Genomic DNA, 57,671 nt, shown 5'->3' with positions numbered 1-57,671 from the left:
GGAACATGGCGCGGGCCTCGCGGTGCGGCTCGCTCAGCGGGCCAGGCCGGGCGCTGCCGCTCCGCCCGGTGCCCCCGTATCCCAGCCCGACAGGTGCTCCTGCGCGATCCGGCTCAGCGCGGTGATCCAGGCGTTGTCCGCGTTCAGGCAGGGGATGTAGCGGAATTCCTTGCCGCCCGCGTGCAGGAAGGCCTCGCGCGCCTCCTGGTTGATTTCCTCCAGCGTTTCCAGGCAGTCGCTGGTGAACCCCGGGCACATCACGTCCACGCTGCGCGTGCCGCCACGGGCCATCTCGATGAGCGTCGGTTCGGTATAGGGCTCCAGCCACTTGGCCTTGCCGAAGCGGGACTGGAAGGTCACCCGGTAGCGGTCCGCCGCCAGGCCCAGCGCCTGCGCCAGCAGCGCGGCGGTCGCCAGGCACTCCTGCTGGTAGGGGTCGCCCAGGCGCACGGCGCGCTCCGGAATGCCGTGGAAGCTCATCACCAGCTGTTCTGCCGGCCCGCCCTCGCGCTGCCAGTGGGCGCGCACGCTGCGTGCCAGCGCGTCGATGTAGGCGGGGTGGTCGTGGTAGCTGTTCACGAAACGCAGCTCCGGCAGGCGGCGCGTGCGCAGCGCATAGGCGCACACGTCGTCCGACACGCTCGCGGTGGTCGTGCCCGAGTACTGCGGATAGAGCGGCAGCACCAGCACGCGGTCCACGCCTTCGGCCTGCAGGGCCTTCAACTGGCCGGCGATGGACGGCTGCCCGTAGCGCATCGCATGCCGCACCTGCACCCGCAGCCCCGCCTCGCCCAGCCATCCGCGCAGCAGCGTGGCCTGGCGCTCCGTCCACACGGCCAGGGGCGAACCCTCGGGCATCCAGATGCTGGCGTACTTGGCCGCGGACTTCGCCGGCCGGATGCGCAGGATGATGCCGTGCAGGATGGGCAGCCACGCGGCACGGGGAATCTCCACGATGCGCGGGTCGGACAGGAACTGCGCGAGATAGCGGCGCAGCGCGGGCGCGGTGGGCGCATCGGGCGTGCCCAGGTTGCACAGCAGCACGGCGGTGCGGGGCATCGGGGCGGTCGGGGAGCGGTCTGCGGCGGATGCGTTCATGGACAGCGGAAGGAAAGGGAAATGCAATGGTTGCGCTATTCTCGGCCACCATGCTCGATACCGCCCGCATCCGCGCGATGACCCTCGATCTCGACGATACCCTCTGGCCGGTCTGGCCGGCCATCCGGAGGGCCGAGCAGGTGCTGCGGGACTGGCTGGGAACGCGCGCGCCGGCCACGGCCGCGCTGCTGGCCGATGCAGAAACGGCCGCCGTGATCCGCGCCGAGGTCGTGCAGGCGCATGCCCATCTCTCCCACGACCTGAGCGCCCTGCGGCGGGAAAGCATCCGTGCGGCGCTGCGGCGGGCCGGAGAGGACGAATCCCTCACCGACGCGGCCTATGAACTGTTCTTCGCGGAGCGCCAGCGGGTCGATCTGTACGACGACGCCATCGCCGCCCTCGAATTCCTCGCGCCGCGCTATCCGCTCATGGCGCTCACCAACGGCAATGCGGACCTGCAGCGCATCGGACTGGGCGGGTATTTCCAGGGAAGCGTGACGGCCCGCACCTTTGGCGTCGCCAAGCCCGATCCACGCATCTTCCGCGAGGCCGCGCAGCGCCTCGGCGTGCCGCCGGAGGCCGTGCTCCACGTGGGCGACGACGCCACGCTCGACGCCCACGGTGCCCTGCAGGCCGGCATGCAGGCCGTCTGGATCAACCGGGCCGGCATCGCCTGGCCGCACGAGGGGCCGGCGCCCGCCGTGGTCGAAGATCTCACCGGCCTGTGCCGGCTGCTCGCACCGCAGCTGGCGGCGCCTCGCCAGCAGGACGGTGCGCAGACCGCAGGCTCCGGCTGCCGCCCGTAGCGCGCAGGCGTGCGCTCCATGCAACGGCTCCTTTTCCCCTGGAAAGACCCCTTCGCGAGGGCCGGCGGGAGGATAGGGCGACGGGCCCCGCACCCTCAGGCGCCCAGGAAGGTGCGCAGCGCGCGCAGCGTCTCCTCCGGTGCCTCCGTCATCTGGAAATGGCCCACGGGCAGCATCTCCACCCGCACCTCCCGCCCCGCCGCGCGCGCCGCCGCGATCAGGCCCTGGGCCGCGCGGGGCTGCGTCATCTGGTCCTGCGCGCCCAGTGCGAACAGCACCGGGCAGGCGAGGGCGGCGATGGCAGCTTCTGCCCCCGCATAGCGGTCGCAGGCCACGAATCCGCGGTGGAACACGTTCACGTGCGGATTGCTGCGCAGCACGCGGCGGCCGAGCGCCATGCCCGCGCCGAAGGTCCAGAAGCCCGCGCCCGAGGGCGACGCGAGGCTGCCGCGGGAGAACACGTTCACCATCCGCAGCGCCTTCTCGGGTTCGTTCAGCGAGGTTTCGATGAGCGCGGGCGACACCTTCATCGGGTAGGCCGTGCCCACCAGCGCCAGGTGCGTCGCGGCGGTGCCGAGCCGCGCGGCCGCCTCCAGCGCGATCAGCGACCCCCAGCTGTGGCCCACGAGCGCCGCCCGCTCCACGCCCAGCGCGCGCAGCAGGCCCACGATGAAATCCGCTGCCTCTTCCACGCTCTGCGGCGCCTCCCCACCGCTGCGGCCGTGGCCCGGAAGGTCCACCGCCAGCACATTCCAGCCGTGGTGCGCGAGATGCCGGCTCTGGAAGCCCCACACGCTGTGGTCGTTGAGCACGCCATGCACCATCACCACCGTGGGCAGTGCCGGGTCGAAGGGCTTGCTGCCCGTATAGCAATAGGCCGCGTGGCCGTTGACGGTCACCTGCATCACGCACCCGCCTTTCCGCCGGCTCGGTCGCCAGTCCGGGCGCCTGCTTTCTCCGCGGACTTGAGCGCGCGTTTCAGGTCGTCGATCAGGTCGTCCGCATCCTCCAGTCCGATCGACAGGCGGATCGTGCCCTGTGCGATGCCGGACTGCGCCAGCGCCGCATCGTCCATCCGGAAGTGCGTCGTGCTGGCGGGGTGGATCACCAGGCTGCGGCAATCGCCCACGTTGGCGAGGTGGCTGAAGACCTTCAGCGACTCGATGAAGGCCCGGCCCTGGGCCCGGTCGCCGCGCAGATCGAAGCTGAACACCGAGCCTGCGCCGCGCGGCAGCAGGCGCTTCGCGAGTGCATGGCTGGGGTGCGACTCCAGCATCGGGTGGCCGACGCGGGACACGAAGGGGTGGCTCGCCAGGAACTCCACCACCCGCTCCGTGTTGCGCATGTGCCGTTCCATGCGCAGCGGCAGGGTTTCGATGCCCTGCAGGATCAGCCAGGCCGTGTGCGGGCTCAGGCACGCGCCGAAATCGCGCAGCCCCTCGCGCCGCGCGCGCAGCAGGAGGGCACCCACGGTGGACTCCTCCGAGAACACCATGCCGTGGAAGCCCGCGTACGGCGCGCAGAGTTCCGGGAAGCGCCCCGAGGCCTCCCAGTCGAAGCTGCCCCCATCGACCAGTACGCCGCCGATCACCGTGCCATGGCCCGAGAGGAACTTGGTGGCGGAGTGACAGACCAGGTCGGCCCCGTGCTCCAGCGGGCGCATGAGCCAGGGGGTGGTGAGAGTGGAGTCCACCAGCAGCGGAACGCCCGCCGCGTGGGCGATCTCCGCCACGGCCGGGATGTCCAGCACCTGCAGGCCCGGATTGCCCACCGTCTCTCCGAACAGCAGCCGCGTCTCCGGCCGGATGGCGGCGCGCCAGCCGTCCAGGTCGTCCGGCTGCACGAAGGTGGTCTCGATGCCGAAGCGCCGCAGCGTGTAGTGCAGCAGGTTCTGCGAGCCACCGTAGAGCGCCGTGCTCGCGACGATGTGCCCGCCCGCGCCCATCAGCGTGCTGATGGCCAGGTGCAGCGCGGCCTGGCCGCTCGCCGCCGCGATGGCCCCGGCGGCGCCTTCGAGCGCCGCCACGCGCTGCTCCAGCACCGCGTTGGTGGGATTGCTGACCCGGCTGTACACATGGCCGGGCCGTTCGAGGTTGAACAGCGACGCCGCATGGTCGCTCGATTCGAAGACGAACGAGGTCGTCAGGTGGATGGGCACGGCGCTTGCGCCGGTGGCCGGATCGGGCACGGCGCCCGCATGCAGCGCCAGCGTATCGAAGCCGGGGTCGGAATGGCCGGGCATTCGTTATCTCCTATGGGTGATCGCAGCGCAACATTGTGGGCTATATTGCGCAGGAAACATCGATCGGCCCGCCGCAGCGGCGCGGCGCCCCCTGGAGACCTCCCATGAAAGTCAGCGACATCCTCCGCGTCAAAGGCAACACGCTCTTCACCGTCACCGCCGACGAACCCCTGGCGAAAGCCGTGGAGGTCATGGCGGACAAGGACATCGGCTCGCTGGTGGTGATGGACCACGGCGACCTGGTCGGCATGCTCACCTTCCGCGAGGTCATCCAGGCCGTCGTGAAGAACGGCGGCACCGTGGGCACCATGCTCGTGCGCACGGCCATGGACGACGCGCCCCTCACCTGCACGCTCGAAACCGAAATGGACGAGGTGCGCCGCATGATGCTCAACCGCCACGCGCGCTACATGCCGGTCATGGACAAGAAGATGCTCATGGGCGTGGTCAGCTTCTACGACGTGGCCAAGGCCGTGGTGGACAGCCAGAACTTCGAGAACCAGATGCTGAAAGCCTATATCCGGGACTGGCCAGAGGAAAAAGAGGCTACTCCCTGAGCCGCTGCGCGGCTTCCCCCTTCTCTCGCTGCGCTGCGCGCATCGGGAAGGGGGACGACGCCAGTGGCCCGGCAAAGCCGGTTCCACGGCGTCTGCTGGCTTGGCCTGCTCCGCGGCCTTTTGACGGGTGAGGGCGGGGCTGTTCAAGGGCTGCGCCTGATGGCTGTTGCCTCGGCTGCGGCCCCCCTTTCTGCTTTGCGAATGCAGCCCGATGACCCGGCTCGGCGGGTGGCTCTGGGATAATCCCGCGCCATGAGCGGCAACACACTCGGCACCATCTTCGCAGTCACCAATTTCGGTGAATCCCACGGCCCGGCCATCGGTTGCGTGATCGACGGCTGCCCGCCGGGCATGGAACTGGCGGAGGCCGATATCCAGGCGGAGCTGGACCGCCGCCGCCCGGGCACGAGCCGCCATGTCACGCAGCGCAACGAGCCCGATGCCGTCGAGATCCTGTCCGGCGTGTACGAGGGCCGCACCACCGGCACGCCGATCGCGCTGCTGATCCGCAATACCGACCAGCGCAGCAAGGACTACAGCAACATCGCCCAGAGCTTCCGGCCGGGCCATGCCGATTACACGTACTGGCACAAGTACGGCGTGCGCGATCCGCGCGGTGGCGGGCGTTCGTCCGCGCGGCTGACGGCGCCGACGGTGGCGGCGGGGGCGGTGGCGCGCAAGTGGCTGCAGGCGAAGTACGGCGTCGAGCTGCGCGCCTGCATGACCCAGCTCGGCGAACTGGAGATTCCGTTCGAGAGCTGGGACCACGTTCCCCACAACCCCTTCTTCGCGCCCGTGGCCGATGTCGCCCGCTACGAAGAGTACATGGACGCGCTGCGCAAGGCCGGTGATTCCTGCGGCGCGCGCCTGCGCGTGCAGGCCCGCAACGTGCCCGTGGGCCTGGGCGAGCCGCTCTACGACAAGCTCGACGCCGACATCGCCCACGCCATGATGGGCCTCAACGCCGTCAAGGGCGTGGAGATCGGCGCCGGCTTCGCGAGCGTGGCGCAGCGCGGCACCACCCATGGCGACTCGCTCACGCCCAAGGGCTTCGCCAGCAACAATGCCGGCGGTGTGCTGGGCGGCATCAGCACCGGGCAGGACATCGAGGTGTCGCTCGCCATCAAGCCGACCAGCTCCATCATCAGCCCGCGCGAGTCCATCGACGTGCATGGGCAGAGCACCGAGGTGGTCACCAAGGGCCGCCACGACCCCTGCGTGGGCATCCGCGCCGCGCCCATCGCCGAGGCCCTGCTGGCCATCGTGCTGATGGACCATGCCCTGCGGCACCGTGCCCAGTGCGGCGACGTGGTGCAGGCGGTGGCACCGATCCAGGCGTCCTTCCTGTAATCGACGGGCGGGCCGAGTCCCGGGCCGGGGAACTCAGGGCGCCGATGCGGCCGCGGCCGGGCCGCTGGCGGCGGGCGCGGGCGGCACCGCCTGCGAAGTCGCCGCCGCACCGGCCGGCGCCGCGGGCCGGTGGTGGAACCAGCCCATGCGCCAGGCCATCACGCCCGCCACCACCAGAACCACCGCCACGCAGGCTGCCGTCCACGCCGGCTTGCGCGACTCGGGGAACGGATCGTTCAGCATGCGGCGCGCGCCCGGCGGCACATGGGCCGTCTGCGACAGCGATCCGCCCAGGCGGGTGTTGATGCGCATCCGGCCGTTGATGGCCCAGCCGCTGGCGTCCAGGATCGGGCCCAGGCTGCGCTGGCGCAGCTTGAGCCAGGCGATCAGCATGCTCGGCCCCGAGATGGCCAACACGATGCCGAGCAGCGCGATCGGTATCCAGGCGCCCAGGTCCACGAACTTCGCGAAGATGCCCACGGCGACGGCGCTCAGGCTGCCCAGGGCCACGCCCAGCGCGGCCACCGTGCCCACGTCCATTCGGCGCTGCGTGTCGGGTGCGCCCGCAGGCGCTGCCGGTGCCGCGGCGCTCGCGAGGGTCTTGCCGGGGGCGGTGGCCAGGCTGCCGGCCGTGGTGCCCAGCGATTTCTCCACCCGGGAATCGCTCGCGGCCGCCCGCTTGGCCACCTGCTCCTCGATCATGCGCAGGAACTTCTTGTACGGCGAGAAGAAGGCCTGGGCAATGCTCGTGGGGTTTTCGATGATCTTGGTGATGGTCGCATCCCAGTCGAGGCCGTCGCGGTCGTAGAACACGCCATTGCGGCCCACGAACAGGAAATCGACATCGCCGGCCGTGAAGGCCGCGACGATGCCCATCTTCCGGCCCTTGCGCGTGCAGTCGCAGTAGGCGAGGTAGGTCTTGGCCAGCCCCGCCAGCTTGGCGTGGCGCCCAGCGTCGGCCACCTGTACGGTCAGGTCGCAGCTGCGGGCATCCAGGAAGAGGGTCCCCGCCTGGAAGATCGCCCCCTCGCGCTGGTAGAAGGCCGAGAACGAGACGAAGTTGTTCAGCAGCCGCAGCAGGTCGCGCTTGAAGCGCAGCAGCTTTTCCAGGGCCAGCGTGTGGCCGTTGTGCGCCTTCTCGGCCTCGTCCTGCGTGATCAGCGCCATCACCCGTTCGCGCACGCCGCTGCCGTGCAGCTGGCGCACGGTGTCCGCATCGAGTGCGTCCAGGTGGGTCGCGGGGCGGGCCGACAGCTGCTTCAGGCAGGGCTGCAGCGCATCCAGCGTGCGCTTCCAGTCCGCTTCCGACAACGACCCGCGCGCTGGCTCGCCCAGCAGCGGCACCAGGGCCTTGTCGCGCAGCGCCTGCACGGCGCCGGCCCAGGCGGGATTGATGCCGCGCTCCAGGGGCAGGGTGCCATCGGGTGTGAAGGGGGCGAGCGGCAGGGCCGCCACGGCGTCGGAGCCGGGCGAGAGCTCCAGCCGCGCCAGCGCGGCATAGTCGTCGTCCGACGGGTGCATCGCCGTACGCACGCGCGGATCGTAGGCGGCCAGCCGTGCCCGCGTGAAGAAGTCGTCCACCTTGTGGCGCACCGCCTGCACGGCCTGGGCCGCCTGCAGCGTGCGGTCTCCCAGCGGCATTCCCTCCGGATGCGCCTGCACCCCGTCCGCCCATTGCTGCAGCGCGTCCACTTCGGCGAAGAACGCCTCGGCCGTCTTGCGGTCCACGCCGGCCGGCTGGTCGGCCACCGCCGGCACGCTGCCGTGGGTGGCCATGATGCGCTCCAATGCGTCGCGGGCCTCCGCGTCGTCCTCGGCCGTGGCGGGAGACACGACCCCGTCGCCGTTGAAGCGCTGGGCGTTCAGCTTCTCGCTGCGCGCCAGCACTTCGTCCAGGGTGATGGATTGCGCATCCTCGCGCCCCGCCAGTGCCAGGATGCGCCGGGCCTGCTCGGCGAGGGCCGCCCCGTCCTCGGTGGAGTCGTCCAGTGCCGAGAGGGCCATCGCGGAACCCGGCCGGGCCAGTTCATCCGGATCGCGCAGCCGCTCGCAGGCCCAGGCGCAGGCTGCCAGGAGTTCGGGCGGGCGGATGCGCCCGTCGCCGTCGGTATCGATGAGGTCGAGCGTGCGCGGATCGAACTCCACGCCCCGCGTGGGGCAGGCCAGCGCCACCCAGAGTTTCTGGTCCAGCTCCGCAAGGTGCGCGATGTCCGCGCCCGTGCGGATGATGACCTGGTCCACGCCGCCGGCGCGGAAGAACTGCCATGGATGTGCGGAAGACGGGGAGGTCGTTGCGTCGGACTGCATGGATCGGTGCGGGAAATCGGGGAAGAGGGTACCGGGCGGCGCCGGATGGGCTGCCGGGCCGGTCGATTGTGCAGGGCATGCGGCGCCCCGCGCGTAGGACCACGGCCGACGCGCCCCGGCCGGTCCGCACCGCCGGGCCAGACGGCCTATTTGCGCACTTCGTCCACGAGCGCCCGGAATTCGTCGATGTCCTCGAAGCTCCGGTACACGCTCGCGAATCGGATGTAGGCGACCTTGTCGAGCTTCTTGAGCTCGCGCATCACCAGTTCGCCGATGCGGCTGGACAGCACTTCGCGCTGCCCGAGGTTGAGCAGCTTTTCCTCGATGCGCTCGATGGCGCTGTCGATCTGCGTGGTGCTCACCGGCCGCTTGCGCAGCGCGATGCTGAACGAGCCGATGAGCTTGCTGCGGTCGTATTCGATGCGCCGGCCGTCCTTCTTCACCACGTTGGGGAAGCTGACTTCCGGGCGCTCATAGGTCGTGAAGCGCTTGTCGCAGGCCCCGCACTGCCGGCGCCGCCGCACGAAGTCTCCGTCCTCGGCCACGCGCGTTTCGACGACCTGCGTCTCGGGGTGGCTGCAGAACGGGCACTTCATTGCAGGGGCGGCGGGCTCGGGGCTGCGCCGCGGTCAGCGATAGACCGGGAAGCGGCTCGTGAGCGCGTGCACCTTCTCGCGCACCGCGGCCAGGTTGGCTTCGTCGTTCGGGTTCTCCAGCACGTCGGCCAGCAGGTTCGCGGTGATGCGCGTCTCTTCTTCCTTGAAGCCCCGCGTCGTGATCGCGGGCGTGCCCACGCGGATGCCGCTGGTCACCATCGGCTTTTCCGGATCGTTCGGAATGGAGTTCTTGTTGATGGTGATATGGGCCTGGCCCAGGGCCGCTTCGGCCGCCTTGCCGGTGATGCCCTTGGCGCGCAGGTCCACGAGCATGACGTGGCTCTCCGTGCGGCCGCTGATGATGCGCAGGCCGCGTTCGATCAGCGTTTCGGCGAACACCTTGGCGTTCTTCGCGACCTGCTGCTGGTAGGCCTTGAATTCCGGCGTCAGCGCTTCCTTGAAGGCCACGGCCTTGGCGGCGATGACGTGCTCCAGCGGGCCGCCCTGCAGGCCCGGGAAGATGGCGGAGTTGATCGCCTTCTCGTGTTCGGCCTTCATGAGGATGATGCCGCCGCGCGGGCCGCGCAGGCTCTTGTGCGTCGTGGAGGTGACCACGTCGGCGAAGGGCACGGGGTTGGGATATTCACCCGCGACCACCAGGCCGGCATAGTGGGCGATGTCCACCCAGAAGATCGCGCCGACTTCCTTGGCGATCTTCGCGAAGCGCTCGAAATCGATGCGCAGGCTGTAGGCGGAGGCACCGGCGATGATCAGCTTGGGCTTGTGCTCGCGGGCCTTGGCTTCCAGCGCGTCGTAGTCGATCTCTTCCTTCTCGTTCAGGCCGTACGACACGATGTTGAACCACTTGCCGCTCATGTTCAGCGGCATGCCGTGGGTCAGGTGGCCGCCTTCGGCGAGGCTCATGCCCAGGATGGTGTCGCCGGGCTTGAGGAAGGCAAGCAGCACGGCCTGGTTGGCCTGCGAGCCGGAATTGGGCTGCACGTTGGCGGCATCGGCGCCGAAGAGCTTCTTCACGCGGTCGATGGCCAGCTGCTCGACCACGTCCACGTTCTCGCAGCCGCCGTAGTAGCGCTTGCCGGGATAGCCTTCGGCGTACTTGTTGGTGAGCTGCGAGCCCTGTGCCGCCATGACGGCGGGCGAGGCGTAGTTCTCGCTGGCGATCAGTTCGATGTGCTGCTCCTGGCGCAGGTTCTCGGCCTGGATGGCGGCCCACACTTCGGGATCGGCTTGTTCGACAAGAATATTGCGTTGGTACATGGCGTGGCAGTCCTGTGAATGGTGTCCCTTGGAAAAACAAGGGCTGCCCAGGCGAACGGCGGAACACAACGGGCCTTGCAGCCCGTGCGGCACGCTTCCCAGTGGTTCGCAGGTGAAAGTGCCTGCCGGTTTCCACGTCAGCGGCGGCGTCCGCCTTCGCGGATGCACCGCGCCTATCGCCAGTCGCGTACCCCTCGAGTGTAGCGGACGGCAGGGCGGGATGGCGTCGCCAGGAACGTCAGAGCCCGGAGGAGAGCAGGGCGACCTTGTCGTCGCCCGTGGAGGTGGCGGGCGACGCATCGGCGGTGCCCGCGCCCTTGGCCGGCAGCGTGGTCTGCGCCGGGGCCTGGGTGGACAGCATCGGGGGCGCGGCGGGAGCGGCCGGTGCCGGAGGCGTGAAGATGGGCACGTTGCGACCGTTGGCCACCTGGCGCAGGCGCATGTGCTCGGCCATGACCTTGATCGCGTAGCCGCCGTCGTCGGCCAGGTTGGCCGCGCCCACGTAGTAGCGCAGCCCGCCTTCGAGGGAGCCTGCGCGGGCGATGCATTCCTGCAGCACACGGACGCCGACGCGCAGGTTGCTCACCGGGTCGAAGGCGGCGAAATGGCCGCCGAAGTTCTCGTACTTGTCGGTATGCACCCGCGTCATGACCTGCATCAGGCCCTGTGCGCCCACGGGGCTTTGCGCGAAGGGGTTGAAGCTCGATTCGACGGCCATGATGGCCAGGATGAGCGTGGGATCGAGCTTGGTGCGGCCGCCGATTTCGTAGGCCTCGGAGACCAGCGCGGCGAGGGGTTCGGGCGCCACGCGGTACTTCTTGCTGAGCCAGAACGCGACGGCGGCCTGCTCCTTGGGCAGGTCTTTCGGGTTCGTGGCCGTGGCGCGCTCGCTGGCCTCGGGCTCCATCGGCACGCCGACCATCGCCACCTGGCGCGCCTGCAGCCAGCCCATGAGCTTTTCCTCTCCGGCCTGCCGCAGGTCCGGGCGGGCGGTGAGGGTGATCACGCCGAACGCGACCGTCAGCCCGACCAGGGCGAAACTGCTGTGGGTGATTTCGAGGAAACCGTCGATCACATCGGATGCGAAGGTCTGCACTCCGCCGATCACCCGTCCTGACGCTGTCATAGCTCTTCCTTTCTGAGTCGAGGCCTGTTGCGGGCGACCCCCGTAGTGGGGGTCTCCCGTGCCAGGCATCTCGCCTGGATTGGTACGCCATCCAGTTCCCGTGGAAAACAGCCTGCGCAGCGGTGCAGGGGGAACGACTTCGCCGGATCCGGCAGCGATGGAGATAGTGGTCAGCCTCGGTTTTCGAAGCTGGCGGATTCTAGGAGGGGTCCAAATGCCGGGTCAATACTAAGGTTGCTATCTATTAGATCAATTTATTCTAAAAAGCATGGATGCAAACACAGTTTTCGCATCTCCGGCAGTACTTTCGTGCACTCGACCGTGAAACCGTTGTGACACTCCGCGCAGGGCGCGAAGTTTCGAGCAATCGGAATGTCATGATCGATTGCAAATATCGGTTGGACGGTCCCCGGGGATTGGGTAAATTGGAGGCGTCTGGCAGTGACCAGGCATCGCCCGACGAAGCGGAAACCACCATCCAAGCGGCATGCAGTGCCCTGGCTGGGCAGGCGGAATCTTCCACGGCAAACCCTCGGAGGCAATACCTTGCCTCCTGCCCCATGGACGTTCACCCTCCATGGTGCAAACGATGGCAAAAGACCGTTGTGTCAGCCGTCAAGCCCGGCAGTGGCCAGCAGGCCTTGCCGGGCTTTCTGTTTTTCACCTTGTTACGGTTTGCCGACCTGCCGATCTGCTGCAATCCCGGCCATGGGTGCAATCGAATCAAGCGGGGAACGGGCGCAGGATCCCGTGGTCGGAGGCCGGCATGGACATCAGGCCGCCGCGGTCATCGCCACGCGCTGGGCGGCCGCCGGCATCGCCTTGCTGCTGCTGGTGTGGGGCCTGGCCTGGCTGGCCGTACCACCCCTGGTGCGCTGGGGACTGGAGCGTTGGGGCAGCAGTTTCGCGGGGCGCGCCGTCACGGTGGGAAAGGTGGATTTCCGCCCCTGGACGCTGGAACTCACCGTGCACGACATCGCCCTGGCGGCGGCGGCTCCCGGCGCGCCTGCCCAGGCGGAAATCCGGCGTCTCTATATAGACATGGAAGTGCAGTCCCTGGTGCGCTGGGCGCCCGTGCTCGACGCGCTGGAAATCGATGCGCCGCGGCTGCGCGTGGTCCGCGGACAGGACGGCCGCTATGACATCCACGACCTGCTGCAGCGTGGCGCTGCCCGTCCCGGAAACGGAGAGGGCGGCGGCGCCCGGTTCGCGCTCTACAACCTGGCGCTGCGCGATGGCGCGGTCGAGTTCGCCGACCGGACGACGGGCCAGACGCACCGGCTGACGGGGCTGGAGCTGGGCATTCCCTTTCTCAGCAACCTGCCCGCCGACCGGCAGGTCACGGTGACGCCACGGCTCGCTTTCAGCCTGGACGGCAGCACCTTCGATACCGGAGCGCGCAGCACACCGTTCTCGGAAGACCGCAACACGCAGGCCCGGCTGCGGATCCGGGGACTGGATCTGTCTCCGCTGCGTGCCTACTGGCCCGCGGGAACGCCCCTCCGGCCGCAGGCCGGAACGCTGGAGGCGGAACTGGACATCGGTTTCCTCCAGGGGCCGCAGCCGCGCCTGACGGTGGGCGGGCATGCGCGCCTGTCCGGCGTACGCCTGGACGGGCCGCCGGGCTCGGGGCCCGTCGCATTCCAGGCGCTGGACATCCATGCGGCATCGGTGGAGCCGCTGCGCAAGTCGGCTCACCTGGCTTCGGTCGAGTGGTCCGGGCCGGACATCGCGGTGCGGCGCGATGCCCGGGGGCGATGGGACTGGGCTGCCGCGGCTGGCGGTGGCGGCAGCGCGCGGGGTGCTCCTGCTGCCACGCCGCCGGCCGGCGGCGCAGGCCCGTCTTCCGGGGCCTGGCAGGTGGCGATAGACCGGTTCGCGGTCCGGGAAGGGCACGTGGCATGGCACGACGAGAGCGCGGCCCGCACGGTCGCCATGGCATGGGACGGTGTCCATGCACAGGCGCAGTCGCTGTCCTGGCCGTGGAAGGGCGGGATTCCGTTCCGGTTGCAGGCCCGCATGCGGCCCGCCGCCGATGGGGCGACGGACAGAGGGCCCGGCGCCGCCGGAGCCGCGCAGGCGCCCGCCACGCTGCGGGTGGCGGGAACCGCGTGGCCCGGCCGGGGGCAGGTGGCCGCATCGCTGCGCGGCCTGCCGCTTTCGGCCGTCGAGGCCTATGCGGCAGGGGCGTTCGCACCGCAGGTCGGGGCGCTGATCGAAGCCGACGCCGGTGTCGCCTGGAACCACGCCAACGGTGCGCTGGTGGTGAAAGTGGCGCGGTTCGCGGCGGATGGCGTCACGCTGGCCTGCCCGGCCGGCGGACCGTGCGCCGCGCCTTCTGCCGACGCGGGCCGGTCGCCGGAAGGTACGGGAACGCCGCCGGGCGCCTGGGGGCAGGCAGAGCGGCTGGAAATAGAGAACGCGTGGATCGACGTGCCAGCCCGCACCGTGTCCGTGGAGCGGGCCGTGGCCCGGGCGCCGCGGCTGCGGGCGGAGCGCGATGCGCAAGGGCGCTGGATGTTCGATGCCTGGCCGCGGGGCACCGCCGAGCGGGTCCCTTCGCAGGAGGTGCGGGCCGCGGGCGGTGAGGTGCCCTGGTCCGTCCGGCTCGCCGAGGTGTCGGTGGAGCGCGGCGCGGTGGCCCTGCGCGACGCGGTGCCATCGTCCCCGGTGGATCTGCGCTGGTCCGCCATCGCGCTGCAGGCCCGCGGGCTGCGCTGGCCACAGGCGGCCGCCGGCCCGGCCGCGCCGGTGCAGTTGTCCCTGTCGGGGCAGTGGGAGGCCGGCCGGCGCGAACCCGGCCGGCTGGCCTATGAGGGCCGGCTGACGATGGCCCCCCTGGCCGTGCAGGGTCGCCTGCAGGCCCAGCGGCTGCCGCTGCATCTGCTGGAGCCGTATGCCGCCCCGTGGCTGAACGTGCGTATCGTTCGGGTCGAGGCGGGTTTCGAGGGCGACGTGGACTATGCCGCCACGGCTGCCGGAGCGAAGGCCACGGTGCGCGGCAATGCCGCACTGGACGAGGTGCGCGTGCGTGCGCCGGCACCGGCCCCTGCCCCGGAAACGGGTGCGGGAACTCCGTCCGCACAGCCCCGTGGCGAGGAACTGCTGCGCTGGCGCAACCTGGCGCTCCAGGGCGTGCAGTGGGAGACGGCACCCGGAGCGCCCGCGCGCCTGGATGTGCGGGAAACGGCATTGCGGGATTTCTTCGCGCGCATCGTGCTGCAGAAGAACGGGCGGCTGAACCTGCAGGATCTGGTTCGCAGTCCGGATGCCTCCTCCCGGCGGGAACCGGTGCCCGCTCCGGCCCAGGCCGCGGCCAGCGATGCCGCCGCTGTCCGCCCTGCGGCAGCCCCGACAGCAGCGGCTGCCCATGCCGGCCCGCTGCTGCGTTTCGGGCCGGTCGTGCTGTCCGCGGGGGCCGTGCGTTTCACCGACTACTTCATCGAACCCAACTACTCCGCCGATCTCGGCGATCTGGCCGGACGCATCGGCGCGTTCTCCTCCGAACCTGCGCCCGGAGGCGGGGAGCCCGCGATGGCGGAGCTGGAGCTCAGCGGGAAGGCGCAGGGCTCGGCGCCGCTGGAGATCTCGGGACGCATCAACCCCCTGGCGAAGCCGCTGGCGCTGGACATCCAGGGCCGGGTGCGGGATCTGGAACTGCCGCCGCTGTCGCCCTATGCGGTCAAGTACGCAGGCCACGGTATCGAACGCGGCAAGCTGAGCATGGATGTGCGCTACAAGGTCCAGCCCGACGGGCAGCTCACCGCCGGCAACCGGCTGGTGCTGCACCAGCTCACCTTCAGCGACCCCGTGGAGGGCGCCCCCGCCAGCCTGCCGGTGCGGCTGGCCGCGGCGCTGCTGGCGGACAGCAACGGAGTGATCGATCTGGATCTGCCCATCAGCGGCTCGCTCAACGATCCCCAGTTCAGCCTGGGACCGGTGATCCTGCGGGCCGTGGGCAGCCTGGTCCTGAAGGCCGTGACCTCGCCGTTTTCATTGCTGGCCAAGGCCTTCGCGGGTGGGACCGCGGAGCAGGGGGCCGTGGCTTTCGCACCCGGCAGCGCGGTGCTGGACGCCGCGGCCCTGCAAGGTCTCGACAAGGTGGCGCAATCGCTGCGCGACCGGCCGGCTCTGCAATTGACCGTGACCGGCCACGCCGTGGCGGAAGCCGAGGAAGACGGCTGGAAGCGCGAGCGCCTGCGCTCGCAGGTGCAGGCGTTGCAGCAGCGGCGCCAGCCGGCCGTGCGTGCGGATGCGGGCATGCAGGGTGTGGAGGGTATGCAGGGCACACCGGTGGCGCCGGGTGCCTCGGACGCCGCCCGGGCGCAGGCTTATGCCGATGCGCTGCGTGAGCTCTACCGCCGTGCGGACATTCCCAAGCCCCGCAACCTGCTGGGCATGGCGCGGGACATTCCCGTCCCGGAAATGGAGGCCCTGCTGCTGGCGCAGACGAAGGTGCCCGATGGCGCCCTGCGCGAACTGGCCCAGGCGCGCGCGGTGGCGGTGCGCGACGAGCTGGCGCGGCGCGGCGTTCCGCTGGAGCGGCTGTTCGTGGCGGCTCCGCGCGTGGATGCGCGCGGGGAGGGCGCCGCGCCGCAGGCGCAGCTGGCCCTTTCCGCGCGCTGACGCGGTGTGCGGAGGGTGGTTGTACCCGGGCGGCGCGGCCCCATATGGCACTCTCGGACGGCATTCCGGGCCGCCGTTTCCCGGCCGCGCAGGCGTGTCTGCGGACCGGCGGACAAAACCGGGCCAAAATAGCGTCTTCGATGTTCGCCGGGCCGTGACCCGGCGTACGGGCGCTGGTGCCTCCGGCACCTGGCCCCTCCTGACCAGAACCATGTTTCCTTTTTCTTCTCGCAACAAAATGTCTGACGCCCCTGAAGTGACCCCGGCCCCGGCCAAAGCTTCCGAGCCGCACCCGCTGGACGCGTTGACGGGCGGGGCCTTTTCCGCCGCCACGTCGGGCGAGCGCGCCTCGCGCATCCGCGACTGGCTGGCCACCCAGCCCACGCCCGAGCAGTTGCAGGAAGTGTTCAAGGAACTGAGCGGACGCGACAAGGGCGCGGCCCGCGCCGTGCGCGAACGCCTCGACGAGATCCGCCGCGCCAAGGGCCAGGAAGCCATCGCGGCCGAGTGGGCCGAGAAGGCCACCGCGCTGCTCGACGCCTCGCGCTTCCACATCGCCGACGCACTCGCCTGGCAGCGCGATGCGGCCAAAGCCGGTGCGCCGCTGTCCCGCGAGCCCCTGGCATCGCTCAAGGCGCGCCTGGCCGAACGCATGAAGGTGATCGAGGATCTGCAGCACCGCGTGCAGGTGCAGCGCGAGGCGGCCGTGCTGCTGGCCCAGCGCATCGACGTGCTCTCCACCAAGCCCTGGCGCGACGCGCAGGCGGCACTGGAGGCGCTGCGCGCCGACGTCGAGCGCTGGCAGCAGCAGGCCGACGAGCTGTCGGGCGATCCCGCATGGCCCAGCGTCGAGGCCCGCTTCCCGCCCCAGCTGGAGGCCTCGCGCACGCAATTGCTCGTGGTGTGGAACGCTTTCCAGCCGGCCATCGCGCAGGCGGCCGCCGCCGCCGAGAACCCCGAGGCGCCGCTGCCCCCCGTGCCGGTGTGGGCGGAGGAACTGCGCATCGCGCGCGGCGGCGAGCCGCTGGCCGAGGCGGCGGCTTCCGGCGCAGCAGCGCCGGCCGCTCCCGCCCGTGCCGCGGCCAAGGCCGATCCGGCGGTGCGCGAGAAAGCCGAGCAGGCCGTGCGCGCCGCGCTGGTCAGGCTGCAGGAAGAAACCGCCCAGGGCCACGGCAAGGCGTCCGCAGGTGCGGCCACGGCCCTGCGCACCGTGCTGAAGCAGCATGGCCGCCATATCGACGCGGCTCTGGAACACGACGTGCATACCGCGCTCGTCGCCGCGGGCGAACTGCAGGGCTGGCAGCGCTGGAGCGCCGACCAGGTGCGCGAGGACCTCGTGGCCAAGGCGGAAGGACTGCTCAAGCGTCCCGAAGGCCAGGCACTGGGCGGCCGCAAGATCCAGGAAAGCCTGCGCCAGCTGCGCGAGCAGTGGAAGCAGACCGACCAGGGTGGCCCGGCGAACCATGCCCTCTGGAAGAAATTCGACGAGGCCTGCAATGCCGCCCACAAGGTGGTGGAGGCCTGGCTGGAGAAGGTGCGTTCCGACGCGGCCGAGCACAAAGCGCAACGCCTGGCGCTGATCCAGGAACTGCAGGCCTGGACGGCCGCACAGGCAGCCGGCGACGCGCAGCCCGACTGGAAGCAGGTGAGCCGTGCGCTGCACCAGTTCTCCGATCGCTGGCGCGAGGGTGGCCACGTCAATGAAAAGGTCTATGCCGAACTGCAGCCGCAGTGGAAGCAGGTCCTCTCCGAAGCGGCCGCGCCGCTGGAGGCGGCCCAGAAGCAGAGCCTGGCGCGCCGCCAGGCCATGATCGACGAGGCTGTGGCGCTGGGCGCCGCACCGGTGCTGCGCATCGATGCCGTGAAGGCGCTGCAGCAGCGCTGGCAGGCCGAGGCCCAGTCCGTGCCGCTGGACCGCAAGCAGGAACAGAAGCTCTGGGATGCGTTCCGCAAGCCCATCGACGAGGCATTCAACCGCAAGACGGCCGATCGCCAGAAGGCCGCGGGCGAAATGAGCGCCCACGACCGGGCGGTTCTGGATGCGTCCAGGGCGGTGGAGGAGGCCAACGCGTCCGGCGATGCCCAGCAGATCCGCACGGCGCTGGCCGCGCTGGAGGCGGCCGTCCGGGGCCAGCAGCAGGCGGCGGCCGAGTCCGCAGCCTCCACGCAGGCTCCCGCTCCCGAGGCGGCCCCGGCCGAAGGCGCGGAGGCGGCCGGCGGCGACGCCGGCGCCGCGCCCGCTGCGGCGCCCAAGCCCGCGCGCCCCGTGGTGGCGGTGCGCGGCGATGACCGCCCGGGGGCCAGGCGCGACGTTCCCGCGCCGGCGGGCCGCCCGGGTCGCCCCGGCGAGCGGGACCGCAGGGACGGCCGTCCTGGACGTGACGGCCGCGACGGTGGAGACCGCGGCGGCCGCTTCGGCGACCGCGACCGCGCCGCGCAGGCCCGCGGCCCGCGCCTGGGTGACGCCGCATTCCGCGCCCAGCGCGAGGCGCAGGAGCATGCCCAGGCGGCGCTGCGCAGGCTGGCCGCGCAGGCGCACGGCGAAGCGCTGACCCAACTGCTCGCGGCATGGGAAAAGCGCGATGCATCGCAACTGCCGTCCGCGCAGGAGCTGGGTTCGCAGGTACCTGCCGGCGTGCGCAGCACCTGGGCGCAGGCGGTGTCGTCGGGGCCTTCGGGCGATGCGTCCGAGGCATTGCTGCGGCTGGAGATGGCGGCCGAGGTGCCTACGCCCGCGGAGCAATTGCCCGCGCGCCGCGCGCTGCAGCTGCAACTGCTGACGCGCCGCAATGACCCGCAACCGGCGCAGACCTGGGCGCAGGACGCCGCACGCGTGCTCGCCAGCGCGAGCGAGCCGGGCAATGCGCGGCGTTTCCAGCAGGCGCTGAAAGCGTTGCTCAAGGGCTGATGGCCCCTCTGGCTGCCGGGGGCGGGTCCGTCGGTGCCCCCGGCGTGCGTTGCGCGCAGTGCATGGCCGCCGTGGCCATGTGACGCGACGCGGCCCGGCGCATTCACCGCGTGCCGGTGGGGTGGCGTTCTGCAGGAAGTGCTGCCGTGCTGCCGCGGCCTGCGTTCAGCGCTCTCGGCGCATTCTGTGCGTCCTCATGCCTCCAGCCCCTCGCCGTGGGAGGCTTGGCTGCGCGCGCGTGCAGCGAGGCCGGAACGCCTGCTGCCGCAGGCGGAAAAAGAAAAAGCCGCTGGGTCAGCAGCGGCTTTTGAATTTTGGTGCCCAGGAGAGGACTCGAACCTCCACGATGTTACTCGCTAGTACCTGAAACTAGTGCGTCTACCAATTCCGCCACCTGGGCATCTCAGGAATCCTTGAATTCTAGCGTCTTTTTTTGCCGTTCCGGGCAAGTTGACGATTTTTTTGAAAAAACTTCGAAGCCGCCGTTTCCCGGGGCCGCTGCGATCCGAGCGGCAGCCCCGCGTTGCCTCCACATGCAAAAAAGCCGCTTCACAAGGAAGCGGCCCGATTGCCGAAAAACCGGTCTGGTTCTCGTTAAACTTGGTGCCCAGGAGAGGACTCGAACCTCCACGATGTTACTCGCTAGTACCTGAAACTAGTGCGTCTACCAATTCCGCCACCTGGGCATTTCAGGAAAGACTCAGATTGTATATCAAAAAAACCAAAGCCGTTGCAAACGTCGCGCACTCCGATGACGAAATCGAAGGCAGCGTGCAGGGCCACCGCGACGGCCACGGATTCGTGCAGCGCGACGACGGCGATGCCGACATCTATATCCCCGCCAACGAGATGCGGGCGGTGCTCCACAAGGACCGCGTGCGCGTGCGCATCGCGCGGCACGACCGGCGCGGCCGGCCCGAGGGCCGCATCGTCGAGATCATCGAACGCCCCCAGCACCCGATCATCGGGCGCCTGCTGCAGGAAAGCGGTGTGTGGCTGGTGGCGCCGGAAGACAAGCGCTACGGCCAGGACGTGCTGATCCCCAAGGGCGCGACCGGCTCGGCCAAGACCGGGCAGGTCGTGGTGGTGGAGCTGACGGAGCCGCCCGCGCTGTTCGGGCAGCCCGTGGGCCGCGTCACGGAAGTGCTGGGCGAGGTGGACGATCCCGGCATGGAGATCGAGATCGCCGTGCGCAAGTACGGCGTTCCGCACGAGTTCTCGCAGGAGGCGCTGGCGCAGGCCAAGGCCCTGCCCGACAAGGTGCGCGCGCAGGACAAGCGCCACCGCATCGACCTGACCGACGTGCCCCTGGTGACCATCGACGGCGAAGATGCCCGCGACTTCGACGACGCCGTGTATTGCGAGCCGGCGCGCGTCGGCCGCACCAAGGGCTGGCGCCTGCTGGTCGCGATCGCCGACGTGAGCCACTATGTGGAGACGGGCAGCCCCATCGACGTGGACGCCTATGACCGGGCCACCAGCGTCTATTTCCCGCGCCGCGTCATCCCGATGCTGCCCGAGAAGCTGTCCAACGGGCTGTGCTCGCTCAATCCGGAGGTGGAGCGCCTGTGCATGGTGTGCGACATGCTGGTCACCGCCAAGGGCGAAGTGCACGCCTACCAGTTCTATCCGGCCGTCATGTTCAGCCACGCGCGCTTCACCTATACGGAGGTGGCCGCGATCCTCGCGAACACGCGGGGGCCCGAGGCGACGAAGCGCCGCGCGCGCGTGCAGGACCTGCTGAACCTGCACGACGTGTACCGTGCGCTGCTGTCGTCGCGGCACGCGCGGGGGGCGGTGGATTTCGAGACCACCGAGACGCAGATCGTCTGCGACGACAACGGACGCATCGAGAAGATCGTGCCGCGCACGCGCAACGATGCCCACCGGCTGATCGAGGAAGCCATGCTCGCGGCCAACGTGTGCAGCGCGGACTTCATCGCCCAGGGCGGGCAGCCCGGGCTGTACCGCGTGCACGAGGGCCCCACGCCGGAGAAGCAGGAAATCCTGCGCAATTACCTGAAGGCCATGGCGGTGGGCATGACGATCGGTGACGATCCGAAGCCCGGCGACTTCCAGGCCATCGCGGAGGCCACGAAGGACCGCCCGGACGCGCAGCAGATCCACACGATGCTGCTGCGCTCCATGCAGCAGGCCATCTACACCCCTGTGAACAGCGGCCATTTCGGGCTGGCCTACGAGGCCTACACGCATTTCACCAGCCCGATCCGGCGCTACCCCGACCTGCTGGTGCACCGCGTCATCAAGGCCATCCTGGGCCAGACCAAATACCGGCTGCCGGCACTGCCCGTGCCGGGCGAGGCGCACGCCAAGCTCGCCAAGCGCCTCGCCGCGCGGGTGCCGGCGCCGACGCAGCAGCCGCGCAAGCCGCTGTCCGCCGCCGCGGTCCGCGAGGTGCAGGCCTGGGAGGCCGCCGGCCTGCACTGCAGCGCCAACGAGCGCCGGGCCGACGAGGCCAGTCGCGATGTCGAGGCGTGGTTGAAGTGCAAGTACATGCGCGAGCACCTGGGCGAGGAGTTCAGCGGCCTGGTCACGGCCGCGACCAGTTTCGGCATCTTCGTGACGCTGGACGCGATGTATGTCGAGGGGCTGGTGCACATCACGGAGCTGGGCGGAGAGTACTTCAAGTTCGACGAGGCGCGCCAGGAGTTGCGTGGCGAGCGCACGGGCATCCGCTATGCCATCGGCACGCGGGTGCGCGTGCAGGTCAGCCGCGTGGACCTGGATGGGCGACGCATCGACTTCCGGCTGGTGCGCGAGGGCGAGGAGTCGCTGCCGCCCGCGCGCGCTTCCCGCGGCCGCGGAGGGCGCGAGCCGGCGGAGCCCATGCTCCCGGCATCCGCCGACGGAGCGGGGGCGGAGCGCAGCCGCAACAAGGCCCGCAAGGGCGCTTCGAGGGCTGCCCGGCCGCAGGACGCCCCCGCGGCGCCGCGCAAGGCGGCGGCCAAGGGCTCCGGACGCCGCTCCGGAGCGGCCAAGCGGGGCAAGTCGCGCCGCTGAGCCCTGGCGGGGCGCCGGATGCCGCGAGCGTCCGGCCCCGCCCCGGGGTTGTGCATTCAGCAAAGGGACAGGATTGATGAAGGTTTCGAACGGAACGCCGCGTATCGCGGTGGTGACGGGTGCCGGCTCGGGCATCGGCAAGGCGGCGGCGCTGGCCCTGCTGGGCGCCGGCTGGTCGGTGGTGCTGGCCGGGCGCCGCGAAGCGCTGCTGCAGGCCGTGGTGGAGGAGGGGGGCTCGGCCGATCGCGCGCTGGCCGTGCCCACGGACGTCGCGGATCCGCAGGCGGTGGAGCGGTTGTTCGCGCAGGCCGTCCAGCGGTTCGGCCGCGTGGACCTGCTGTTCAACAACGCCGGGGTGGGCGCGCCTGCGGTGCCGCTGGAAGAGCTGCCGATCGACGAATGGAAGCGCGTGGTGGACATCAACCTGAACGGGATGTTCTATTGCCTGCGCGAGGCGTTCCGGGTGATGAAGTCGCAGAGCCCGCAGGGGGGCCGGATCATCAACAACGGCTCGATTTCGGCCCATGCCCCGCGGCCGAACTCCATCGCCTACACGGCGACCAAGCATGCCGTGATGGGGCTGACCAAGGCCGCCTCGCTGGATGGGCGCAAGTTCGACATCGCGGTCGGGCAGATCGATGTGGGCAATGCGGGCACGGAACTGGCGCAGCGCATGACGCAGGGCGTGCCCCAGGCCAATGGCCAGATCGCGGCCGAGCCGCTGATGGACGTGGACATCGTCGCGCGGTCGGTGCTCTACATGGCGGAACTGCCGCTGGAGGCCAATGTGCTGTTCCACACGGTGATGGCCACCAGGATGCCTTTCGTCGGCAGGGGATGAGGCCGCTCCCCCGGGGAGCGGTGTGCACGCACGGAGCCTGCCCGTAAAAGGCGGACGGGAGGCTCTCTGGATCGGTGCTTTCAGCCCGCGCAGGCGGAGGCTTGCGACGGACTACCCTGCGATGCAGGGCTGCCCAGTAAGGCGGCATGGGCGGGGCGGATGCGGGGCCCTGCATCAACGTAAGCTGCCGCAAGGGCGGACGAGGTGTCGGCAGGCGCAGCATGTGCCGGCGCCACGGTGTCGCCAGCGTCGCTACGCTCCTGGTACGACGACAGGAAGGGCCAGGTTTTGCGGATCATGTCGGGCTCCTAGAGAACGCGGGGAGCGCCGGTGGTCTGCCGGCGTGGCCTCAGTATTCCGCCGCGGGCCGGGGCTCCCTGTAGGACAAGGCTGAGGCCGTTTGCGGGCGGGTTTCCGCACGGTTACGTGCGGCGCCATAGGCCTGGACGTATGCCCGGGCCGAGGCCGTCCAACCGAAATCGCGTTGCATGCCGTTGCGCTGCAGGCGGCGCCAGGCGTCGGGTGCGGTTTTCCAGAGGTGCAGGGCGCGTCCGACGGCCTGGTCGAATGCGGCCTGGCTGGACCCGCGCAGCACGAAACCCGTGCCGTTGCCCGCCGGGTCGTCGGCATCCGTCACCGAATCGGCGAGGCCGCCGGTGGGAGTGACCACGGGCGGCGTGCCGTAGGCCTGGCTGTACATCTGGTTCAGGCCGCAAGGTTCGAAGCGGGAGGGCATGAGGAAGCTGTCGCTGCCGGCCTCGATGCCGTGGGCGAGGCTTTCGTCGAAGCCCACGGTGACGTGCATGTGACGGGGATGGCGCTTGGCCAGTGCGCTCAGGGCGCTTTCCAGTGCCGGGTCGCCGCTGCCCAGGATGGCGAGCTGCCCGCCCTGGCGCAGCAGGCGTTCGGCGCCGCCGATCACCCAGTCGATGCCTTTTTGCTCGGTCATCCGGCCGACGAGGCCGAACAGCATGCGGTCGCCGTCCTGCGCGAGTCCCAGCGTGCGGCGCAGGGCGGCCTTGCAGGCGGCTTTGCCCTCGAGGCGGTCGGCGGAGAAGGGCACCGGGATGAGCGTGTCCTGCGACGGGTTCCAGAGCGCCGTGTCGATGCCGTTGAGGATGCCCTGCAGCCGGCCTGCCCGGGCGCGGAGCACGCCGTCCAGGCCGAAGCCGAGTTCCGGCGTCTGGATCTCGCGTGCGTAGGTGGGGCTGACCGTGGTGATGGCATCCGCGTACTGCAGGCCGGCCTTGAGCATGGAGAGCTGGCCCCAGAATTCGGCGCCCTCGATGCCCAGGTGCCTGTCCTCGATGCCGAGGCGCTGCGCCCAATCCATGGGGAAGACACCCTGGAAGGCCAGGTTGTGCACTGTGACCATGCTGCGCGCGACGGCATCCCCCCGGGGGCCGGCCGCGTCGCGGAACTGCCGCAGGTAGAGCGGCGCCAGCGCGGTGGGCCAGTCGTTGGCGTGGACGATGTCCGCGGTCCAGCCGCAGGGCGATTGCGGGGTGCCGATGCGCGCGGCGACGTGGGCGAGCAGGCCGAAGCGCAGGGCGTTGTCCGGATGGTCTCCCTGCGCGCTGGCGTAGGGCGATCCCCCGCGTGCGTAGAGTTGCGGGCAGGAGAGCAGCAGCAGGGGCACTTCGTGCCCGCCGCGGTCCACACGCAGCAGTTGCGCGGCCGGCCACGGGCCTTCGGCGGGCAGCGAATGCCAGCCCGTGATGTTCCCCTGCAGCGGCATGTCCGCATAGGCGGGCATGAGCAGCATCACTTCATGGCCCAGGGCCGCGATGGCGGGCGGCAGCGCTGCGCTGACGTCGCCCAGGCCGCCGGTCTTGACCAGCGGTGCGCATTCCGATGTGGCGAAGAGAATCTTCATGCGCCGGATTCTCCGCCCACGAGCACCGCGAACGGCAGGCCGGGACGGTCCGGAAGCACTTCCCCGAGGATGTCCTCCATGCTCCACCCTTCGCCGGTGTCCGGGCCGATGTGGCGGCCCGTCATCCATTCCTGCCAGCCGCCGGCCTTGGCCAGCACGGGGTGGGCGGAGGCGACCGAGATCCGGGTACCGCGCCACCCCGCCGCCGCCAGGCCGTAGAGCAGGCGCGCGCAGATGACCACGATGGCCCGGCCGTCGCGGATGCGGGCGAAGGCGAATGCATGTTCGGCACTGTGGCCTTCCAGCGTCAGCGGCAGGTAGGTGGACTGGCGGAACAGGTCGGGCATGGCCTGCCGCAACTGCAGCAGGCGCCAGGTGACCAGTTGCTTGGCGTCCGGCCCGGGCACCGGGCCCATGAGGCGCTCCCAGTCCGCCTGCGACGGATGCCCGCCCTCGTCGTAGAGCGCCTGCACCTGCTCCAGGGCCTGTGCCATGGCGCGGAAATCCACGGGGCGGCGATTGTCCGGATCCACGAGGCTGAAGTTCCAGTGTTCGCAGCCCTGGTAGATGTCCGGCACGCCGGGCACCGTGAGCTTGAGTGCGAGCTGGCAGAGGCTGTTGCGGAAGCCGTAGGGCGCGATGGACTGCACGAACCTTTCCAGCTCGCGCACGAAGCGTTCGGTCGACAGCGCGCCGTCGATGTAGCGCGCCACCGCGCCTTCGTAGGCCTCGTCCGGGAACAGCCAGTTGGTCTGCTGCTTGGCCTCCCGCATGGCCTTGACCATGTACTGCTGGATGCGTTCGCGCAGTTCCTGGCGCTCGCCCGGCTCGGTGGAGTGGGTGGGCCAGATGCCGACCAGGGCCTGGTACAGGGCCCAGAGGTCGTGCGGCAGCGGGGTTTGGACGCCGTCCGCCTCGGTGGTGAAGCGCTCGCCCAGCTCGCGCAGCTGCAGGGCGGTGTCTTCCCACAGGGCGGGGATTTCCGAGAGCACGTTGAGGCGGGCCCGGAGGTCTTCGGACCGCTTGCTGTCGTGCGTGGAGGTGGCGAGCAGGTTGTGCGGACGGTGGCGGGCCCGCTGCAGGTTGGCCTGGTGGAAGGCCGCGCAGGTGAGGCCGAAGCGGCGCGGCTCCGAGCCGACGTCGTTCAGCGAGACGAGGCGCACGTAGCGGTAGAAGACGGTGTCTTCCACGGACTTGGCCATGACCGGGGCCGTGAACTGCTGCCAGCGGCGGATGAAGCGCGCGCGCAGGGGCGTAGCCTCGCCCTCGTCGCCGAGCAGGACGCCCTGGAGATAGGCCAGCACGCCGCCTTCGCTGGTGCCCATGCGGCGGCGCGCGGCCGCGATGGCCCAGGCGATGTGGCTCCGGTCGGTGTCGCTGGGCGGCGTGCCGTCGGGCACGAGGTAGGTACGATAGACGGGGAAGACCGCCGCCACTTCCGTCAGGGCGATGCGCAACTGGTTGCGCGTGAAATCGAAGGTGCGCCGGTCCGCCTGCGCGATGCGGTAGAGCGTGTCGGCCAGCCACCCCAGGTCGCTGTAGAGCGAGGTTTCGATGATGTGCTTCTTGCACTCGTACACCGCTTCCTCGAAATCCTTCGTGTCGCCGGTGAAGCTGGTGTAGGCGTCGTCGAAGGCGGTCTGCGACGCGGTGTCCACGAAGAGGCCGTTGACCAGGCTGCTGAACCGGTAGCCTGTGGCGCCGTGCACGGGCCAGTCGGCCGGCAGGGGCTCGTGGTCCGCCAGGATCTTCTCCACCACGAGGTAGAGCGCCGTGGGCTCGCGGCCGGCGGCGCGGGCGAGCGCGACGTAGCGACGCTGCAGGCGGTCGAAATACTGCGCCGGGTGCGCGAGGCCGTCCGGGTGGTCGATGCGCAGGCCGGTGATGCGGCCTTCGGCCAGCCAGCGGAAGATGCAGGCATGCGCGGCCTCGAACACGGAGGTTTCCTCCATGCGCAGCGCGGCGAGGGAATTGACGTCGAAGAAGCGGCGGTAATTGATGTCGTCGCCAGCCACGCGCCAGTCCGCCAGGCGGTAGGGCTGGTCGCGCAGCAGGCCGTCCAGGGCGTCGAAGCTGCCGGGCTCTCCCTGCCGGCCGTTCCATTGGGACAGGCAGGCGGCGATCCAGTGGCGCAGCCAGGCGTGGGTGCCGGCCAGTTCCGCGAGGCGCCGCTGGTGGAGGGGCGCATCGCGCAGCCGCATGGCGCGCTCGCCTTCGTCGCCGGTGTCCCGGTCGGGCAGGCGGCCGAAGGCATCGATGAGGGATTGCACCTGCAGGGCGCTGTCGCCATCGGCCTCCCCGGGGGCCGGGGCGGGCACGGCCGAGAAGATGCGGGCGTAGTGCCGGGGATCGACGGGTAGCCGGTGGTCCCAGTAGCACACCAGGAAGCGACCGGTTTCCGCATCGAAATCCAGGCGCAGCTCGCCGGCTTCCAGCACGTGGCCGTACTGGCCGCCGAGCATGGGCAGCAGCACGCGGCCCTGCAGGCTCGCGGTGGCGGGCTCCCATTCGATGTCGAAAAAGTCGGCGTGGGCGGCGGACCGCCCGTGTTCCATGACGTCGTCCCACCAGGGATTGGGGGCGTCGATCACACCCATGTGGTTGGGCACGATGTCGAGCAACTGGCCGAGGCCATGGGCCCGCAGGGCATCGCACAGCGCGGCATGGCTGGCCTCGTCGCCGATCTCCGGGTTCAGTTGCGTGGGATCGACCACGTTGTAGCCGTGCGTGCTGCCGGGGGCGGCCTTGAGGTAGGGCGAGCTGTAGAGATGGCTGATGCCCAGCGCGTGCAGGTAGGGGACGGCGGCGGTCATGGCCGCGAAGGTGTTGTCCTTGTGGAATTGCACGCGGTAGGTCGCGAGCGGCACGTCCGCGGTGTCGAGCGCGGGCAGTTCTTCCACGGGGGCCTGCATGGCCGGGCGCCCCCGGTGCTCGCGCATGGCCGAGGCGACGGCGGTGAAGCAGGGGTGCGTGGCCAGCCTGTCCAGCGGCACGGCGAGGCGCCGGCGCCAGTTGGGCTGCATGTCCTCGGTGGAGCCGGGCACATTGACCTGTTCGAGCTGTGCGATAGCATCCTCGATCTGCACCGCCGCGAGCCAGCAGGGGGTGCGCGCGAGGTAGGCATGCACCGCGGCCGTGAACTCCGCCGTGGCTTCGGGCACGGACTGGGCATCCACCGTGGCGCCGGGAGGCAGCAGGCCTTCCTCCTGCAGCGCCATCAGCAGTCGCACACGGTCCTGCGCGCGCTCGATCAGGCTGCGCGCGTGGGCTTCCGAATCCGGCAGCCAGCCCAGGCGCTTCTGTACCTCGATGTCCTCGCCGGACCAGTATCCGCGCAGCGTGGGCAGGTCGTGCGTGCTCACCACGGCCAGGGCCTGCGCCGGCCATTGCGCGGGCGGGCGGAAGGCGCCGCCATCCATGCGTTCGAAGATGAGCGGGCGGTAGGAGAGGACGGTGCGCTGCGCCATGGCTTCGCGCATCTGCGGCGCCACGTTGCCCAGGTCTTCGCCGATGACCAGGCACTGGTGGCGGTGGCTTTCCACGGCGACGACCGCGAGCAGCGCCTGCAGCGGATAGGCGACATAGGTGCCTGCGCCGCCATGGGTCCAGAAAAGGCGCATGAGCGCCATCACGTGGTCCATGCGCAGCGCCCCGGCGTGATGCATCACGGCATGCAGCAGGCGGCGCACCGGCATGAAGCGGGCCGCGGCCAGCGCGACGGGGTTGAGCGGCGGCAGGCCCCAGTCCTGGCCCTGGGTGTTCAGCGGATCGGGCGGCGCCCCGACGTTCATGCCGCGCGCGTACAGGTTCTGCAGCGTCCAGGTTTCCGAGCCACCGTCGCTCGCGCCGACGGCCAGGTCGCAGTACAGGCCGAGCGGCATGAGGGCGCGTGCGCGCTCGCCCGCCTGCCCGAGCTGCAGGTGGGCGGTCCATTGCAGCCACATGTGGTAGGCCACGGCTTCCGCATGGTCCCTGGCGAAGGCCTGGGCGGCCGGGCCCTGGGGGTCCCGCAGTTCCTCGGGCCAGGCGGGCCAGCCCCAGATGTCGGGCGACGTGCGGGACAGGTGGCGCTGTATGGCCTCGAACAGCGCATGCGGTGCCAGCGTGGCGGCATGCTCCTTCACGAAAGCCTGGAAGGCGAGGCCGCGCGGGCTCAGGGATTCCCAGTCGCCCTGGCGGAACTCGTCCCACAGCAGGGCGAGCATCTCCTCCTTGGCGGCGGCGACCTCGGCATACTGCACCGTTTCCGCAGCGCGCAGGGCCTGCAGCCGCTGCTGGAACACGCCGTCGGCATAGAGCGACTGCGCGGCGTTGCTGCGCAGGAACTCCGGCATCGCGGTCACGTCGATGAACAGCGGGTTGAGCGCCAGGCGGCTGGACGGGCTGTAGGGGCTGGCGAGGTCCGGGCGGTCCATGCGCAGGGCGTGCAGCGGGCTGAGGCCGACGAAGGCGGCACCCTGGGCGGCGGCGGTCGCCACCAGTTCGCTGAGATCGGAGAAGTCGCCGATGCCCCAGTTGCGGTCCGAGCGCAGCGAGTACAACTGGGCGCTCAGGCCCCACCAGCGCTCCCCGCGGCGCAGCGGCTCGGGTGACCAGCAGCGCGCGGGCGCCACGATGACGAAGCGCTCTTGCTGTGTGCCGGAGCCCACGAGGCGGTAGTAGCCCGCGCGCAGCGTGGCCGGCAGCCGCGCGACCGGCCCCTGGCCTTCGCAGACGGTTTTCTCGGCCTCGACCTCGCTGGTGACCAGCCGCCAGGAGGCGGCGCCATGCCATTCGATCTCGGCTGCCTGGCCTTCTTCCACGACGATGGGGGCGGGCAGCGCACCGGCGTCGGCATGCGATCCCATGGCCGACAGGACGCGCTCGAGCACCTCCGGCGGCACGTCGCGGTGCTCGCCCCAGAAGCTGGCGTACTGGAGCGCGATGCCTGCCCGGCGGGCACGTTCGTGCAGGCCGTCGTGGTCCTCGTGGGGGTGGGCGTTCATGCCGGTACCCCCTGCAGCGTCCACCGCGCGGACCAAGGGGCCCAGGCGCCAACGCCTTCCCAGCGGTGCTGGAAGACCCGCAGGCCAGGCTCGGCGGCCGCCTCAGGGGTCTGCGGCGTGACGGAGTCTTTGCCCAGGTTCATTTGCATCACGAGGCGTGTTCCATCGTCGTAGTCCCATTCCACCTGCAGCCCGGTCGCTCCCACGCGGCGCGCCGTGTGCGTGCCGGAGCGCAGCCGGGACAGGCGCGGGGCGATCCATTGCCGGCGTGCGGACAGGGCGTTGCGGACCAGCGCGAGCCGCACCTGTCCGGCGGGGCCTTCCGCCTGGCGCCAGTCGAGGCGGCTGCGTTCGAGGGTGGCGGCGTCGCAGGGGTCGGGCAATTCGCGGCCCGAGCCGGCTTCGAGCCGGAATTCGCGCTGGCGTCCCTGGCGAACCGCCTCGCGGAGCTCGCCCGTCCAGTCGGCGAAATACAGGAAAGGTGTTTCCGCGCCGAATTCGTCGCCCATGAACACCAGCGGCGTGGCGGGCGTGAGCAGCGCGGACAGCAGTGCGAGTTCGGCCGCGGGCTGCGGCACCAGGTGCGAGAGCCGCTCGCCGAAAGCGCGGTTGCCGATCTGGTCGTGGTTGCCGCAGAAGTTCACCATCGTGGCCAGGGGCTGGGGCGCGGCGGGTGCCCGTTCCAGGCGCCGGCCATCGCCGTCGCGGTGCGAGGGCGCGAACACATAGCCGCCCGCGAAGCTATGCGCGAGCCCGTCCAGCGGCGCATGCGCGTAGTCGGCGTAGTAGCCCTGGCGCTCTCCCGTGAGGGCGACATGCAGGGCATGGTGGAAGTCGTCGTTCCACTGCGCGTCGTAGCGCGTGGGCTCGGGCCGGGGGGCCAGGCGCTGGCTCTCGTTCTTCTCGTTTTCCAGGACGAGGTGGACGTGCCGGCCCTCGGTGGCCTGCCGCACGCGCTGCGCGAGGTCTTCGAGCACGTGGGGCGATCCGTCGTCCACGATGGCATGGACGGCATCCAGGCGCAGGCCGTCGATGCGGAATTCTCGCACCCAGTAGAGCGCGTTCTGGATGAAGAACTCGCGCACCGGCCCGCTGTCCTTGCCGTCGAAATTGATGGCCGCGCCCCAGGGGCTGTGGTGGGTTTCCGAGAAGAAGGCCGGGGCGTAGCTGCCCAGGTAGTTGCCGTCCGGGCCGAAGTGGTTGTACACGACGTCCAGGAACACCATCAGGCCGAGCGCATGGGCCCGGTCGATGAAGCGCTTCATGTCGTCCGGCGTGCCGTAGGCCGGGTGCGGCGCGAACGGCAGCACGCCGTCGTAGCCCCAGCCGTGGCGCCCGCCGAAGGTGGCCACGGGCATGAGCTCGATGGCGGTGAAGCCCTGTTCGGCCAGCCAGGGCAGGCGCTGCATGGCCGCGGCGAACGTACCCTCGGGCGTGAAGGTACCCACGTGCAGTTCATAGAGCACGGTGTCGCTCCACGGCCGGCCTGTCCAGCCCTCGACCGTCCAGTCGAAGGCGGCCGGATCGGTCACGCGGCTCGGGCCGTGCGGACCGTCGGGATTGCTGCGCGATGCCGGATCGGGCACCAGGGGACCATTGTCCGCCTGCCATTGATAGAGCGTGTCCGGGCCGGCCTCCGGCACGGTGGCCTGCCAGAAACCGTCCGCATCCCGGCGGCCCGGAACCTGCGCGGGCTCCGCGCCCGGTGCGCGGCGGTGGTGGAGGGTGAGCCGCGAGGCGGCGGGGGCCCAGAGGGTGAAGTGGACGCCGCCTTCAGGAAGGAGGCGGGCGCCGATCGGCATGTCGTGCTGGTGCTTCATGGAGCGGGGTCGCCGGAAGCGCCCAATGCGGTGAGGATCGCCATGGAATGCCCCGGCAGCACGTATTGGCCTCCGGAAGCTACAGGCTCGGTATCTGCGGGTGGCACGTCGGCGGTGCGCGTGTCCACGCGCACGGTCCAGGAACGGGCCTGCTCCTCCTGCGGGAGGGTGAAGGTCGCGTCTTCGGCGGTGGCGTTGAAGAGGACGAGCGCCGCGCAGCCGCCGGCATCCGCCTCCATCAGGGCGGCGACGCAGCGCGATTGCGGGTCGTCCCATTCTTCCGCCGTCATCGGCAGGCCCCAGACGCTGTGCCAGTGCACGCCCACGCAGTCGGCCCGGGCGCTGTCGGCTACCGCGGTGCGCAGCGCCGGCAGTTCGGAGCGCAGGGCGATCAGGGCCGCGGTGAAGCGGCGCTGGGCGTCGTTGCGGCCGGCGTGCTCCCAGTCGTACCACGACAGGGGGCTGTCCTGGCAGTAGCCGTTGTTGTTGCCCTGCTGGGTGCGGGCATGCTCGTCGCCGCCCAGCAGCAGCGGCGTACCGTGCGACACGAAGAGCGTGGCGAGAAAGTTGCGCATCTGGCGCTCGCGCAGGTCCAGGATGGCGGGGTCCTCGGTCGGGCCTTCGGCGCCGCAGTTCCAGCTGCGGTTGTGGTTTTCGCCGTCCCGGCTGTCTTCCTGGTTGGCCTCGTTGTGCTTTTCGTTGTAGCTGACGAGGTCGGCCAGGGTGAAGCCGTCGTGCACGGTGACGATGTTGATGCTGTCGGTCGCCGGGCGGCGGCGTGCTTCCAGGATGTCGGCACTGCCGCAGAGGCAGGCGGCGAATGCGGGCAGGCTGCCGTCGGTGCCGCGCCAGTAGTCGCGCACCACGTCGCGGTAGCGACCGTTCCATTCCATCCAGCCGTCGGGGAAGCCGCCCACCTGGTAGCCGTCGGGGCCCAGGTCCCAGGGTTCGGCGATGAGCTTGACGCGCGAGAGCACGGGGTCCTGCGCCACCGCGGCGAAGAAGGCCGCGCGGTGGGTGAAGGCGCCCGAAACGTCGCGCCCCAGCGAGCAGGCCAGGTCGAAGCGGAAGCCGTCCACGTGCATCTCCGTGACCCAGTAGCGCAGGCTGTCCATGACCAGGCGCAGGGCGGCGGGGCTGCTCGTGTCCACGGTGTTCCCCGTGCCGGTGTAGTCCACGTAGAAGCGCGGATCTTCCGGGGAGAGGCGGTAATAGGCGGCGTTGTCGATGCCCTTGAGGCTGAGCGTGGGGCCCAGGTGGTTGCCTTCGGCGGTGTGGTTGTACACCACGTCCAGGATCACCTCGATGCCGGCGGCGTGCAGGGCCCTGACCATGGCCTTGAACTCGTCCGTGCCGCCGTCGCCGCGGCTGGCGGCGTAGCGGGGCTCGGGCGCGAAGAAGGCGATGGTGTTGTAACCCCAGTAGTTGGCCAGGCCCGCGTCCACGAGCCGCTTGTCGTCCACGAAGGCCTGCACGGGCAGCAGTTCCACGCTGGTCACGCCCAGGTCCTTCAGGTAGGCGATGGCGGCTTCCGATGCCAGCCCGGCATAGGTGCCGCGCTCGCCTTCCGGAACGCCGGACAGCGTCTGCGTGAAGCCCTTGACGTGCATTTCATAGAAGACGGTCCTGGAGGGCGGAACGCGGGGCGGGACGTCGTCGTCCCAGTCGAAGCGCGAGCGGACCACGATGGCCTTGGGCGCCGTGGCACCGTTGTCCACGCTGCTGACGGCATGGTCCTCGTCCTCGTGGCCGAGTTCGTAGCCGAACTGGTCGTCGGCGCCGAGCACGGGGCGGTCGAGCGCGCGGGCGTACGGATCGATGAGCAGCTTGGCGGGATTGAAGCGCTGCCCCTTCTCAGGGGCGTAGGGTCCATGGACGCGCAGGCCGTAGCGCTGGCCCGGCTTGATTCCCTTGACGTGCCCGTGCCACGTGCCGGCGGTGAATGCCGGCAGGGCGATGCGCTGCGTCTCGTTCTCGCCATCGGCGAAGAGGCAGACTTCGACGCGTTCCGCGCCCGGCGCGTGCACGGCGAAGTTCACGCCGTTGCGGTCGGCCGTGGCGCCCAGGGGCAGCGGCCGGCCGGCCTCGGCGGTGTGCCGGGTGGCGCGAGGGCGGCGGGAGGTCACGTGCGGTGCGGCGTCGCCTGCCTTCATGCGGCCACCTTCAGGCCGGAGCCCTCGGATGCCGACGCCACGGAGGGGCGTGCCCGTCCGATGCTGGGGGTGGTGGACTGCAGGCTCTGCGGCTTGAAGAACTGGCGGGGCACGACGACGATGCCGCTCGCGGTCACGTGGAAGCGCTTGCGGTCCGCCTCCAGGTCGAAGCCGATGCGCTCGTGCGCCGGGATGTCGTTGTCCTGGTCGATGATGGCGCGGCGCACCTGCGCGCCGCGGCCGATGCGCGAGCGCTCCATGACGATGCAGTGTTCCAGGCGGGCGTCGCGCTCGACCACGACGGAGCGGCGCAGCATGGCGTTGTCGAGCGAGGCGCCGTCCACGATGCTGCCCGAGCCCACCACGGAGCGGTGGATCACGCCGTTCTCGATCTGGGCCGACTCGGCCTGGTCGGGGCTGGCGTAGATGGGCCAGTGGCGGTTGGTCATGCGGAAGCGCGGCGTCGCGCCCAGCGTGTCGAAGTGCGCCTGGTAGTAGGCGTCGATGGTGCCCACGTCGCGCCAGTAGCCGTGCTCTTCGTAGGGTTCGGTGCCGGGAATGGTGTTGGTGTCGAAGTCATAGGCCATGAGGCGGTGGGACTTGAGCATCGCCGGCAGGATGTGCTTGCCGAAGTCGCTGTGGCCGGTTTCGTGGGCCTCGCGCAGGGCGTCCAGCAGGATGTCGGCGTTGAAGAGGTAGTTGCCCATGGAGGCGAGGGCGTGCGTCGAGCTGCCGGGCATCGGGCGCGGCGGCGTCTGCGGCTTTTCGACGAAATCGACGATGCGGTGGTTGTCGTCCGTCTCGACGATGCCGAACTGGTTGCAGTCGGCCAGTTTCACCGGCAGCGTGGCCACGCTGACGTGGGCGTCGTTCTTCACGTGGAAGTCGATCATCTGGCGCACGTCCATGCGGTAGATGTGGTCCGCGCCGAAGACGGCGACGATGTCCGGCTTGAACGACTCGATCAGATGGATGTTCTGGTAGACCGAGTCCGCCGTGCCCTGGAACCATTCCGGACCGTTGCGCATCTGGGGCGGCACCACCGTCACGAAATGCTGGGGAATGAAGCGCGTCATCGTCCAGGACTGGCGGATGTGCTCGATCAGCGACTGCGACTTGTATTGCACCAGCAGGTAGATCGAGTAGATCTCGGAGTTGACGAGGTTCGAGAGCACGAAATCGACGATGCGGTGCTTGCCGTTGAAGGGCACGGCCGGCTTGCAGCGCTCTGCCGTGAGCGGGTGCAGGCGCGAGCCTTCGCCGCCGGCCATGACGATGGCGAGAACGTTCTTGGTGCTGGACATGGTGGGACTCCCGGGAAGTCAGACGTGGAAGGACGCGGAAACGGTGGCTGCCCTCCCGCGCACGCTTGCCGGCACGCGCAGCCGAGTTCGCCGGGGAAGGCGGTGCGGGCGCAGTGAGGGGGAGGCGAAATGCGGCATGGCAGGGGATACCCCGCCATGTTCTGTTGCGGCGCAACAAAAGGTTGCAGGAAGTTCCTACGATGCGCTGTCAGTGGCCACCTACGCACCTGATGAGTGGACCCGGCCTTGGCGTGGGACCGGCTGTGCGGAGGGCTGCGGGCTTGCGGAGGTCAGGCCCCGCGGGGTTGGCGCAGGCTGGCGAGCGAGCGCTCGACGAGCGCGTCGAAGGTGCCGAAATTCAGCGGCTTGCCGAGCACGTGATCGAAGCCGCCCAGGGAGGCGCGCTCGGCGGCATTCAGCCCGGTGATCCCGATGGCGATGCACCCGGGAAGGCCGGCGGCGAGGGCGATGCCCTTGAGCTGCGGCACCAGTTCCGCGCCGAGCATGTCCGGCAGGCGCTGGTCCACCAGCAGCAGCAGCGCGGGCTGCGCCCGCATCAGCGCGATCGCCTGTGCACCGTCGAGCGCCACCCGCACGCTGTGGCCGTTGAGTTCCAGCAGATCACGCAGCAGCTCGGCCGCTTCGTGATTGTCGTCAACGATGAGAATGTCTGCGTGCATGAGGGGTCGCGGTTCCTCGGCCGGAGCGGCCGTTTTCAGGAACCGACGATTGTGCCCGAGGCAGCAGGAGGGATCCGTACCGAGAAAACCACATGACCGTCATCGTAGGTGTAGGCGATGTCTCCGCCGTGACCCCTGACGATCTCATGGGCGATGTAGAGCCCCAGGCCCATGCCGGAGCGGTTGCGGGCGTTGCCGGTCGAGGATGCCTTGAACGGGCTGAACAGGGTGCCCGCGACCGCGTCGGCGATGGGCGCGGCCACGTTCCGGACGGCGATGGCGGCGCCACCGCCCGGCAACGCATGGGCGCAGACATGGATCGGATGCCCCGGCCGGCCATGGTGGCGCGCGTTGCTCATGAGGTTCACGCACACCTGGGCGATCCGGTCGGCGTCCACGCTGGCTTCGAGCAGGGGCGGCAACTGGGTGCGCAGTTCGATGTCGGGGTGGGCCGTGCTGGCTTCGTCGACGAGATCGGCGAGCAGGGCGGAGAGATCGGTGCGGGCGAGCTGAAGGTCCAGGCCCAGGCCGCTCTGCAGTCGCGACATGTCCATGACCTGGCTCACCAGGCGCTGCATGCGGCTGCTGGACGACTGGATGCGCTGGCCCAGCCGGCCGGTCCGTCCGCTGGCGTCGCCGTCCTTTTCCAGCACGCGCGCGGCCATGCTGATGGAGTGCAGGGGGTCGCGCAGGTCATGGCCTAGCACCGCCATGAGCTGGGTGCGGGCCCGGTTGAGTTCGGCATGCCGGGCATGCTGTGCGCGCTGCAGTTCGTCCAGCACCTGCCCGGCGATGTCGAGTTCCACGCCTTCCCATGGCTCGGCCGTGGCGCGCACGGTTTCCTTCCACAGCTCGAAAGAGCCCCGGGGCGTGAGCCGCGGACCCAGCGGGCCGGGACGGACTTCCTTTTCGGGCCGGCCGCCCCAGTGGATGGTTTCGATCTGCTCGCGGCGCAGGAAGAGCGCCCAGCCTCCGCGTTCGCGGTCGAAGGGCAGGGCCAGCAGGCCGCACCACGGCGCCGCCCGTGTCGCGAGGGCTTCCATGCGGCGGGGCAGGGCATGGGTGTGGAACAGGCGGTCCGGGGAAACGTCGTCCGGGCCGGAGCCGAGCCATTCCAGGATGGCCTGGGCGGCCTCTTCCTGGATGCCGCCGACAAGCTGCAGTTTGGCGCCCGTGGCCACCACGGCGGCCTCGGCGCGGAGGGCAGTGCAGAGCTCGGCCGCGTGGCGGGCCAGCGCAGCGTACTCGTCGTCGGAGTGCAGGATGTCCGCGATGAGGCGCGAGCGCACGGTGGCGGCGGCCTCCGTGCGCTCCGTCTGGGCGCGCAGCAGGGAATTCTGGATGTTGGACGACAGCACCTGCGCGATGACGTCGCAGGCCATGCGCACGCTGTAGGGCACCTGGCGCGGCTGCATGTGGTGGCAGGCCAGCAGGCCCCAGAGCTGGCCGTTGATGACGATGGACACGCTCATCGAGGCGGCCACGCCCATGTTGGAGAGGTACTCGATGTGGATGGGCGAGACGCTGCGCAGGATGCTGGCGCTCAAGTCCAGCGGCCCGGCCTCCCGCTGCAGCAGCGGCACCACGGGCGCGCCCACGTCGGCGATGAGGCGCAGGGTGTTGACCACGTACAGGCGCCGGGCCTGGGCGGGGATGTCGCTGGCCGGATAGCGCCGCCCCCGGTAGGGGTCCAGCGTGGGAATGCAGGATTCGGCGACCACTTCGCCGCTGTCGTCGGGCCGGAAGCGGTAGGCCATCACGCGGTCGAAACCGGTCAGAGCGCGCAGCTCATCCGTGGCCAGCTGCAGCAGGTCGTCGATGGCGCGGGGCCTGCGCAGCTTTTCCATGGCCCGGTGCGCCTGCACCGCGAACACGGCCAGTTCCGCGCTGCTGTGCCGGCGCGACTCGAATTCGACCACGAGCAGCTTGTCGCTGATGTGCAGCACCACGTCGAATTGCCGGCTGCCCACCTGCAGTTCCGCGGGCATGGGGACTTCGGCTTCCCCCCGCAGCGCCATCAGGCCTTCGCGCACCTTGTCGGCCACGGCCGAGCACGGGGCCTGGGGCAGCAGCCCTTCGAGCACGCTGCCCGGCACCAGCGGGCAGCCCAGGAGGTCCTCCGCGTTGGCGCTCGCATAGCGGACGACGCCATCGCCATCGAAAGCGACGAGCGCGCCGTGGTCCTGGATGCTTCCAGGAATGTGGATCGGCTCGCGGTCGCAATTGTCGAGGGTCGCCGCCGGGGGGGCCGCGGTGTGGAGCGGGAGATTCATGGAAAGGGCTCCATCGAACCGTATCGTGTCGGGGCGCAAGGGCGTGGAGCAGTCATGCGGGCATTTCCAGCGGATCGTATTGCCGTTGCAAGGCATCGAAGGCCGCGCACGCACCGGCGCAGGCGGCTTCGATGTCGGACGGCGTCCGCACGTTGCGGGCCAGCCGGGCCGTGAAATCCTTCCAGCGCTCCGCCGTGCGGGCGCCGCTGCCCTGCAGGTACCGCAGGGGGTGGGGCGCGAGGGGCCGGGCCAGTCGCCGGTACAGCCATTGTCCACCGAGTTGAGACCCTTCCACCACGTAGGCCATTCCCCAGGCCACGGCAGCGTGCCGCCCGGGAAACGCCGCGAGCGCCGCATCGATGGCCGCTCCTGCTCCCGGGGCCGCGCACGGGGACGGGGCGGCCGCGGCATCCGTCAGATCGTCGCGCAGGGCGTTTCGCCGCGCCGGATCGTCCAGCGGCCAGGCGGACGCTCCGTCGTCGAGTACGCGGAGCAGCGGAGACAGGGCCTGGAGCCAGGCCGCCAGGGCACTCGCGTGCCGGATGTAGTCGTCCAGCGTCGCCCCCGGACGGGCGATGGGCAGTGCCGCGTCGAGACGCTCATGCCGCGTGCGCGTGGCGTCCCGCAGGGCGCCCAGGCAGTCGGCCGCGGGCCCGCCCTGCGCGTGGATGGCGTCGCCGGGCGGGCCAGGAGGACGGAGCACGGCAGGCCTCATGACGGTTGCGGGATGAGGGTGCGCACGCGGTGGGCCAGCGCATCGAGCGTGAAGGGCTTGGTCAGCACGTGCATGCCCCGCTCCAGATGGCCGTTGCCCACGGCCGCGTTCTCGGCATAGCCGGTGATGAAGAGGATCTGCAGGTCGGGCCGCGTGAGGCGCCCGCCATCGGCGAGCTGGCGCCCGTTCATGCCGCCGGGCAGGCCGACGTCGGTGATCAGCAGATCCAGGTGGGTGCGCGATTGCAGCACCTGCAGTGCGGAGGGGCCGTCGTGCGCCTCGATGGTCTGGTAGCCCATTTCGTGCAGCACCTCCACCACCAGGGCGCGCACGCTGGGCTCGTCGTCCACCACGAGCACCGTGCCCGATCCCTCGCCGGCCTCCGCGGGCTGCAGGGCCGGCAGGTCGGAATCCTCGGGCGGCGCTTCGTGGCGGGGCAGGTAGATGCACATCGTCGTGCCCATGCCGGGCTCGGAATAAGCGCGCACCTGCCCGCCGGATTGCCGGGCGAACCCGTACACCATCGAAAGGCCCAGGCCCGTGCCCATGCCGATCGGCTTGGTGGTGAAGAAGGGCTCGAAGATCCGGCGCATCACCTCGGGTGCCATGCCCGTGCCGGTATCGGTCACGCACAGCGACACGTACTGGCCCGGCGGAAGGTCGCGCTCGCGTCCGGCGCGCTCGTCCATCCAGGCATTGGCGGTCTCGATGGTGAGCCGGCCGCCGCCGGGCATGGCATCGCGGGAATTGATGCACAGGTTCAGGAGAGCGCTTTCGAGCTGGTGCGGGTCCACATGGGTGGTCCACAGGCCCACCGCGTTCACGACCTCCAGCTCGGTCTCGGGGCCGATGGTGCGCCGGATGAGCTCCTCCATGCCGCGCACCAGACGGTTCACATCGGTGGGCTTGGGGTCGAGCGTCTGCCGCCGCGAGAAGGCCAGCATGCGGTGGGTGAGGGAGGCGGCGCGCCGCGCGGCCCCCTGGCCGACCGCCACGTAGCGGGCGAGGTCGTCGAAGCGCCCCTGTGCCACGCGCCGGTTGAGCAACTCGAGGCTGCCGCTGATGGTGGCCAGCAGATTGTTGAAATCATGCGCGAGACCGCCGGTGAGCTGGCCTACGGCTTCCATCTTCTGCGACTGCCGCAGCGCCTCCTGGGCGGCCTCGCGCTCGCGGGATTCCGCGGTGAGGCGCGCCAGAGCGTCCTCCAGGTCGCGGGTGCGCTCGGCCACCCGGCTTTCCAGGTGGCTGTTGAGGGCGCGCAGTTCCTGTTCCGCGACGCGCTGGTCGGTCACGTCGTAGCCTTCGGCGAAGATGCCGTTCACCGCCCCCGTGCCGTCCAGCGTGGGCTGGTAGATGAAGTTCAGGTAGTGCTCGGTCAGCGGACCGCCGGGATCGCGCTGCAGCATGACCTTGAGGTTCTTGCCGATGTAGGGCCTGCCGGTGCGGTACACCTCGTCGAGCAGTTCGTGGATGCCCTGGCCCTGCAGTTCCGGCATGGCGTCGCGGATGGACTTGCCTTCGATGTCCCTGCGCCCGATGAGCTGCTGGTATGAATCGTTGACGAACTCGAAAACGTGGTCGGGCCCGCGCAGCACGCACATGAAGCCCGGCGCCTTGCTGAACAGTTCGCGCAGGCGGTCGCGCTCGGCCGTGCGGGATTCCAGCGCCTCGGCCTGCGCGACGGCCGGCGCCACCTGCCCGGCGAGCAGTTGCACGAACGACCGGGTCTCGGCGTCGTCCCCGGGGCGGTGCGGATTCGCACCGCACACGAGGAAGCCCGCGGACCGGGCGTCCCCTTGCGGGGGCAGCGCCACCACGAACGCGGTGTGTGGCGGAACCTGCCACGCGCCGGTGGGCGTGTCGGCCGCCGGCTCCAGTGGGACTGCGAATGCGGCCTCGCCGGCCGCGAGCCGGTCCAGGCGCCAGGGCCACGGCGCGCCGGGCGCGATTTCGCGCGGCGCCAGCCGGTGGCCCGAGGGCACGCCGGCATTGCAGGCCAGCCGCGCCGTGCCGTGGGCATCGTGGAGATAGATCAGCGAGAAGGGCAGGTCGTGCTGCGCGTTCGCCAGGGTGGCGCAGGCGCCGTCCACGACCTGCTGGCGGGTGCCGCCCAGCGACATCGCCGCGCTCAGTTCGTGCAGCACCGCCAGGCGCCGCTCGCTGATGACGCGGCGCGTCTCTTCGGACACCGCGCAGAACAGGCCGTTCACGCGCCCGTCGTCGTCCAGCAGCGGGCTGTACGAGAAGGTGTGGTAGGTCTCCTCGAGGGTGCCCGTTCCTGCACGGTCGATGAGCAGCATCAGGGAGGAATCCCAGGTGGATTCGCCACGCTGGTACACCGCGTGCATCCGGTCCTTCACGTCGTCCCAGATTTCTGCCCAGATCTGCGAAGTGGGCCGGCCCAGCGCTTGGGGATGCTTGGTGCCCAGCGTGGGGCGGTAGGCGTCGTTGTAGAAGAAAGCGATGTCCGGGCCCCAGCCCACCCACATTTCGAAGCGGGAGGTCAGCAGGATGCGCAGCGCGGCCTTGAGCCCCTGGGGCCAGCGTTCGGGCGGCCCGAGCGGCGTCGCTTCCCAGTCGTGCTGGCGCATGCGCCGTGCCATCTCGCTCTGGCCGATGAAGATGTCGGCATGGCGCTCGGCGGGCGGGGTCGGTGGGATCGTCATGGCGTCAGGGGACGTCGGTGTCTAGGCCGGGCGGGCGGCCATCAGGCGCGCGATCGTGGCCATCAGGGCATGGGGCTGCAGGGGCTTGCCCAGGTGTGCGTCGAAACCCGCTTCCAGGGCCTTGTTCGCGTCCTGCGGGCGCGAAAACGCGGTGAGCGCGATCGCGATGGGCGGCTTGAGCCCCTGCGGCACGGGCATGTCGCGCAGCGCCCGCGCGAGTTCGTAGCCGTCGCGCCCGGGCAGGCCGATGTCGCTCACGACCACGTCGGGCCAGCGTTCGCGCAGCGCTTGCATCGCGGAGTCGAAATCCACCGCCTGCCGGGGCCGGGCGCCTCCGTCCGAAAGGACGACGGCCAGCATTTCGCTCGCGTCCGGGTGGTCTTCGACGGTGAGGATGTCCAGGCCCCTGAGCGGACGCTCGGCCTCGGCCGGCTCCGGGGCCGGCTCGTCGGACGCCAGCGCCGCAGGCACGCTCGCGCTGGCGCCGCCTTCGTAGGCCGCGGTGAGCGTGACCGTGATCGTGGTGCCTTCCCCGGTGCCGGCGCTGTAGGCCTCGGCGCCGCCACCATGCAGTTCCGCCAGATGCTTGACGATGGACAGGCCGAGGCCCAAACCGCCGTGGCGGCGGTTGTCCGGTGAATCGCTCTGGGTGAACCGGTCGAAGAGGTGCTCGATGAATTCGGGCGAGATGCCGCGTCCGAAATCCTGCACGGTCAGCGTGAGCGCATCGTCATCGCGGGACAGCGACACGTCGATGCGCCCGCTGTCGTTCGAGAACTTGATGGCGTTGGTCAGCAGGTTCCAGAAGATCTGCTGGAACCGCGTCGGGTCGAGCCAGGCGGGACCGATGTCCTCGCCTGCGCGCAGCACGATCTCGAGGTGCTTCTCGGCGATGGAGGCCTGCAGCGCATCGATCGCGGAGCGCACCACCTCGATGGGCTGCGTCCACTCGCGCTCCAGGTGCAGCTTGCCGCTGTTGATGCGCGAGACGTCGAGGATGTCGGAGATGATGCGCGCCTGCGCCTTGACGTTGCGGTGGATGGAATCCAGGCCCTTGATGAGTTCCGGCGTGCCGCCGCGCCGCTTGAGGATGTGCACCCAGCCGGCGATCGCGTTCAGCGGCGTGCGCAACTCGTGCGACAGCACGGCGATGAAGTCGTCCTTGGTGCGGCTCAGGCGCTCGGCCGTGGCGCGGGCCGCCTGCTCGCGCTCCAGCACCTCCTGGCGGCGGCTGTCGAGTTCCACCCGCTCGGAGATGTCGGCGGCCAGGGCCATGCGCATCCCGGGTTCCACGTGCGCGGAAATGCTCCATTCCAGGTACACCCATTGGCCCGAGGGCCGCATGAGCGGGAACTCGCCCTGCCAGGTGGCCGACTGGCCGGTGTCCACCGTCTTGTCCTTGACGAAGTCCACCCAGCCGGGCGGGGCGAAGTCGCTGATCGCGCGGCCGAGGACTTCCTGGCGGGTGCGCCCGAGCACGCGCGCCATCGCCGGGTTGACGTCGGTGAAGCGCCCGTCGCGCTCCAGCAGCCCGATGCCGCTGAGGGCCTGGCTGTAGATGGCGCGGAAGCGCCGGTCGCTGCGCCGCAGGCTGTCCTCCGCAGTGCGCGCGCGGATGAGTGCCTGCAGGGTGCCCACCAGCACCGCGGGTTCCACGGGATGGGTGAGGTAGGCGTCGGCCCCGGCGTTCAGCCCGGTGACGCGGTCCTCGGCATGCACGTGGGCCGCCGAAAGGTGCATCACCGGCAACTGGGCCGTGTCTTCGCGGGTACGCAGCGCGCGGCAGACGGCGAAGCCGTCGATGTCCGGCAGGTGCACGTCCAGCACCACGGCCGAGATGCCTTCGCCCGCCATCTGCAGGGCCTGTGCGCCGCTCTCGGCTTCCATGGTCTGGAAGCCCGCCGCGCGCACGACGCGCGCGGTGGAATAGCGGGTGACCGGGTTGTCGTCCACCACCAGCACGGTGTGGGCCGAGCGTTCGATGGTCGCGTGGATGGCTCCGACGTCGAGCATATGCGTCACTCCGCGATCCCGGTGGCAGGCGCAGGCTCCGGCAGGCGCACGGGCAGCGTCACGGAGAACACCGATCCTTCGCCGGGCACGCTCTGCAGCTCCACGGCACCGCCGAGCAGTTCGGCGAGCTGGCGGCACAGCGCCAGGCCCAGGCCGGTGCCGCGCAGGCGCTTCTGCAGGGGCGAGCCGACCTGCGAGAAATCCTCGAACACGCTGGCGTGGAACTCGGGGGCGATGCCGATGCCCGTGTCGGCCACCGAGAAGCGCACGCGGTCTCCGTCGCAGGCCTGCGCGGACACGCGGACTTCGCCGCGCGGCGTGAACTTGAGCGCGTTGGAGATGAAGTTGCGCAGGATCTGCGACAGCTTGCGGTCGTCCGTGAAGAGCGGCGGAAGGTTGCGGGGCTCCTCGAACACCAGGTTGAGATCGGGGTTGGTGGCGACCGGCTTGAACATGCCGCGCAGGGCCTGGAACAGGTCCACCATCTCGAACCAGGCGGGCGAGATATCGACGCGGCCGGCCTCGATCTTCGCGAGGTCGAGCAGGTCGTCCACCATGTCGGAGAACTCCATGGCAGTGGCCTGGATGAAGGCCACCTGCCGCGACTGCTCGGCGTTCAGCGGGCCGTCCACGTGGTCGGCCAGCAGCCGGGCAATGCTGCGGATGGAACTGATCGGCGTGCGGAATTCGTGGCTCATGTACGCCAGGAACCGGCTCTTCATCTCGGTGGCCTTGCGCAGCTGCTCGGCCTGTGCGTCCAGTTCCGAATAGAGCGCCACCACGCCGCGGTTGGTTTCCTCCAGCTCCGCGCGCAGCAGTTCGATTTCCTGCTGGCTGGCCGCCAGCGCGGCGCGCAGCGCCTCGGCAGAGGTGGCTGCCGCCTGGTCTTGCTCGGATGTCATCGTGCGGTTCCTCGGGTACGCGGGCTCAACCCGTGCGCTGGACCACGACGACGGTGGCATCGTCGCGGGCCCGGTGGTGGTCGCGCAGCAGCACGGCGGCCGCGAGCGTCGGGTCGCGGCCGAGCAGGGGAAGGAGTGCGGAGGCGTTCCAGCGCGCCTCGATACCGTCGGTATGCACCACGGCCAACGCATGGGCCGGGGGCTCCGTGGCGGTCTCGCGCGCCTTGCGGATGTGCAGGCCCACGGTCCCGTGCTGGGCGGGGACCGACCGGTCGGCCACGCCGGAGAGCAGGCGCGCCGACACGTTGCCGATGCTGGCGCTGTGCACGGGAGCCTCAGGGCCGTCCCAGCGCAGGCTGCACACGGCCGCGCCGCGCGTGCCCTGCAGCGCCAGATGGGCGCGGTCGGCCATGCCGCCCAGTTCGTTGAACGGTGACTGCAGGAAGACAGACAGCGCCGCCTGCGAGGGACGGGCCGCTTCGGGGCCGTGCCCGAGCCCGTCGGCGACGCACAGCGCCACGCGCTCGCCGTCGATGGCGGCCGCCCAGGCGTCGCCGCAGACGGTTTCTCCCCTCAGCGGCAGGCAGATCGCGCCGACGCGGACCTCCGGCAGCGGCGCGGCGCGGCGCGGAACGGCGCCGGCGGCCGCGAAGCCATCCTCTTCCTCCTGGGGGCGCTCCTGCACCCGCGCGACACAGACCGTGCCCTGGGGCGTGGAATGGAGATCGAAACTGTCCGCGAGGCGCCGGACGGCGCCCAGCCCCGTGCCGGGCGATCCGCCGGTGGAATAGCCGTCGCGCATCACCAGCCGCAGGTCGGCGATGCCGGGGCCGTTGTCGATGGCGATGACCTCCACCGTGCGCCGCCCGGGTATGGCCGCGATGAGCAGCCGGCCGCCCCGGGCGTGCCGGTGCAGGTTGGTGGCCAGCTCGGTGACGACCAGCGACAGCCGGCCGGCATCGGTGGCGTTCCAGCCCAGGTCCCCGCTGGCGTGCGCGCCGAAGCGCCGCGCCTCGCCGACGCGGCTGGCGTCGTCGATCGGGAAGGCCACGTGGGTCCAGCCGTGCAGGACCTCGGCGGAGGCATGGGGCGTCGCGTCCATCACTTCCATTTCGTGATGGTCACGCAGGTGCCCTGGCCGGGGGCGGTACGGATGTCGAAGTCGTTCACCAGCCGACGGCTGCCCGGCAGGCCCAGGCCCATGCCGCCTCCGGAGGTCCAGCCGTCCGACAGGGCGAGCTGCAGGTCGGCAATGCCCGGGCCTTCGTCCTCGAAGTGCATGCGCAGCCCGGAGCGCCCGGCCTGGTCGAGCAGTTCCCAGCGCATGCGGCCTCCGCCGCCGTGGATCAGGGTATTGCGCGACAGCTCGCTGGCCGCGGTGATGACCTTGGTCTGGTCCACCAGCGAGAACCTGAGCCTGCCGCACAGCGTGCGGACGGCCTGGCGGCACAGCACGATGTGCTGCTCGGATTCGAGGGGCAGGGTGCCCGAGGTGTCATCGGCCAAGAGGGGCCTCCTCGCGGATGCGGCGCAGCAGTTCCATGCCGCGCTCCACGTTGAGCGCGGTGCGCACGCCGTCCAGCGACAGGCCGAGTTCCACGAGGGTGATGGCCACGGCCGGCTGCATGCCGACCACGACCGTATGTGCAGAAAGAATGCGCGCGATGCCGGAGATGCTGCTGAGCATCCGGCCCACGAACGAATCCACGATCTCCAGTCCGGAGATGTCGATCATCACGCCCGTGGCGCCGGTGTCGGCGATGCGCGTGGCGAGGTCTTCCTGCAGGGCGAGGGCGGTGCGGTCCTGCATGTCCACCTGGATGGTGACCAGCAGGGTGTTGCCCATGCGGAGGATCGGTATGCGTTCCATGCCTGTCCTTCCCCCTCAGGTGGGCGCGCGGTCGCGCTCGATGCGCCAGCCGCTCTTTTGCAGCGCGAGGGCGAGCGCGTCCGCGAGCGTGGCACGCGTGTGGATGCCCTGCAGGTCGATGCCCAGGTGCACGATGGTCTGCGCGATCTGCGGCCGGATGCCGCTCACGATGCAGTCGGCGCCCATGAGCCGGATGGCGGCCACCGTCTTGAGCAGGTGCTGGGCTACCAGCGTGTCCACGGTGGGCACGCCGGTGATGTCGATGATGGCGATGTCGGATCCGGTATCCACGATGCGCTGCAGCAGTGTTTCCATCACCACCTGGGTGCGGTTGCTGTCGAGCGTGCCGATCATCGGCACGGCGAGCACGCCATCCCAGAGCTTGACCACCGGGGTCGAGAGTTCCAGCAGTTCTTCCTGCTGGCGGCGGATGATGTCCTCGCGCGCCTGCTGGAAGGTGTTGACCGTGTGCTGCGCCATGCGGTCCACCAGGGCGGTGGTGTTCCACAGCGCGGACTGCAGGGCGGTGGTGTCCTGCGATGTCGCCTGCAGCTGGGTGAACAGGGCCTTCTTGAGCGCCAGCACGAACAGGCTGGTGTCGCCGGCGGTCTCGCCGCGGGCGGCCCGGGAGCGCGACAGGGACTCCAGCACGCCGTCGAGCGTGTGCCATGCGCTGCCCGCCTGCGGGTGGCCGGCGGGCGGCGGCGCGCTCTGCAGCGCAGTGCGCAGCGCCTGCAGGATGTCCCGCGCATCGGAGACGGCGCCAGCGGAATGCAGGGCGTCGCCCTGGGCCGCCTCGGCCAGCCATTCCTGGAGGATGGCCTCTTCCTTGCGATCCAGGATGGCCGCGAGGGCCTCGTACTGCAGAGTCATGGCCAAGGCCGCTTTCGCTCGATGTTGTAGATGTGTCAAATTCTAAGGGCGGGGGCATGTCCGTCCGGGGGGCAGGGGCGGCTTTTACGGAACTCTCCGACACGGCCAGCCCATGGCGCCGCACGCTTGTGGTGTGCAGGGAACAGCCGGCGCACCGGGCCGGGGATTTGCGGACCGCATCCGTGTCCGGGAAGCCGTTCCAGGCAGGGTTTCCCCGGAGGGAGCCCTGGTCTCCTTCTTGCATGGAGCCCGGCGGCTCGACCGCCCGGCCTTGCCGCCCGCCATGCAGCCGGATGCGTGCGCGTTAACCCTGTATAGACAGCATGGGCAGGGGGCAAGAATGGGCGGGCAGTCGATTTCCCAGGTGCATTCAATTCACGAGGAGCAGGACGATGGGCAGAACGGTATCGAGTGGTGTGTCGCGGCTCGCCGCCGCGGCAGGCATGGTCGGGCTGGCAATGGCCGCCCAGGCCCAGGAGACGAAGATCGCGCTGGGCATGTCCGGCTGGACCGGCTTCGCGCCGCTGACCCTGGCCGACAAGGCCGGCATCTTCAGGAAGAATGGCCTGGACGTGGAACTGAAGATGATTCCGCAGAAGGACCGCCACCTCGCCCTGGCATCCAAGGCCATCCAGTGCGCCGCCACCACGGTGGAGACGCACGTCGCCTGGAACACCAACGGCGTGCCCATCGTTCAGATCTTCCAGATGGACAAGTCCTACGGCGCCGACGGTATCGCGGTGCGCAACGACGTGAAGAGCTTCGCCGACCTCAAGGGCAAGACCGTCGCCGTGAGCGCGCCAGGCACCGCGCCGTACTTCGGCCTGGCCTGGATGCTGTCCAAGAACGGCATGACGCTGAAAGACGTGAAGACCGTGTCGCTGGAGCCGCAGCCGGCCGCGCAGGCCTTCGTGTCGGGCCAGAACGACGCCGCGATGACCTACGAGCCGTACCTGTCCACCATCCGCGCCAACCCGCAGGCGGGCAGGATCCTCGCCACCACCATCGGCTACCCCATGGTGATGGACACCGTGGGCTGCGCGCCCGAGTGGCTCAAGGCGAACCCCAAGGCCGCGCAGGCGCTCACGCAGTCGTATTTCGATGCGCTGGAGATGATCAAGGCCGACCCGGCCAGGTCCAACGAGATCATGGGCGCCGCCGTCAAGCAGACGGGCGAGGCCTTCGCCAAGTCTTCGGCCTACCTGCGCTGGCAGGACAAGGCCGCCAACCAGAAGTTCTTCGCAGGCGAGCTGCAGCAGTTCATGAAGGATGCCGGCGCGATCCTGCTGGAGGCGGGCGTCGTGCGCAAGCAGCCGGACAACTTCGCCGCCATGTTCGACGACAGCTTCATCAAGTGATGCGTTCGCCGCCACTGCCCACGTTCTTAGCCAGGAGAGCCCAGCGATGAGCCGAGTGACGGGCGCCATGCCCGCTGATCCCCAACCCGGCGCTCCTGCCGCACCGGCATCCGCGGCCGTGCATGCCGCGCCGCGCCGCCGCCTGCGCCCGCTGGAGCCGGTGGCCCCGCGCACGCGCTGGCTGCTGGGCGCGGCCTTCTTCGCGCTCTTCGTGGCCGTGTGGTCGGTGGCCACGCTGGGCGGCTACGTGTCGCCCACCTTCCTGGCCAGCCCGATCACCATGGTGCGGGAGGGCTGGCTGCTGTTCACGCAGTTCGGCTTCCTGCACGACATCGGCATGACGGTGTGGCGCGTGCTGGGCGGCTTCGTCCTGGCCGCGCTGGTGGCCGTGCCGCTGGGCATCGCCATGGGCGCGCACAAGGGGGTGGAGGCGTTCCTGGAGCCCTTCGTGTCCTTCTGCCGCTACCTGCCGGCATCGGCCTTCATTCCCCTGCTCATCCTCTGGGCCGGACTGGGCGAACTGCAGAAGCTGCTGGTGATCTTCATCGGTTCCGTATTCCAGATCATCCTGATGGTGGCCGTGATCGTGGGCAACGCCCGCAAGGACCTGGTCGAGGCCGCCTACACGCTGGGCGCCACGCCCACGGGCATCGTGCGCCGCGTGCTCATTCCGGGCGCCGCGCCGGACATCGCCGAGACGCTGCGGCTGGTGCTCGGCTGGGCCTGGACCTACGTGATCGTGGCCGAGCTGATCGGCTCGTCGTCCGGCATCGGCCACATGATCACCGACAGCCAGGCGCTGCTGAACACCGGGCAGATCATCTTCGGCATCATCGTGATCGGCCTGATCGGCCTGGTGTCCGATTTCCTCTTCAAGGCGCTCAACCGCCGCCTCTTCGCCTGGAGCGCCATCTGAAATGAAACGACACCCCCCTGAGGCCCTGCGGTCCTTCGCCCCGCTCTCGCCTTGCTGCGCAAGGCGGGCAGGGGGACGCAGCCCTCGCAGCGGGGCGGCCCTTGCTCGGCTGCCCGCGCGCGGGTCGCGCCAGTTGCGTGGACTGTGGGTGGCGCATTGTGTTACGGAGAACCGAGATGAGTGAGTTGCATATCCAGGGCGTGTCGCGCACCTTCACCTCGGCCAGGGTGCCGGCCACGCAGGCGCTGCTGCCGGTCGATTTCCATGTGGCCGACAACGACTTCGTCACCATCCTGGGCCCTTCGGGCTGCGGCAAATCGACCATGCTGCGCATCGTGGCGGGGCTGGACCAGCCCACCAGCGGCCGGGTGCTGCTGGACGGCCGGCCGGTCGAAGGCCCGGGCGCCGACCGGGGCATGGTGTTCCAGAGCTACACGCTGTTTCCCTGGCTCACCATCGAGCAGAACATCCGTTTCGGCCTGCGGGAGAGGGGCATGCCCGAGCCGCAGCAGAAGGAGCGGGCGGCCTATTTCATCGCCAAGGTGGGGCTGCGCGGCTTCGAACAGCACCATCCCAGGCAGCTCTCGGGCGGCATGCAGCAGCGCACCGCCATTGCCCGCGCGCTGGCCAACGATCCGAAGATACTGCTCATGGACGAACCCTTCGGCGCGCTCGACAACCAGACCCGCGTGCTGATGCAGGAGCTGCTGCTGGGCATCTGGGAGGCCGAGCGCAAGACCGTGATGTTCGTCACCCACGACATCGACGAGGCCATCTTCATGGCGAGCCGCGTGGCCGTGTTCAGCGCGCGGCCGGGGCGCATCAAGACGGAGGTCGCGGTGGATCTGCCGCATCCGCGGCACTACACGCTCAAGACCTCGCCGGAGTTCATGGAACTCAAGGCGCGGCTGACCGAGGAAATCCGGGCCGAATCCACGGCGGCCGAGGCGCATTGATGGGTGGCCGGCCATCGCGCGATGCGCTGCTAGAGTCCCGCGCATGAAGACGACCGCCCGCAAGCGCCCCTCCCGACCCGCCGGCCCGCCGGCCGCCGCCGAACCGGCGCTCGCCCTCTACCAGCAGATCAAGGACCACATCGTGCGCAGGATCCAGGACGGATCGTGGCGCGCGGGCGACCGGCTTCCGTCGGAGAGCGAACTGGTGCAGCAGTTCGGCATGTCGCGCATGACCGTGAACCGCGCGCTGCGCGAGCTGGCGGAGCAGGGCCGCATCGTGCGCGTGGCCGGCGTGGGCAGCTTCGTGGCGGAGGACAAGCCGCAGTCCACGCTGCTGCAGATCGCCAACCTCGCCAGCGAGATCCGGCAGCGCGGCCACGATTACCGCTGCGACGTGCTCGCGGTGGAGCGTGTCTCCGCGCCGCTGGACATCGCGGCCGCGCTGGACCTGCGCACGGGCGAGTCGGTCTTCCACGCGGTCTGCGTGCACCGCGAGGACGGCGTGCCGGTGCAACTGGAAGACCGCTACGTGAACCCGCGCGCGGTGCCGCAGTTCGGCGCGCAGGACTTCACGCGGCTGCAGCCGTCCGAGTACCTGGTGCGCAATGTGCCGTTCGACCAGATGGAGCACGTGGTGGATGCCGTGCTGCCCACGCCCGAGCAGGCGCGCCTGCTGGACATGGCGGGAGGCGACCCGTGCCTGCTGCTCACGCGCCGGACCTGGACGCGGGGCATGCCGGTCACGCTGGTGCGCTGCCTGCACCCGGGCTCGCGCTACCGGCTCGGCAGCCGCATCCGGGCCGACGGCCATCCGCTCGTCGGGTGAGACACGTGAAAACCAACCTGTATATACAAGCTGGTGATTCCGTGGTTCAATGCGCCCGCCGCCGGGAAAAACCGTCGGCCCAGTTGTAGATTGACTTGTATATACAGGAAAAGCCATGAGCGCCATGCCCACCCTCGTACTGCACCCCGGCCGGGTCACCCTGGCCGAACTGCGCGCCATCGCCGCCGGCGGCCAGCGGCTGGCACTGGATGCCTCCGCCCTGGCCGGCATGCGGGCTTCCCAGGCGACGGTGGACCGCATCGCCCTGGAAGAACAGGTGGTCTATGGCATCAACACCGGCTTCGGCAAGCTCGCCAGCACGAAGATCGCGCACGACCGGCTGGCCGAGCTGCAGCGCAACCTGGTGCTCTCGCACAGCGTGGGCACGGGCGATCCGCTGCCGGACGGCGTGGTGCGCATGGTGTTGGCCACCAAAGCCGTGAGCCTGGCGCGCGGCCATTCGGGCGTGCGCCCGGCCCTGGTCGATGCGCTGCTGGCGCTGGCCAATGCCGACGTGCTGCCGGTGATTCCCACCAAGGGCTCGGTGGGGGCTTCGGGCGATCTCGCGCCCCTGGCGCACCTGGCCTGCGTGCTGATCGGCGAGGGCGCGGCCCAGGTCGGTGGCCGGATCGTCACCGGCCGCGAGGCCATGGCCGCCGTGGGGCTGGAGCCGTTCGTGCTGGGTCCCAAGGAAGGCCTGGCCCTGCTCAATGGCACGCAGGTGTCCACCGCGCTGGCGCTGGCGGGACTGTTCGCGGCCGAGAACGTGTTCGCCGCCGGCCTGGTGTCGGGCTGCCTCACGCTGGAGGCCATCAAGGGCTCGGTCAAGCCCTTCGACGCGCGCATCCACGAAGCGCGCGGGCAGGCCGGCCAGATCGCCGTCGCCGCCGCCGTGCGCGCGCTGCTGGAAGGCAGCGCCATCGATCCCTCCCACCCGGACTGCGGCCGCGTGCAGGACCCGTATTCCATCCGCTGCGTGCCTCAGGTCATGGGCGCCTGCCTGGACAACCTTTCGCATGCCGCCCGCGTGCTGCAGATCGAGGCCAATGCCGCGTCGGACAACCCGCTGGTATTCACGGACACGGGCGAGGTGATCTCCGGCGGCAACTTCCATGCCGAACCGGTCGCCTTCGCGGCGGACATCATCGCTCTGGCGCTGTCGGAGATCGGCGCCATCTCGGAGCGCCGCCTCGCGCTGCTGCTCGACACGGGCCTGTCGGGCCTGCCGGCCTTCCTGATCCGGGACAGCGGCGTCAACTCCGGCTTCATGATCGCCCAGGTCACGGCCGCGGCCCTGGCCGCCGAGAACCAGTGCCTGGCCCACCCCAGCAGCGTGACCAGCCTGCCCACCTCGGCCAACCAGGAAGACCACGTCTCCATGGCCACCTACGCCGCGCGGCGCCTGCTGGACATGGCGCGCAACACGGCGGTGATCGTGGGCATCGAGGCCATGGCCGCCGCGCAGGGCATGGAGTTCGACCGCAGCCTGGAATCATCCCCGCTGATCGAGGCGCAGTTCGCCGCCATCCGCGGGCGCGTGGCCTTCCTGGAGCAGGACCGCTACCTCGCGCCCGACATCGAGGCCATGCGCCTGTGGGCCAGCACCTCGGCGTGGCCCGCGCCGCTCGCGGCCTGCCTGCCCAGCTTCCAGTAATCCCGGTCCGTACACGAACGCCCAAGGAGCGATGCCATGAACGCCAACGACGCCATCCTGTCCGCTGCCACCCACGCAGACCCCCGCCACGATCCCGCGCGCGTGGTCCGCGCCCCGCGGGGCAGCCAGCTGCACTGCAAGAACTGGCTCGCCGAGGCCGCCTACCGCATGCTCCAGAACAACCTGGATCCGGACGTGGCCGAGAACCCGCAATCGCTGGTGGTGTACGGCGGCATCGGCCGCGCGGCGCGCAACTGGGAGTGCTTCGACCAGATCCTGTCGTCGCTCCAGACCCTGGAGGCTGACGAATCCCTGCTGATCCAGTCCGGCAAGCCCGTGGGCGTGTTCAAGACGCACGAGAACGCACCGCGCGTGCTGCTCGCCAACTCCAACCTGGTGCCGAAGTGGGGCAACTGGGAACACTTCAACGAACTGGATCGCAAGGGCCTCTTCATGTACAGCCAGATGACGGCCGGCAGCTGGATCTACATCGGCGCACAGGGCATCGTGCAGGGCACGTTCGAGACCTTCGTCGAGGCCGGCCGCCAGCACTACGGCAACGACCTCTCGGGCAGGTGGATCCTGACGGCGGGCCTGGGCGGCATGGGCGGCGCGCAGCCGCTGGCGGGCGTATTGGCGGGGGCCTGCGTGCTGGCCGTCGAATGCAAGCAGTCCAGCATCGACTTTCGCCTGCGCACGCGCTACGTGGACAAGCAGGCGAGGGACATCGACGATGCGCTGGCGCTCATCGCGCACCACACGGCCCGGGGCGAGGCGGTGTCGATCGCGCTGCTGGGCAACGCCGCCGAGGTGCTGCCCGAACTGGCCAGGCGCGCAAAGGCGGGCGGCCCCCGGCCCGACATCGTGACCGACCAGACCTCGGCCCACGACCTCATCAACGGCTACCTGCCCGTGGGATGGACCGTGGAGCAATGGCAGGCCGCCGCCGCCGACCCGGCGCAGCATGCCCGCCTGAAGCAGGCCGCCGCCCAGGGCTGCGCCGTCCACGTGCAGGCCATGCTCGACTTCCAGGCCATGGGCATTCCCACGGTGGACTACGGCAACAACATCCGCCAGGTGGCCTTCGACCAGGGCGTGAAGAACGCCTTCGATTTCCCCGGCTTCGTGCCGGCCTACATCCGCCCGCTGTTCTGCGAAGGCAAAGGCCCGTTCCGCTGGGTGGCGCTCTCGGGCGATCCGGAAGACATCTACAAGACCGACGCCAAGATCAAGGAGCTGTTCCCCGAGAACAAGCACACCCACCGCTGGCTCGACATGGCCCGCGAGCGCATCGCCTTCCAGGGCCTGCCCGCGCGCATCTGCTGGCTGGGCCTGGGCGAGCGCCACAAGGCGGCGCTGGCCTTCAACGAGATGGTGAAAAGCGGCGAGCTGAAGGCGCCCATCGTCATCGGCCGCGACCACCTGGACACCGGCTCCGTCGCCAGCCCCAACCGCGAAACCGAGGCGATGAAGGACGGCACCGACGCGGTGAGCGACTGGCCGCTGCTCAACGCGCTGCTCAACACCGCGGGCGGCGCCACGTGGGTGAGCCTGCACCATGGCGGCGGCGTGGGCATGGGCTATTCGCAGCATGCGGGCGTGGTGATCGTGGCCGATGGAACGCCGGAAGCCGCGGCCCGCCTGGAGCGCGTGCTCTGGAACGATCCGGCCAGTGGCGTCATGCGGCATGCGGACGCTGGCTACGACATAGCCATCGCCACGGCGAAGAAGCACCAGCTGCACCTGCCGATGGTGAAGTGATGCTGCGCGCCGCCGCCACTGCCGCGATCGCCCGGCGCGTGTCCGAATGTGTGACCGACGAACTCGTGGCCGATTTCGCACGCCACGGTGCAGTGTGCCTGCGCGGCCTGCTCACGCCCGACGAGGTGGCGCTGCTGGAGGGCGGCATCGACGCCAACCTGGCCTCTCCCAGCCCGCGCGCCAAGATCGCCAGCCGCGCGGACGACCCGGGCCGCTTCTTCGAGGACTTCTGCAACTGGCAGGACATTCCCGCGTTCGGCCGCTTCATCGCCGAGACGCCCGTGGCCCTCGCCGCGCAGCGGCTCATGCGCTCGCGCGGCGTGCGCCTCTACCACGACCACGTGCTGGTCAAGGAGCCGGGCACGCGCCAGCGCACGCCGTGGCACCAGGACCAGCCCTACTACAACATCGACGGCATGCAGAACATCAGCTGCTGGATCCCGGTGGATCCGGTGCCGCGTGCCAGCACGCTGGAGTTCGTGGCCGGCTCGCACCGAGGGCCGTGGCTCATGCCGCGCAGCTTCATGGACCACCAGGCGAAGTGGTTCCCCGAGGGCAGCCTGCAGGACCTGCCCGACGTGGAGGCCCGACGTGCGGCCTTCGACATCCTGGGCTGGGACATCGAGCCCGGCGACGTGGTGTGCTTCCACATGCTCACCCTGCACGCGGCCGGCGGCTTCGAGGGGCCGGGCCGGCGGCGGGTGTTCTCCGTGCGGTTCCTGGGCGACGACGTGCGCCATGCGCCGCGCGCCTGGACCACCTCGCCGGAGTTCCCCGGCCTGGCCGGCGAACTCCCTGCCGGCGCGCCCATGGCCCATCCGCTCTTCCCGCTGCTGGCGGGCGAGGGCGCCTGACGCCATGGCATTGCAGCGCTTCGACCTGGCCGCCATCGCGCCGACCCCGTGGAGGAACGGCGGCGGCGCCACGCGCGAGATCGTCTGCTGGCCTCCAGGCGCCGGCATGGACGGCTTCGGCTGGCGCGTGAGCGCGGCCACCATCGACCGCGCGGGCCCGTTCTCGGCCTACCCGGGCATACAGCGGCAGATCATGCTGCTCGACGGCGAAGGCGTGCACCTGAGCGCGAGCGGCATCGACCACCGGCTCGACGAGCCCTGGCGCCCCTGGTCGTTCGACGGGGCTGCCGCACTCGACTGCACGCCCATCGGCGGAGCCTCCACGGATTTCAATCTCATGCTGCGCCGCGGGGCATGGCAGGGCACCATCGAAGTCGTGTCGGGCAGCGTGCGGCCGGGCTCCACGCCCGCCGGTGTCTGCCTGGTGCTCGCCGGCACGTGGAGCGACGGTGCCGGCGACTACAGGCCGGGCCATGGACTGTGGTGGGGCGAACAGGCAGGCCAGCCGCTGCAGCTCGCTCCCGAGGATGCCGGCAGGGCCGTGCTGGCCTGGATCGGCCTGGCGCCGGACGCCGGAGCGGCCCCCGCGCCGGCCCTGCAGCACTCTTGATGGAACGGAGCGCCGCGCGCTCCAGAGGGAATCCCATGCAGCCTACACCTTTTTCTTCCCTGTCCAGCGCCGACGGCTGCTGGACCGGCCTGCGGCTGGCGCAAGGCCTTTTCATCCCTGACGTGGCCGTGCCCGACGGTGCCCTGTCCTGCGTCGTGGTGCAGGGCGGCACCGTGCGCTGGGTCGGACCCGTGGCCGCCGTGCCGCCGGCCTTCGCCGCGCTGCCCCGCCATGCGGGTGGGGGCGCCCTGGCCACGCCCGGCCTTGTGGATTGCCACACCCACCTCGTCTATGGCGGCCACCGCGCCAACGAATTCGCCATGCGGCTGGCCGGAGCCAGCTACGAAGAGGTCGCCCGGGCCGGCGGAGGCATCGTCTCCTCCGTGAAAGCCACGCGCGCCGCTTCGGAAGACGAACTGTTCGCGCAGGCCCTGCCGCGGCTTCAGGCGCTGCTGGACGAGGGCGTGTGCGCCATCGAGATCAAATCCGGCTACGGCCTGGCGCTGGAGCCCGAGCGCAAGCAGCTGCGCGCCGCGCGGCGGCTGGGCGAGGCCTGCGGCGTCACCGTGCGCACCACCTTCCTGGGCGCGCATGCGCTGCCACCGGAATACGCCGGCCGCAGCCAGGACTACATCGATCTGGTCTGCCGCGAGATGCTTCCCGCGCTGGCCGAAGAAGGCCTGGTGGACGCGGTGGACGTGTTCTGCGAGCGCATCGCCTTCAGCCTGGCCGAGACCGAGCAGGTCTTCCAGGCCGCCCAGGCGCTGGGCCTGCCCGTCAAGCTGCATGCCGAGCAGCTCTCCGACATGGATGGCGCCCGGCTCGCTGCGCGCTATGGCGCGCTGTCGTGCGACCACATCGAGCACCTGTCCGCCGAAGGCATCGCCGCGATGAAGGCAGCCGGCACGGTGGCCGTGCTGCTGCCCGGCGCCTACTACACATTGCGCGACACCCACCTGCCGCCCATCCAGGCGCTGCGCGAGGCGGGCGTGCCCATGGCCGTCTCCACCGACCACAACCCCGGCACCTCGCCCGCCCTGAGCCTGCGGCTCATGGCCAACATGGCCTGCACGCTGTTCCGGCTGACGGTGCCCGAGGCCCTGGCCGGCATCACCACCCATGCCGCGCGCGCCCTGGGCCTGCAGGACACGCACGGCCTCATCGCCGCCGGCCGGCCGGCCGAATTCGTGCTCTGGCCCTTCGCCGAAGCGGCCGAGCTGGCCTACTGGTTCGGCCACCAGCCGCCGCAGGCAATCGTCCGGCAGGGCAGGGTGGTGCAGCGATGACCGGCCAGACTTTCCACTCCGGCGGCGGCGCGCTCTTCGCCGCACGGGCGCTGCTGCCCGGCGGCTGGGCAAGGGACGTGCTGCTGCGCTGGAACGAACACGGGCGCATCACCCACGTACAGCCGGACAGTGCCCCGCCGCCCGCCGTGGCGCGCGCACCCGGTCCGCTGCTGCCGGGCCTGCCCAACCTGCATTCCCACGCGTTCCAGCGCGCCTTCGCCGGCCTGACCGAATTCCGCGCGGCCAGCGACGACTCCTTCTGGAGCTGGCGCGACCTCATGTACCGCTTCGCCGCGCGCATGTCGCCCGAGGCGCTGGAGGCGATCGCCACCTGGCTCTATGTGGAGATGCTGGAGGCCGGCTACACGGCGGTGTGCGAGTTCCATTACCTGCACCATGCCGGGGACGGCCGCCCCTATGCCGACGACGCCGAGATGTCGCTCGCGCTGCTGCGCGCAGCACGGCGTGCCGGCATCGGCATCACCCTGCTGCCGGTGCTCTACCAGGCCAGCGGCTTCGGCGGCCAGCCGCCCCGCGAGGGCCAGCGGCGCTTCCTGCACCGTA

The 57,671-nt window shown here is 70.3% G+C and carries 40 protein-coding genes, 2 tRNA genes and 1 riboswitch (2 of these 43 cut by a window edge); of the genes, 17 read left to right on the top strand and 25 right to left on the bottom strand.

Features of this window, described 5'->3' with window-relative positions; translation table 11 throughout:
* Positions 1-7: the 5' end (the start) of a sensor histidine kinase gene (locus BLR99_RS03210; RefSeq protein ID WP_046059505.1), read on the bottom strand. Its footprint begins 1,670 nt before the window's first position; only the first 7 of its 1,677 coding nucleotides appear in the window; it begins with the start codon at positions 5-7; its stop codon lies off the left edge, out of view.
* 26 nt (positions 8-33) lie between these two features.
* Entirely contained in the window at positions 34-1,098 is a 1,065-nt protein-coding gene (hemH, locus tag BLR99_RS03205) for a ferrochelatase (protein ID WP_011796077.1), read from the bottom strand.
* Positions 1,099-1,124: 26 nt separating this feature from the next.
* Between hemH and BLR99_RS03200 the strand changes: the two genes are divergently transcribed.
* Complete coding sequence (locus tag BLR99_RS03200; RefSeq protein WP_011796076.1) at positions 1,125-1,904, top strand: HAD family hydrolase; 780 nt, start codon at positions 1,125-1,127, stop codon at positions 1,902-1,904.
* 95 nt (positions 1,905-1,999) lie between these two features.
* On the opposite strand, the gene BLR99_RS03195 is transcribed toward BLR99_RS03200, so the two are convergent.
* Positions 2,000-2,809 carry an alpha/beta fold hydrolase gene (locus BLR99_RS03195; RefSeq protein ID WP_011796075.1) on the bottom strand — a complete coding sequence of 270 codons (810 nt, stop codon included), beginning with the start codon at positions 2,807-2,809 and terminating at the stop codon, positions 2,000-2,002.
* A complete protein-coding gene (locus BLR99_RS03190) occupies positions 2,809-4,146 on the bottom strand; it encodes an O-acetylhomoserine aminocarboxypropyltransferase (protein WP_011796074.1) in 1,338 nt (445 codons plus the stop codon). Before BLR99_RS03190 ends, BLR99_RS03195 begins: the two co-directional genes overlap by 1 nt.
* 104 nt (positions 4,147-4,250) lie before the next feature.
* Here BLR99_RS03190 and BLR99_RS03185 point away from each other — a divergent pair, with 104 nt between their 5' ends.
* Positions 4,251-4,703, top strand: a complete 453-nt coding sequence (locus tag BLR99_RS03185; RefSeq protein ID WP_011796073.1) for a CBS domain-containing protein — start codon at positions 4,251-4,253, stop codon at positions 4,701-4,703.
* Positions 4,704-4,955: 252 nt separating this feature from the next.
* Complete coding sequence (gene aroC, locus BLR99_RS03180) at positions 4,956-6,053, top strand: chorismate synthase (RefSeq protein ID WP_011796072.1); 1,098 nt, start codon at positions 4,956-4,958, stop codon at positions 6,051-6,053.
* 33 nt (positions 6,054-6,086) lie between these two features.
* Here aroC and BLR99_RS03175 read toward each other — a convergent pair whose 3' ends face one another.
* The 4 genes from BLR99_RS03175 to BLR99_RS03160 form a co-directional block, all read right to left on the bottom strand.
* Positions 6,087-8,360 carry a hypothetical protein gene (locus BLR99_RS03175; protein WP_011796071.1) on the bottom strand — a complete coding sequence of 758 codons (2,274 nt, stop codon included), beginning with the start codon at positions 8,358-8,360 and terminating at the stop codon, positions 6,087-6,089.
* Positions 8,361-8,506: 146 nt separating this feature from the next.
* Positions 8,507-8,956, bottom strand: coding sequence for a transcriptional regulator NrdR (gene nrdR / locus BLR99_RS03170; protein WP_013594724.1), 450 nt, complete (start codon positions 8,954-8,956; stop codon positions 8,507-8,509).
* 33 nt (positions 8,957-8,989) lie between these two features.
* Positions 8,990-10,234, bottom strand: a complete 1,245-nt coding sequence (gene glyA, locus BLR99_RS03165; protein ID WP_011796069.1) for a serine hydroxymethyltransferase — start codon at positions 10,232-10,234, stop codon at positions 8,990-8,992.
* A 38-nt stretch (positions 10,235-10,272) separates the two neighbouring features.
* A riboswitch (ZMP/ZTP riboswitch) is annotated at positions 10,273-10,431 on the bottom strand.
* A gap of 41 nt (positions 10,432-10,472) precedes the next feature.
* Positions 10,473-11,360, bottom strand: a complete 888-nt coding sequence (locus tag BLR99_RS03160; protein ID WP_011796068.1) for a lytic transglycosylase domain-containing protein — start codon at positions 11,358-11,360, stop codon at positions 10,473-10,475.
* A gap of 708 nt (positions 11,361-12,068) precedes the next feature.
* Here BLR99_RS03160 and BLR99_RS03155 point away from each other — a divergent pair.
* Both BLR99_RS03155 and BLR99_RS03150 read left to right on the top strand, forming a co-directional pair.
* Entirely contained in the window at positions 12,069-15,986 is a 3,918-nt protein-coding gene (locus BLR99_RS03155) for a DUF748 domain-containing protein (RefSeq protein WP_083369966.1), read from the top strand.
* A gap of 211 nt (positions 15,987-16,197) precedes the next feature.
* On the top strand, positions 16,198-18,894 hold the full coding sequence (locus BLR99_RS03150) for a DUF349 domain-containing protein (RefSeq protein ID WP_074686837.1): 2,697 nt from the start codon (positions 16,198-16,200) through the stop codon (positions 18,892-18,894).
* Between the two features lie 315 nt (positions 18,895-19,209).
* Here the strand turns inward: BLR99_RS03150 and BLR99_RS03145 are convergent.
* Positions 19,210-19,294: transfer RNA gene (locus tag BLR99_RS03145), tRNA-Leu, on the bottom strand.
* Positions 19,295-19,495: 201 nt separating this feature from the next.
* Positions 19,496-19,580 (bottom strand) — tRNA-Leu (locus tag BLR99_RS03140).
* A gap of 19 nt (positions 19,581-19,599) precedes the next feature.
* On the opposite strand from BLR99_RS03140, the gene rnr reads away from it, so the two are divergent.
* Entirely contained in the window at positions 19,600-21,915 is a 2,316-nt protein-coding gene (gene rnr, locus BLR99_RS03135; RefSeq protein ID WP_048857731.1) for a ribonuclease R, read from the top strand.
* Between the two features lie 76 nt (positions 21,916-21,991).
* Positions 21,992-22,756, top strand: a complete 765-nt coding sequence (locus BLR99_RS03130) for an SDR family oxidoreductase (RefSeq protein WP_074686835.1) — start codon at positions 21,992-21,994, stop codon at positions 22,754-22,756.
* Positions 22,757-23,105: 349 nt separating this feature from the next.
* On the opposite strand, the gene glgA is transcribed toward BLR99_RS03130, so the two are convergent.
* From glgA to BLR99_RS03050, 15 genes are all read right to left on the bottom strand, one after another.
* Positions 23,106-24,632 carry a glycogen synthase GlgA gene (gene glgA / locus BLR99_RS03120; protein ID WP_074686831.1) on the bottom strand — a complete coding sequence of 509 codons (1,527 nt, stop codon included), beginning with the start codon at positions 24,630-24,632 and terminating at the stop codon, positions 23,106-23,108.
* Positions 24,629-29,617 (bottom strand): malto-oligosyltrehalose synthase, encoded by a 4,989-nt coding sequence (locus BLR99_RS03115; protein ID WP_074686863.1) that lies wholly within the window; start codon positions 29,615-29,617, stop codon positions 24,629-24,631. Before BLR99_RS03115 ends, glgA begins: the two co-directional genes overlap by 4 nt.
* Positions 29,614-31,437 carry a malto-oligosyltrehalose trehalohydrolase gene (treZ, locus tag BLR99_RS03110; RefSeq protein ID WP_074686829.1) on the bottom strand — a complete coding sequence of 608 codons (1,824 nt, stop codon included), beginning with the start codon at positions 31,435-31,437 and terminating at the stop codon, positions 29,614-29,616. Before treZ ends, BLR99_RS03115 begins: the two co-directional genes overlap by 4 nt.
* On the bottom strand, positions 31,434-33,590 hold the full coding sequence (gene glgX / locus BLR99_RS03105) for a glycogen debranching protein GlgX (RefSeq protein ID WP_011796060.1): 2,157 nt from the start codon (positions 33,588-33,590) through the stop codon (positions 31,434-31,436). The genes treZ and glgX overlap by 4 nt, the downstream gene beginning before the upstream one ends.
* A complete protein-coding gene (locus BLR99_RS03100; protein WP_011796059.1) occupies positions 33,587-34,894 on the bottom strand; it encodes a glucose-1-phosphate adenylyltransferase in 1,308 nt (435 codons plus the stop codon). Before BLR99_RS03100 ends, glgX begins: the two co-directional genes overlap by 4 nt.
* Positions 34,895-35,184: 290 nt before the next feature.
* Entirely contained in the window at positions 35,185-35,574 is a 390-nt protein-coding gene (locus BLR99_RS03095; RefSeq protein ID WP_011796058.1) for a response regulator, read from the bottom strand.
* 35 nt (positions 35,575-35,609) lie between these two features.
* Positions 35,610-37,847 (bottom strand): GAF domain-containing protein, encoded by a 2,238-nt coding sequence (locus BLR99_RS03090; protein WP_074686827.1) that lies wholly within the window; start codon positions 37,845-37,847, stop codon positions 35,610-35,612.
* 52 nt (positions 37,848-37,899) lie between these two features.
* Positions 37,900-38,550, bottom strand: coding sequence for a biliverdin-producing heme oxygenase (locus tag BLR99_RS03085; RefSeq protein ID WP_233427207.1), 651 nt, complete (start codon positions 38,548-38,550; stop codon positions 37,900-37,902).
* A gap of 8 nt (positions 38,551-38,558) precedes the next feature.
* Positions 38,559-41,228, bottom strand: coding sequence for a hybrid sensor histidine kinase/response regulator (locus BLR99_RS03080; protein ID WP_074686825.1), 2,670 nt, complete (start codon positions 41,226-41,228; stop codon positions 38,559-38,561).
* 21 nt (positions 41,229-41,249) lie between these two features.
* Positions 41,250-43,241, bottom strand: coding sequence for a hybrid sensor histidine kinase/response regulator (locus tag BLR99_RS03075; protein ID WP_011796053.1), 1,992 nt, complete (start codon positions 43,239-43,241; stop codon positions 41,250-41,252).
* 5 nt (positions 43,242-43,246) lie between these two features.
* Entirely contained in the window at positions 43,247-44,143 is an 897-nt protein-coding gene (locus tag BLR99_RS03070; RefSeq protein WP_011796052.1) for a sensor histidine kinase, read from the bottom strand.
* A gap of 25 nt (positions 44,144-44,168) precedes the next feature.
* Positions 44,169-45,245: an ATP-binding SpoIIE family protein phosphatase gene (locus tag BLR99_RS03065; RefSeq protein WP_074686859.1), complete on the bottom strand. Its 1,077-nt coding sequence runs from the start codon at positions 45,243-45,245 to the stop codon at positions 44,169-44,171.
* Positions 45,245-45,649, bottom strand: coding sequence for an anti-sigma regulatory factor (locus BLR99_RS03060; RefSeq protein ID WP_074686823.1), 405 nt, complete (start codon positions 45,647-45,649; stop codon positions 45,245-45,247). Before BLR99_RS03060 ends, BLR99_RS03065 begins: the two co-directional genes overlap by 1 nt.
* Positions 45,639-46,013, bottom strand: coding sequence for an STAS domain-containing protein (locus tag BLR99_RS03055; RefSeq protein ID WP_011796049.1), 375 nt, complete (start codon positions 46,011-46,013; stop codon positions 45,639-45,641). Before BLR99_RS03055 ends, BLR99_RS03060 begins: the two co-directional genes overlap by 11 nt.
* Positions 46,014-46,028: 15 nt before the next feature.
* Positions 46,029-46,886 (bottom strand): STAS domain-containing protein, encoded by an 858-nt coding sequence (locus BLR99_RS03050; RefSeq protein ID WP_074686857.1) that lies wholly within the window; start codon positions 46,884-46,886, stop codon positions 46,029-46,031.
* A 392-nt stretch (positions 46,887-47,278) separates the two neighbouring features.
* On the opposite strand from BLR99_RS03050, the gene BLR99_RS03045 reads away from it, so the two are divergent.
* The 10 genes from BLR99_RS03045 to BLR99_RS03000 all read left to right on the top strand — a co-directional run.
* Positions 47,279-48,244, top strand: coding sequence for an ABC transporter substrate-binding protein (locus tag BLR99_RS03045; protein WP_074686821.1), 966 nt, complete (start codon positions 47,279-47,281; stop codon positions 48,242-48,244).
* A gap of 46 nt (positions 48,245-48,290) precedes the next feature.
* The gene (locus tag BLR99_RS03040; protein WP_011796046.1) at positions 48,291-49,160 is read left to right on the top strand and encodes an ABC transporter permease; all 870 of its coding nucleotides are present in this window, start codon (positions 48,291-48,293) and stop codon (positions 49,158-49,160) included.
* Positions 49,161-49,336: 176 nt separating this feature from the next.
* The gene (locus tag BLR99_RS03035; RefSeq protein ID WP_011796045.1) at positions 49,337-50,116 is read left to right on the top strand and encodes an ABC transporter ATP-binding protein; all 780 of its coding nucleotides are present in this window, start codon (positions 49,337-49,339) and stop codon (positions 50,114-50,116) included.
* A gap of 43 nt (positions 50,117-50,159) precedes the next feature.
* Positions 50,160-50,942, top strand: a complete 783-nt coding sequence (hutC, locus tag BLR99_RS03030) for a histidine utilization transcriptional repressor HutC (protein ID WP_011796044.1) — start codon at positions 50,160-50,162, stop codon at positions 50,940-50,942.
* Positions 50,943-51,057: 115 nt separating this feature from the next.
* On the top strand, positions 51,058-52,596 hold the full coding sequence (hutH, locus tag BLR99_RS03025; protein WP_046059500.1) for a histidine ammonia-lyase: 1,539 nt from the start codon (positions 51,058-51,060) through the stop codon (positions 52,594-52,596).
* 36 nt (positions 52,597-52,632) lie between these two features.
* The gene (gene hutU, locus BLR99_RS03020) at positions 52,633-54,357 is read left to right on the top strand and encodes a urocanate hydratase (RefSeq protein WP_017438440.1); all 1,725 of its coding nucleotides are present in this window, start codon (positions 52,633-52,635) and stop codon (positions 54,355-54,357) included.
* Positions 54,357-55,211 carry a phytanoyl-CoA dioxygenase family protein gene (locus BLR99_RS03015; protein ID WP_011796041.1) on the top strand — a complete coding sequence of 285 codons (855 nt, stop codon included), beginning with the start codon at positions 54,357-54,359 and terminating at the stop codon, positions 55,209-55,211. The genes hutU and BLR99_RS03015 overlap by 1 nt, the downstream gene beginning before the upstream one ends.
* 4 nt (positions 55,212-55,215) lie before the next feature.
* The gene (locus BLR99_RS03010) at positions 55,216-55,821 is read left to right on the top strand and encodes a HutD/Ves family protein (RefSeq protein WP_017438439.1); all 606 of its coding nucleotides are present in this window, start codon (positions 55,216-55,218) and stop codon (positions 55,819-55,821) included.
* A 35-nt stretch (positions 55,822-55,856) separates the two neighbouring features.
* Complete coding sequence (gene hutI, locus BLR99_RS03005; protein ID WP_074686819.1) at positions 55,857-57,107, top strand: imidazolonepropionase; 1,251 nt, start codon at positions 55,857-55,859, stop codon at positions 57,105-57,107.
* Positions 57,104-57,671, top strand: the start of a protein-coding gene (locus BLR99_RS03000; RefSeq protein WP_074686817.1) for a formimidoylglutamate deiminase. Its footprint extends 854 nt past the window's final position; only the first 568 of its 1,422 coding nucleotides appear in the window; the start codon lies at positions 57,104-57,106; its stop codon lies beyond the right edge, outside the window. Before hutI ends, BLR99_RS03000 begins: the two co-directional genes overlap by 4 nt.

The organism is Paracidovorax citrulli (assembly GCF_900100305.1).
GTDB classification, from domain to species: domain Bacteria; phylum Pseudomonadota; class Gammaproteobacteria; order Burkholderiales; family Burkholderiaceae_C; genus Paracidovorax; species Paracidovorax citrulli.
This window is presented reverse-complemented; position numbering and strand designations above follow the sequence as displayed.

Coding starts and splice junctions, on each gene's coding strand:
- hemH (WP_011796077.1), bottom strand. CDS start 1,098: ATGAACGCATCCGCCGCAGACCGCTCCCCGACCGCCCCGATGCCCCGC.
- BLR99_RS03200 (WP_011796076.1), top strand. CDS start 1,125: ATGGTTGCGCTATTCTCGGCCACCATGCTCGATACCGCCCGCATCCGC.
- BLR99_RS03195 (WP_011796075.1), bottom strand. CDS start 2,809: ATGCAGGTGACCGTCAACGGCCACGCGGCCTATTGCTATACGGGCAGC.
- BLR99_RS03190 (WP_011796074.1), bottom strand. CDS start 4,146: ATGCCCGGCCATTCCGACCCCGGCTTCGATACGCTGGCGCTGCATGCG.
- BLR99_RS03185 (WP_011796073.1), top strand. CDS start 4,251: ATGAAAGTCAGCGACATCCTCCGCGTCAAAGGCAACACGCTCTTCACC.
- aroC (WP_011796072.1), top strand. CDS start 4,956: ATGAGCGGCAACACACTCGGCACCATCTTCGCAGTCACCAATTTCGGT.
- BLR99_RS03175 (WP_011796071.1), bottom strand. CDS start 8,360: ATGCAGTCCGACGCAACGACCTCCCCGTCTTCCGCACATCCATGGCAG.
- nrdR (WP_013594724.1), bottom strand. CDS start 8,956: ATGAAGTGCCCGTTCTGCAGCCACCCCGAGACGCAGGTCGTCGAAACG.
- glyA (WP_011796069.1), bottom strand. CDS start 10,234: ATGTACCAACGCAATATTCTTGTCGAACAAGCCGATCCCGAAGTGTGG.
- BLR99_RS03160 (WP_011796068.1), bottom strand. CDS start 11,360: ATGACAGCGTCAGGACGGGTGATCGGCGGAGTGCAGACCTTCGCATCC.
- BLR99_RS03155 (WP_083369966.1), top strand. CDS start 12,069: ATGGGTGCAATCGAATCAAGCGGGGAACGGGCGCAGGATCCCGTGGTC.
- BLR99_RS03150 (WP_074686837.1), top strand. CDS start 16,198: ATGTTTCCTTTTTCTTCTCGCAACAAAATGTCTGACGCCCCTGAAGTG.
- BLR99_RS03130 (WP_074686835.1), top strand. CDS start 21,992: ATGAAGGTTTCGAACGGAACGCCGCGTATCGCGGTGGTGACGGGTGCC.
- glgA (WP_074686831.1), bottom strand. CDS start 24,632: ATGAAGATTCTCTTCGCCACATCGGAATGCGCACCGCTGGTCAAGACC.
- BLR99_RS03115 (WP_074686863.1), bottom strand. CDS start 29,617: ATGAACGCCCACCCCCACGAGGACCACGACGGCCTGCACGAACGTGCC.
- treZ (WP_074686829.1), bottom strand. CDS start 31,437: ATGAAGCACCAGCACGACATGCCGATCGGCGCCCGCCTCCTTCCTGAA.
- glgX (WP_011796060.1), bottom strand. CDS start 33,590: ATGAAGGCAGGCGACGCCGCACCGCACGTGACCTCCCGCCGCCCTCGC.
- BLR99_RS03100 (WP_011796059.1), bottom strand. CDS start 34,894: ATGTCCAGCACCAAGAACGTTCTCGCCATCGTCATGGCCGGCGGCGAA.
- BLR99_RS03095 (WP_011796058.1), bottom strand. CDS start 35,574: ATGCACGCAGACATTCTCATCGTTGACGACAATCACGAAGCGGCCGAG.
- BLR99_RS03090 (WP_074686827.1), bottom strand. CDS start 37,847: ATGAATCTCCCGCTCCACACCGCGGCCCCCCCGGCGGCGACCCTCGAC.
- BLR99_RS03080 (WP_074686825.1), bottom strand. CDS start 41,228: ATGACGATCCCACCGACCCCGCCCGCCGAGCGCCATGCCGACATCTTC.
- BLR99_RS03075 (WP_011796053.1), bottom strand. CDS start 43,241: ATGCTCGACGTCGGAGCCATCCACGCGACCATCGAACGCTCGGCCCAC.
- BLR99_RS03070 (WP_011796052.1), bottom strand. CDS start 44,143: ATGACATCCGAGCAAGACCAGGCGGCAGCCACCTCTGCCGAGGCGCTG.
- BLR99_RS03065 (WP_074686859.1), bottom strand. CDS start 45,245: ATGGACGCGACGCCCCATGCCTCCGCCGAGGTCCTGCACGGCTGGACC.
- BLR99_RS03055 (WP_011796049.1), bottom strand. CDS start 46,013: ATGGAACGCATACCGATCCTCCGCATGGGCAACACCCTGCTGGTCACC.
- BLR99_RS03050 (WP_074686857.1), bottom strand. CDS start 46,886: ATGACTCTGCAGTACGAGGCCCTCGCGGCCATCCTGGATCGCAAGGAA.
- BLR99_RS03045 (WP_074686821.1), top strand. CDS start 47,279: ATGGGCAGAACGGTATCGAGTGGTGTGTCGCGGCTCGCCGCCGCGGCA.
- BLR99_RS03040 (WP_011796046.1), top strand. CDS start 48,291: ATGAGCCGAGTGACGGGCGCCATGCCCGCTGATCCCCAACCCGGCGCT.
- BLR99_RS03035 (WP_011796045.1), top strand. CDS start 49,337: ATGAGTGAGTTGCATATCCAGGGCGTGTCGCGCACCTTCACCTCGGCC.
- hutC (WP_011796044.1), top strand. CDS start 50,160: ATGAAGACGACCGCCCGCAAGCGCCCCTCCCGACCCGCCGGCCCGCCG.
- hutH (WP_046059500.1), top strand. CDS start 51,058: ATGAGCGCCATGCCCACCCTCGTACTGCACCCCGGCCGGGTCACCCTG.
- hutU (WP_017438440.1), top strand. CDS start 52,633: ATGAACGCCAACGACGCCATCCTGTCCGCTGCCACCCACGCAGACCCC.
- BLR99_RS03015 (WP_011796041.1), top strand. CDS start 54,357: ATGCTGCGCGCCGCCGCCACTGCCGCGATCGCCCGGCGCGTGTCCGAA.
- BLR99_RS03010 (WP_017438439.1), top strand. CDS start 55,216: ATGGCATTGCAGCGCTTCGACCTGGCCGCCATCGCGCCGACCCCGTGG.
- hutI (WP_074686819.1), top strand. CDS start 55,857: ATGCAGCCTACACCTTTTTCTTCCCTGTCCAGCGCCGACGGCTGCTGG.